The sequence below is a fragment of the Streptomyces sp. NPDC006309 genome, from assembly GCF_040613095.1.
Classification (GTDB): domain Bacteria; phylum Actinomycetota; class Actinomycetes; order Streptomycetales; family Streptomycetaceae; genus Streptomyces.
Map to the genome: position 1 here is coordinate 61362 of NZ_JBEXRO010000023.1, position 57499 is coordinate 118860.

Annotated in this window: 42 protein-coding genes and 6 pseudogenes (1 of these 48 running past the window's edge); 24 read left to right on the forward strand and 24 right to left on the reverse strand. The window is 71.6% G+C overall.

All coding sequences use genetic code 11. The features are described from left to right. Positions 1-95 precede the first annotated feature (95 nt). On the forward strand, positions 96-974 hold the full coding sequence (locus ABZ117_RS26230; protein WP_356824248.1) for a hypothetical protein: 879 nt from the start codon (positions 96-98) through the stop codon (positions 972-974). Between the two features lie 131 nt (positions 975-1105). Here the strand turns inward: ABZ117_RS26230 and ABZ117_RS26235 are convergent, their stop codons facing one another. Both ABZ117_RS26235 and xylA read right to left on the reverse strand, forming a co-directional pair. Beyond that, complete coding sequence (locus tag ABZ117_RS26235; protein ID WP_356824249.1) at positions 1106-1288, reverse strand: hypothetical protein; 183 nt, start codon at positions 1286-1288, stop codon at positions 1106-1108. 459 nt (positions 1289-1747) lie between these two features. Further along, on the reverse strand, positions 1748-2914 hold the full coding sequence (gene xylA, locus ABZ117_RS26240; RefSeq protein WP_356824250.1) for a xylose isomerase: 1167 nt from the start codon (positions 2912-2914) through the stop codon (positions 1748-1750). A gap of 153 nt (positions 2915-3067) precedes the next feature. Here xylA and xylB point away from each other — a divergent pair, with 153 nt between their 5' ends. From xylB to ABZ117_RS26275, 7 genes are all read left to right on the forward strand, one after another. After that, positions 3068-4513: a xylulokinase gene (xylB, locus tag ABZ117_RS26245; protein WP_356824251.1), complete on the forward strand. Its 1446-nt coding sequence runs from the start codon at positions 3068-3070 to the stop codon at positions 4511-4513. Positions 4514-4565: 52 nt separating this feature from the next. Then, positions 4566-5774: an ROK family transcriptional regulator gene (locus ABZ117_RS26250; protein ID WP_356824252.1), complete on the forward strand. Its 1209-nt coding sequence runs from the start codon at positions 4566-4568 to the stop codon at positions 5772-5774. Positions 5775-6235: 461 nt separating this feature from the next. Then, positions 6236-7720, forward strand: a complete 1485-nt coding sequence (locus ABZ117_RS26255) for an APC family permease (RefSeq protein WP_356824253.1) — start codon at positions 6236-6238, stop codon at positions 7718-7720. Between the two features lie 130 nt (positions 7721-7850). Further along, the gene (locus ABZ117_RS26260; RefSeq protein ID WP_356824254.1) at positions 7851-8864 is read left to right on the forward strand and encodes an acetamidase/formamidase family protein; all 1014 of its coding nucleotides are present in this window, start codon (positions 7851-7853) and stop codon (positions 8862-8864) included. 47 nt (positions 8865-8911) lie between these two features. Next, a complete protein-coding gene (locus ABZ117_RS26265; protein WP_356824255.1) occupies positions 8912-9511 on the forward strand; it encodes an N-acetylmuramoyl-L-alanine amidase in 600 nt (199 codons plus the stop codon). A 74-nt stretch (positions 9512-9585) separates the two neighbouring features. Continuing rightward, positions 9586-10890: a GAF domain-containing protein gene (locus tag ABZ117_RS26270; protein ID WP_356824256.1), complete on the forward strand. Its 1305-nt coding sequence runs from the start codon at positions 9586-9588 to the stop codon at positions 10888-10890. A 56-nt stretch (positions 10891-10946) separates the two neighbouring features. Next, positions 10947-12470 (forward strand): aldehyde dehydrogenase family protein, encoded by a 1524-nt coding sequence (locus ABZ117_RS26275; protein ID WP_356824257.1) that lies wholly within the window; start codon positions 10947-10949, stop codon positions 12468-12470. 216 nt (positions 12471-12686) lie between these two features. On the opposite strand, the pseudogene ABZ117_RS26280 reads toward ABZ117_RS26275, so the two are convergent. Then, a pseudogene (locus ABZ117_RS26280) lies at positions 12687-13197 on the reverse strand (transposase); the annotation flags it as partial. A 243-nt stretch (positions 13198-13440) separates the two neighbouring features. Between ABZ117_RS26280 and ABZ117_RS26285 the strand changes: the two are divergent. Beyond that, entirely contained in the window at positions 13441-14787 is a 1347-nt protein-coding gene (locus ABZ117_RS26285) for a hypothetical protein (protein ID WP_356824258.1), read from the forward strand. A 1818-nt stretch (positions 14788-16605) separates the two neighbouring features. Continuing rightward, positions 16606-16762: pseudogene (locus ABZ117_RS26290) on the forward strand (gamma carbonic anhydrase family protein); the annotation flags it as partial. A gap of 118 nt (positions 16763-16880) precedes the next feature. Here ABZ117_RS26290 and ABZ117_RS26295 read toward each other — a convergent pair. From ABZ117_RS26295 to ABZ117_RS26325, 7 genes and pseudogenes are all read right to left on the reverse strand, one after another. Next, the gene (locus ABZ117_RS26295) at positions 16881-17291 is read right to left on the reverse strand and encodes a hypothetical protein (RefSeq protein ID WP_356824259.1); all 411 of its coding nucleotides are present in this window, start codon (positions 17289-17291) and stop codon (positions 16881-16883) included. Positions 17292-17454: 163 nt separating this feature from the next. Then, a pseudogene (locus tag ABZ117_RS26300) lies at positions 17455-17550 on the reverse strand (IS5/IS1182 family transposase); the annotation flags it as partial. Positions 17551-17555: 5 nt separating this feature from the next. After that, a complete protein-coding gene (locus ABZ117_RS26305; protein ID WP_356824260.1) occupies positions 17556-18293 on the reverse strand; it encodes a response regulator transcription factor in 738 nt (245 codons plus the stop codon). Between the two features lie 38 nt (positions 18294-18331). Continuing rightward, positions 18332-20977 carry an FtsX-like permease family protein gene (locus ABZ117_RS26310; RefSeq protein WP_356824261.1) on the reverse strand — a complete coding sequence of 882 codons (2646 nt, stop codon included), beginning with the start codon at positions 20975-20977 and terminating at the stop codon, positions 18332-18334. Then, entirely contained in the window at positions 20974-21699 is a 726-nt protein-coding gene (locus tag ABZ117_RS26315; protein WP_356824262.1) for an ATP-binding cassette domain-containing protein, read from the reverse strand. Before ABZ117_RS26315 ends, ABZ117_RS26310 begins: the two co-directional genes overlap by 4 nt. Then, positions 21686-22426: an ABC transporter ATP-binding protein gene (locus ABZ117_RS26320; RefSeq protein WP_356824263.1), complete on the reverse strand. Its 741-nt coding sequence runs from the start codon at positions 22424-22426 to the stop codon at positions 21686-21688. The genes ABZ117_RS26315 and ABZ117_RS26320 overlap by 14 nt, the downstream gene beginning before the upstream one ends. A gap of 5 nt (positions 22427-22431) precedes the next feature. Next, entirely contained in the window at positions 22432-23067 is a 636-nt protein-coding gene (locus ABZ117_RS26325; RefSeq protein WP_356824264.1) for a hypothetical protein, read from the reverse strand. Between the two features lie 152 nt (positions 23068-23219). Between ABZ117_RS26325 and ABZ117_RS26330 the strand changes: the two genes are divergently transcribed. After that, entirely contained in the window at positions 23220-24545 is a 1326-nt protein-coding gene (locus ABZ117_RS26330) for a HAMP domain-containing sensor histidine kinase (protein ID WP_356824265.1), read from the forward strand. Here the strand turns inward: ABZ117_RS26330 and ABZ117_RS26335 are convergent. Beyond that, positions 24515-25588 carry a sodium-dependent transporter gene (locus ABZ117_RS26335; protein WP_356824266.1) on the reverse strand — a complete coding sequence of 358 codons (1074 nt, stop codon included), beginning with the start codon at positions 25586-25588 and terminating at the stop codon, positions 24515-24517. The genes ABZ117_RS26330 and ABZ117_RS26335 overlap by 31 nt on opposite strands. Positions 25589-26556: 968 nt before the next feature. On the opposite strand from ABZ117_RS26335, the gene ABZ117_RS26340 reads away from it, so the two are divergent. From ABZ117_RS26340 to ABZ117_RS26350, 3 genes are all read left to right on the forward strand, one after another. Further along, a complete protein-coding gene (locus ABZ117_RS26340; protein WP_356824267.1) occupies positions 26557-27690 on the forward strand; it encodes an alpha/beta hydrolase-fold protein in 1134 nt (377 codons plus the stop codon). Positions 27691-27693: 3 nt separating this feature from the next. Continuing rightward, positions 27694-28515 (forward strand): DUF998 domain-containing protein, encoded by an 822-nt coding sequence (locus ABZ117_RS26345; RefSeq protein ID WP_356824268.1) that lies wholly within the window; start codon positions 27694-27696, stop codon positions 28513-28515. 344 nt (positions 28516-28859) lie between these two features. Then, positions 28860-29069: a hypothetical protein gene (locus ABZ117_RS26350; protein WP_356824269.1), complete on the forward strand. Its 210-nt coding sequence runs from the start codon at positions 28860-28862 to the stop codon at positions 29067-29069. 137 nt (positions 29070-29206) lie between these two features. Here the strand turns inward: ABZ117_RS26350 and ABZ117_RS26355 are convergent, their stop codons facing one another. Beyond that, the gene (locus ABZ117_RS26355) at positions 29207-29395 is read right to left on the reverse strand and encodes a hypothetical protein (RefSeq protein WP_356824270.1); all 189 of its coding nucleotides are present in this window, start codon (positions 29393-29395) and stop codon (positions 29207-29209) included. Between the two features lie 401 nt (positions 29396-29796). Here ABZ117_RS26355 and ABZ117_RS26360 point away from each other — a divergent pair, with 401 nt between their 5' ends. Continuing rightward, on the forward strand, positions 29797-30084 hold the full coding sequence (locus ABZ117_RS26360; RefSeq protein ID WP_356824271.1) for a hypothetical protein: 288 nt from the start codon (positions 29797-29799) through the stop codon (positions 30082-30084). 762 nt (positions 30085-30846) lie between these two features. After that, positions 30847-31002 carry a DUF6131 family protein gene (locus ABZ117_RS26365; RefSeq protein WP_356824272.1) on the forward strand — a complete coding sequence of 52 codons (156 nt, stop codon included), beginning with the start codon at positions 30847-30849 and terminating at the stop codon, positions 31000-31002. A gap of 116 nt (positions 31003-31118) precedes the next feature. Here the strand turns inward: ABZ117_RS26365 and ABZ117_RS26370 are convergent. The 5 genes and pseudogenes from ABZ117_RS26370 to ABZ117_RS26390 all read right to left on the reverse strand — a co-directional run. Further along, a pseudogene (locus ABZ117_RS26370) lies at positions 31119-31691 on the reverse strand (IS21 family transposase); the annotation flags it as partial. A gap of 642 nt (positions 31692-32333) precedes the next feature. After that, positions 32334-33617: an iron uptake transporter deferrochelatase/peroxidase subunit gene (efeB, locus tag ABZ117_RS26375; RefSeq protein ID WP_356824273.1), complete on the reverse strand. Its 1284-nt coding sequence runs from the start codon at positions 33615-33617 to the stop codon at positions 32334-32336. A gap of 53 nt (positions 33618-33670) precedes the next feature. Further along, positions 33671-35701, reverse strand: coding sequence for an iron uptake transporter permease EfeU (gene efeU, locus ABZ117_RS26380; RefSeq protein WP_356824274.1), 2031 nt, complete (start codon positions 35699-35701; stop codon positions 33671-33673). Positions 35702-36902: 1201 nt separating this feature from the next. Beyond that, a complete protein-coding gene (locus ABZ117_RS26385) occupies positions 36903-37856 on the reverse strand; it encodes a lysylphosphatidylglycerol synthase transmembrane domain-containing protein (RefSeq protein WP_356824275.1) in 954 nt (317 codons plus the stop codon). Further along, the gene (locus tag ABZ117_RS26390) at positions 37853-39376 is read right to left on the reverse strand and encodes a hypothetical protein (protein WP_356824276.1); all 1524 of its coding nucleotides are present in this window, start codon (positions 39374-39376) and stop codon (positions 37853-37855) included. Before ABZ117_RS26390 ends, ABZ117_RS26385 begins: the two co-directional genes overlap by 4 nt. A 120-nt stretch (positions 39377-39496) precedes the next feature. Between ABZ117_RS26390 and ABZ117_RS26395 the strand changes: the two genes are divergently transcribed. From ABZ117_RS26395 to ABZ117_RS26410, 4 genes and pseudogenes are all read left to right on the forward strand, one after another. Continuing rightward, entirely contained in the window at positions 39497-39880 is a 384-nt protein-coding gene (locus ABZ117_RS26395; protein WP_356824277.1) for a BlaI/MecI/CopY family transcriptional regulator, read from the forward strand. Next, on the forward strand, positions 39877-40785 hold the full coding sequence (locus ABZ117_RS26400; RefSeq protein WP_356824278.1) for a M48 family metalloprotease: 909 nt from the start codon (positions 39877-39879) through the stop codon (positions 40783-40785). Before ABZ117_RS26395 ends, ABZ117_RS26400 begins: the two co-directional genes overlap by 4 nt. A gap of 199 nt (positions 40786-40984) precedes the next feature. Continuing rightward, positions 40985-41214: pseudogene (locus ABZ117_RS26405) on the forward strand (DedA family protein); the annotation flags it as partial. After that, positions 41210-41374, forward strand: a pseudogene (locus tag ABZ117_RS26410) (DNA-binding response regulator); the annotation flags it as partial. The pseudogenes ABZ117_RS26405 and ABZ117_RS26410, both read left to right, overlap by 5 nt. A 157-nt stretch (positions 41375-41531) precedes the next feature. Here the strand turns inward: ABZ117_RS26410 and ABZ117_RS26415 are convergent. The 4 genes from ABZ117_RS26415 to ABZ117_RS26430 form a co-directional block, all read right to left on the reverse strand. Next, entirely contained in the window at positions 41532-44381 is a 2850-nt protein-coding gene (locus ABZ117_RS26415; protein WP_356824279.1) for a lectin, read from the reverse strand. Positions 44382-45219: 838 nt separating this feature from the next. Further along, entirely contained in the window at positions 45220-45831 is a 612-nt protein-coding gene (locus ABZ117_RS26420) for a restriction endonuclease (RefSeq protein WP_356824303.1), read from the reverse strand. A gap of 167 nt (positions 45832-45998) precedes the next feature. After that, entirely contained in the window at positions 45999-46208 is a 210-nt protein-coding gene (locus ABZ117_RS26425) for a hypothetical protein (protein ID WP_356824280.1), read from the reverse strand. Positions 46209-46852: 644 nt separating this feature from the next. Beyond that, complete coding sequence (locus tag ABZ117_RS26430) at positions 46853-47788, reverse strand: LysR family transcriptional regulator (RefSeq protein ID WP_356824281.1); 936 nt, start codon at positions 47786-47788, stop codon at positions 46853-46855. 135 nt (positions 47789-47923) lie between these two features. Between ABZ117_RS26430 and ABZ117_RS26435 the strand changes: the two genes are divergently transcribed. Further along, the gene (locus tag ABZ117_RS26435; RefSeq protein WP_356824282.1) at positions 47924-49207 is read left to right on the forward strand and encodes an MFS transporter; all 1284 of its coding nucleotides are present in this window, start codon (positions 47924-47926) and stop codon (positions 49205-49207) included. Positions 49208-49227: 20 nt separating this feature from the next. On the opposite strand, the gene ABZ117_RS26440 is transcribed toward ABZ117_RS26435, so the two are convergent. Beyond that, positions 49228-50043 (reverse strand): helix-turn-helix transcriptional regulator, encoded by an 816-nt coding sequence (locus ABZ117_RS26440; RefSeq protein ID WP_356824283.1) that lies wholly within the window; start codon positions 50041-50043, stop codon positions 49228-49230. 129 nt (positions 50044-50172) lie between these two features. On the opposite strand from ABZ117_RS26440, the gene ABZ117_RS26445 reads away from it, so the two are divergent. Beyond that, positions 50173-50910, forward strand: coding sequence for an SDR family oxidoreductase (locus ABZ117_RS26445; protein WP_356824284.1), 738 nt, complete (start codon positions 50173-50175; stop codon positions 50908-50910). Positions 50911-51940: 1030 nt separating this feature from the next. On the opposite strand, the gene ABZ117_RS26450 is transcribed toward ABZ117_RS26445, so the two are convergent. Then, positions 51941-52921 carry an alpha/beta hydrolase gene (locus tag ABZ117_RS26450; RefSeq protein ID WP_356824285.1) on the reverse strand — a complete coding sequence of 327 codons (981 nt, stop codon included), beginning with the start codon at positions 52919-52921 and terminating at the stop codon, positions 51941-51943. A gap of 305 nt (positions 52922-53226) precedes the next feature. On the opposite strand from ABZ117_RS26450, the gene ABZ117_RS26455 reads away from it, so the two are divergent. Beyond that, positions 53227-53646 (forward strand): spore-associated protein A, encoded by a 420-nt coding sequence (locus ABZ117_RS26455; RefSeq protein WP_356824304.1) that lies wholly within the window; start codon positions 53227-53229, stop codon positions 53644-53646. 94 nt (positions 53647-53740) lie between these two features. Here the strand turns inward: ABZ117_RS26455 and ABZ117_RS26460 are convergent, their stop codons facing one another. After that, positions 53741-55543 (reverse strand): coagulation factor 5/8 type domain-containing protein, encoded by a 1803-nt coding sequence (locus ABZ117_RS26460; protein ID WP_356824286.1) that lies wholly within the window; start codon positions 55541-55543, stop codon positions 53741-53743. A gap of 1207 nt (positions 55544-56750) precedes the next feature. On the opposite strand from ABZ117_RS26460, the gene ABZ117_RS26465 reads away from it, so the two are divergent. Beyond that, positions 56751-57499: the 5' portion of a LacI family DNA-binding transcriptional regulator gene (locus ABZ117_RS26465; protein WP_356824287.1), read on the forward strand. Its footprint extends 292 nt past the window's final position; the window shows 749 of its 1041 coding nt (coding positions 1-749); its start codon is at positions 56751-56753; its stop codon lies beyond the right edge, outside the window.

The following is a 57499-nucleotide window of genomic DNA, read 5'->3' on the forward strand; positions in this document are numbered from 1 at the left end:
GAAACCTGCTGCTCCGCCGCTGTGTGGGCCCGTGACAAGCGGCTTCCGCTCGCACTAAGGTGCGCGCCGATGGATGAACCACTGGGGAGGCTGGGATGGCCGGGACGGACGATGCGGCCGTCGCCGCCGCGGACGATGCGCTCTATGTGCTGACGGCGGTACTGCTGACGCCGGCGCAGTTCCCGAGCGTGCTGGGCGACGACTACCCGGAGGCCTGCGCCGCCCTGGGTCTCGCCCCTCGCGCCGACGGGTACGGCTTGGTGCTGGGCCAGGACGGGGACGGCGCCCGCTGGACGGTCGTCATCGACGACGTCTCGCTGGTCGCCGTGGCGATCGCGTCCTGGGACTGCGGCATGGAGTACGAGCTGTCACCGGACGAGCACGCGGTCGTGACCGCGCTGCCGGGGTGGCCCCTGGCCGTCGCCGTCGCGGCACCCGGCGTGCCCGCTCCGCACGACCCGCCTCCCGAGACGGCGGGCGGCCCGGCGCTGCGCCCACCGGACACCCGAGTCTGGGGGTCGGCACAGCGCCGTCTGGGCGCCGACGAGATCGCGCTCCAGTGGGCGGCCTGGCGGCAGCAGATCAGCGACACCGACTTCAACGCTCCTGCTGAGCGCTCGGCAGCGACCGGGTCCTCGCCAGAAGACGAGGAAGCCGCGGCGGACCCGAAGGGCACGAAGGGCGGCGCGGGCGCTTCGACGGGCGGTCGCGCGGGAGTGCGCCGGGTACTCGCGCAGGCGCGTGCCTACCTCGACTCGCCGCCACCCCTCGGCCGGGTCCGCTCGTCGTTCGCTCCGGGTGAGGCCCGTACGCTGCGCGCCGACGGTCCCGGCTGGTCGATCGTGGCCCGCACCGACGACATCGCGTTCGTTCTGCTCGACGAGAAACCCGGCGTGGTCCTGCCGGTGGGCCGGGGCCCCGAGCTGCCGGGCCTGCTGGAGGCGCTGGACAAGATGGCCGTACGACCCCTGTGAGCCGGGCCGGCCGAACAGAGACCGCCGTATGCCACCGGGAACCGCGCCCCGCGAGCTGACGCGATCCCCCGGCGGCCCGGCTTGTCGGGGCCGGCGCTGCGCGAGCGATCCCCGGCGGTGGGCCAGGTGTGTCAGCGGCCGATCTCCTTGCGGGAGGCCCGGCGCAGTCTGCGCCGCTGGGACGGGTCCAGCGTCAGGTACGCGGCGACCGGAACGCCGACCACGATCAGGAACGTCACCCACCAGGGCAGCCAGATCAGCAGGATCAGCCCGACCGCCACGCCCCCTGCGGCGATCTTCGCGTTCTTGGACATGTACGTCGCCTCCTTCGCGGCCACTGCCGCTCTCTGGTCTGAGAACGGCCGCCCGCTCCCCGGGGTTCCGGCTGCGAACCCTGAGACATCCCTGAGACGCGCCCTTCCGGGGCGCGGACGAGTACCCGCGGTGGAACAGGCCGTGAAGTCAGCCCGGTGGTCACGTCGGCAGGCCGGGACGGTCTCGGCGTGCTGTGCTCCGGCGATCCGACCGAGTAGTCGAATCTGAGGAGTGCGGCTGAGTCGTGGAGACGATGCCCTCGGCACCGATGTCCGATCCCTCCGAACCGGTCCGCTGCTGTCTCCGGTTCTGCCGTCCGACCCCGCGCGGGTGGGCCGGGTCGCGGTGTGGGTGAAGACGAGGACTCCCGCATCCTGTGCCCGAGGGGCACTGACACCGGCCTTGGGCCGGGCGGGCCGGGGTGAGCTGCTGCCGCTCGCCCCGGCCCGCCCGCTGTTTCAGCCCCGGGCTCCGAGCAGGTGGTCCATGGCCAGCTGGTCGAGTCGTTCGAAGGCCATGCCGCGAGCGGCGGCGGCTTCCACGTCGAAGTCCTCGAAGGACGCGCGGTCGGCGAGCAGGGCCTCCAGACCGTCGGACGCGGTCGGCTGGGCCAGCTGGTCCAGCCGCGACGCCCGCAGCGCCTCCTGCACCTCGGGGTCGGCACGGAAGGCGGCCGCACGCTCCTTGAGGATGAGGTAGTTGCGCATGCAGCCCACCGCCGACTCCCACACGCCGTCGAGGTCCTCGGTCCGCGGCGGCTTGAAGTCGAAGTGGCGGGGCCCGTCGTAACCGGCGCTCTCCAGGAGGTCGACGAGCCAGAAGGCGGAGCGCAGGTCACCGGCGCCGAACCGCAGGTCCTGGTCGTACTTGATGCCGGACTGGCCGTTGAGGTCGATGTGGAAGAGCTTGCCCGCCCACAGGGCCTGCGCGATGCCGTGCGGGAAGTTCAGGCCGGCCATCTGCTCGTGGCCGACCTCCGGGTTGACCCCGTACAGCTCGGGCCGCTCCAGGCGCTCGATGAAGGCCAGCGCGTGCCCGACGGTGGGCAGCAGGATGTCGCCGCGGGGCTCGTTCGGCTTGGGCTCGATGGCGAAGCGCAGGTCGTAGCCCTGGGAGACGACGTACTCGCCGAGGAGGTCGAAGGCCTCCTTCATGCGGTCGAGGGCGGCGCGTACGTCCTTGGCGGCCCCGGACTCGGCGCCCTCGCGCCCGCCCCAGGCGACGTACGTCCTCGCGCCCAGCTCGGCCGCCAGGTCGATGTTGCGGATCGTCTTGCGCAGCGCGTAGCGGCGCACGTCGAGGTCGTTGGCGGTGAACGCGCCGTCCTTGAAGACGGGGTGCGTGAAGAGATTCGTGGTGGCCATGGGCACGGTCATGCCGGTGGCGTCCAGGGCCTGGCGGAACCGCTTGATGTGCGACTCGCGCTCGGTGTCCGAGGAGCCGAAGGGGATCAGGTCGTCGTCGTGGAAGGTCACTCCGTGGGCGCCCAGCTCGGCCAGGCGCTGCACCGTCTCGGCGGGGTCGAGGGCACGGCGGGTGGCGTCCCCGAACGGGTCCCTTCCCTGCCAGCCGACGGTCCACAGGCCGAAGGTGAACCTGTCCTCGGGGGTGGGCTGGTAGTTCATGCCGCGGCTCCTTGCTGCGTACGACTATTCGTCATGGCGCTTTACAAATTAGTATGCGCACGCACCGGTGGGAAGAGACAAGATGTTTCGACCACGAGGTGTCTTCGTCAGACCACCGCACATCCCGCGCAGCCGCGGAAGAGGGAGAGTCCGATGTCAGCAGCCGAGGGTCCGCTCGTCGTCGGCGTGGACACGTCCACCCAGTCCACGAAGGCGCTGGTCGTCGACGCGGCCACCGGTCAGGTCGTGGCGAGCGGCCAGGCGCCGCACACCGTGACCACCGGGGCGGCCCGGGAGAGCGATCCACGCCAGTGGTGGGACGCGCTGTGCGCGGCGTTGCGCCAGTGCGGCGACGCGGCGCACGAGGCGGCGGCCGTGTCGATCGGCGGCCAGCAGCACGGCCTGGTCACGCTGGACGGCCAGGGTGAGCCGGTCCGGCCGGCGCTGCTGTGGAACGACGTCCGTTCGGCGCCGCAGGCCCGCCGCCTGGTGGCGGAGCTGGGCGGGCCGAAGGCGTGGGCGGAGCGCACCGGCAGTGTGCCCGGCGCGTCCTTTACGGTCACCAAATGGGCGTGGCTCGCGGAGCACGAGCCGGAGGCGGTCCGTGCGACCGAAGCGGTACGGCTCCCCCACGACTACCTCACCGAACGCCTGACCGGGCAGGGCACCACCGACCGCGGCGACGTCTCGGGCACCGGCTGGTGGGCGTCCGGGACGGAGGCGTACGACGAGGAGACCCTCGCGCACGTCGGCCTCGACCCGGCGCTGCTGCCCCGGGTGGTGCGGTCCGGCGAGGTTGCGGGCACCGTGCGCGACGGCCACGACCTGCCGTTCTCCAAGGGCACGCTGGTGGCCGCGGGCACCGGTGACAACGCGGCGGCGGCCCTGGGCCTCGGTCTGCGGCCCGGCACCCCGGTGCTGAGCCTCGGTACGTCCGGCACGGTGTACGCCGTCTCCAGGCACCGCCCGGCCGATCCGACCGGCACGGTGGCGGGCTTCGCCGACGCGCGCGGGGACTGGCTGCCGCTGGCCTGCACTCTGAACTGCACGCTCGCCGTGGACCGCGTCGCGGCTCTGCTGGGCCGCGACCGGGAGGCCGTGGAGTCCGGCGGCTCGGTGACGCTGCTGCCGTACCTGGACGGCGAGCGCACCCCGAATCTGCCGCACGCATCCGGTCTGCTGCACGGGCTTCGGCACGACACGACCGCGGGCCAACTGCTCCAGGCCGCCTACGACGGTGCCGTGCACGCGCTGCTGGGGGCTCTCGACCTGGTCCTCGACGCGGACGCGGACCGCAGCGTTCCGTTGCTGCTGATCGGCGGCGGGGCCCGGGGGGCGGCCTGGCAGCAGACCGTGCGCCGGCTGTCGGGGCGGCCCGTGCAGGTGCCGGAGGCCCGGGAACTGGTCGCCCTCGGTGCGGCGGCGCAGGCGGCGGGGCTGCTGACCGGCGAGGATCCCGCGGCGGTGGCCCGCCGCTGGAACACCGCGGCCGGACCGGTCCTGGAGGCCGTGGAGCGGGACCGGACGACGCTGGACCGGATCACCGGGGTACTCTCCGACGCGTCCCCGCTGCTGGAGCGGGGGCCGCGGACCGAGTGACCCCGGCCGCCTGCGCGGAGCCGGGCCGTGGACACCGAGGATTGACGGAGGCATGACCGAACCGCAGCGCGAGGCGCGCCCACCGGGCACCGGTCGCGCCCTGCCGGACACCCAGCAGGGCATGCGCCGGCGCAATCTTGCCCGGGTGATGCACGCCGTCAGTGCGGAGGGCTCGCTGTCCCGGGCGGCGGTCGCCTCGCGGATCGGCCTGACGCGGGCGGCGGTGTCGACCCTGGTGGACGATCTGGTCCGCTGGGGGCTGCTGGAGGAACTGGGCCCGGAACGGCCGGGCCGGGTGGGCCGGCCGGGGTCGGCGCTCGCGGTGAGCGCCCGGGGCCCGGCCGGTATCGGGGCCGAGATAGGCGTCGACCATCTCGCGGTGTGCGCGGTCGACCTGCGCGGCGAGGTCCGGGCGCGGGCGGAGCTGCGCGGGACCAATCGGAGCCGGGCGCCCGAGCCGGTGACCGCGGAGCTGACGGCACTGATCCGCCAGGTCGTCGCGGAGGCCGAACGGGCGGGGCTCTGGCCCGCCGGGCTCGCTGTCGCCGTGCCCGGACTGGTGGCGAGGGACGGACACACGGTCGTACGAGCCCCCAACCTGGACTGGCACGACACCGATCTCGCCCCCCTGATGCCCGGCGGATGGCCGCTGACCGTGGACAACGAGGCCAACTTCGGCGCCTTGGCCGAACTGTGGCTCGGCGCCGGCACGCCCGGGGACTTCCTCCACGTGTCGGCGGAGATCGGCATCGGTGCCGCGCTCGTCGTGGACGGCCGGCTGCTGCGCGGCGCCCGGGGATTCGCGGGCGAGCTGGGTCATGTGCCCGTCCGGCCGGACGGTCCCCCCTGTCCGTGCGGCGGCCGGGGCTGCCTGGAGCAGTACGCGGGCGAGGAGGCGGTGCGGCGCGCGGCCGGGCTGGAGCCCCGCGAGGATCTGGTGGGGCTGCTCGCGGAGCGCGCCGAGGAGGGCGACGAAGGGGTACGGGCCGCGCTCCGGGAGGCGGGTACGGCCCTCGGCATCGCCCTGACCGGGGCGGTCAACCTGCTCGACCCCGAGACCGTGGTCATGGGCGGTGCCCTGGCCGGACTCTCGCCCTGGCTGCTGCCGTCACTGGAGAGGGAGCTGACGGGCCGGACGGCGGGCCCGGCCTGCCCGGTGACGGTGTCCCGGATCGGTCCGCAGGGCCCGCTGCTGGGCGCCGCCCACTCGGTCGTGCGGGCGGTGCTGGACGATCCGGCGGTCGTGGCGCGGCGGTCCTGACGCTGCTCCGGACGGCGACCGCGGGAGGCCGCGCGTTCAGCCGGCGCTCGTCCAGCCCTGGCCGCCCCGCGCCGGGCGATGGCGGCTGTCCGGCGTGAGGCGGGACCACGGTGAGGATGCCTGGCCGGCGGCGCGCAGTGGTACGCCCGAGGAGACCGGCGTCCGCATAGGCACCCAGTTCCTGCTGCACGGCGTGGATCACGGGTGGACGTGCCGCGGATGCACACAGCGGCGCCGGCTTCCCCGGACACCCCGTCATCGCCCGATCGAGTGGTCGGGTTTTCCACATGCCACGCGTTGTCCACGGAACCGTGGCGGACTCTTCTGCGCGACCGGGCCGAGTCGTACCGTGATTCACGTGAGACGCAGCCGACGGACCGTCACGTCCGGCCGGGCGTCCGTGCGATGAGAGGAACACGCGGGCAGCAGGTGGCAGCGGACCGACACGTATCGGGGGACACATGCACGGGGAGCCGACCGGGACATTGCGGCGTGACGCCATCGGTCTGCGCGAAGTCCTGTTCCAGAGCGTCACGGCGATGGCGCCGGCCGCCGCGGTGGCCGCGTCGATCCCGTCCGGCGCGGCCTTCGCGGGCGGGAGTCTGCCGCTGGCGGTGCTGGTCGCCCTCGTGGCCTGCCTCTTCACCGCATCGTGCGTGGCGGAGCTGGCGCGGGAGTTGCCCGCGGCGGGCTCGGTGGCGACCTACGCGGCGCGCGGTCTGCATCCGGCCGTCGGCTTCCTCGTCGGCTGGGCCTACGTCTTCGTCGAAATGCTGGTCCCGCCACTGCTGCTCCTGCAACTGGGCTTCACGGCAGCGGGCACGCTGCACGCGGAATGGTCCTGGTATCCGGCGGACCTGTGGTGGCCCTGGTCGCTGGCGGGGACGGTGGTGATCGCCGCCGCCGGCTATCTAGGTGTCCGCGCCTCGGCCCGCTTCGGCACTGTCCTCGGCGTCTTCGAGATCGTGGTCTTCCTGGTGTTCGCGCTGTTGCTGATCGGCAGGGCGGGCAGCGCCAACACGCTGTCGGTGTTCGGTACGTCCCACACCGCCGACGGTTACCCGGGGGCCGCCGGCGTGTTCGCCGGGTCCGTGTACACGGTGCTGGCCTTCTCCGGTTTCGAGGCGGCGGCGCCGCTCGCCGAGGAGACGCGCGACCCCCGGCGCACGATGCACCGCGCGGTCCTCGGAGCGGCTCTTGGCATCGGTGTGTTCTACGTCCTGACGACCTACGCGATGACCGTCTCCTTCGGCCCCGACCGCTTCGCGACGTTCGGCGCCTCGGGCGGCGCGTCCTGGGAAGGGGTCGCCCGGGCGTCGTACGGCCTCTTCTGGGTGCTGGTGTTCCTCGCCGTGGTCAACTCCACGATCGCCAACGCCAACGCGTGCGCGAACGTCTCGACCCGCACCGCCTTCGCCCTGGCCCGTATCCGCGTCCTCCCCCGGCTCCTCGCCACACTCCATCCCCGGCACCGGTCCCCCGTGGCCGGCATCGCGGTGCAGACCGCCGTGGCGGTCACAGCGGTACTGGGGCTCGGTTTCGGCTACGACCCCGTCACCGCGTTCCTGCTCCTCGCCACCGTGATCGTCACAGTCGTCGTCGGCGTCTACATCGTGGTGAACCTCTCCTGCGCCGGGCACTTCCTGCGGTCCCGCCGGCCCACTCTCAGACCGGTACGGCACCTGGTGTTCCCGGCGCTCGGCATCGTCGCGTTCGTCCCCGCGCTGCTGACGGCCGCCGGCCTCCCGGTGTTCGACTTCGTGACCCCGTTGACGGCCCCGGTGTCCTATGCCGGTCCGGTCGTCGGCGTGTGGATGGCCGTGGGCGTGGTGGTACTGCTCATCCTGATACGGCGACACCCTGAGCGGATAGCCGAGACCGCTCGGGTGCATCTCGACGAGTACGACCCCACCGGCCACCAGCACGACGGCACCGTGCCCCGCTGACGGCCCCTCACCCCAGGGACAGCGGCACCCGGCCGAGGCGATGCCGTGCCTCCCCCGGACCGAGGTACCGCGGCTCCGGCCACCCGGCCCCGAGCCTGACGACCGCCCTCCAGAAGGGAGTCCTGCCACGATGACCGACCCCCGGATCCTCACCGTGCGCCCGGAACCGGACCAGTACGCCTGGACCTTCGGTGGAGCGGCGCCCGTGGCGCGGATCGCCCCCGGTACGGTCCTCGACCTGTACACGGAGGACTGCTTCGCCGGCCGGGTCCGCTCCGGGAAAGACCTCGTGTCGAAGGTGTGCGAGTTCCCTTACCTCAATCCGCAGACGGGTCCCTTCCATGTCGAGGGCGCCGAGCCCGGTGACACCGTGGCCGTGCACTTCGTGTCGATCGAACCGGCCCGCGACTGGGCGGCGTCGACGACCGTCCCCCTCTTCGGCGCGCTCACCTCCACGCACACCACAGCCACCCTCCAGCCTCCGCTGCCGGAGCGGGTCTGGATCTGGCAACTGGACCGGGACAAGCGCACCGCCCTCTTCCAGGCCCAGGACAACGACATCCGGCTGGAGCTGCCCCTGGACCCCATGCACGGAACGGTGGGCGTGGCCCCCGCGAACCTGGAGGTGCGCTCGGCTCTGGTCCCCGACGCCCACGGCGGGAACATGGACACGCCCGAGATGCGGGCCGGCGTCACCTGCTATCTGGGCGTCAACGTCGAAGGGGCCCTGCTCAGTCTGGGCGACGGGCACGCCCGGCAGGGCGAGGGCGAGACCTGCGGCGTGGCCGTGGAGTGCGCGATGCGCACGGTGGTGGTCGTGGACCTCCTCAAGGACGTCGCCACACCGTGGCCCCGGCTGGAGTCCGACACGCACATCATCTCGACCGGGTCCACCCGCCCGCTGGAGGACGCGTTCCGGATATCGCAGCTCGACCTGGTGCGGTGGCTGGTGCGCGACTACGGGTTCAGTGAGCTGGACGCGTACCAATTCGCCACGCAGACGGTCGAGTCACCGTTGGCCAACGTGTGCGACACGAACTACACGTGTGTGGCCAAGCTCCGCAAGGAGTGGCTGCCCGCGCGCGAGACGTACCGCGGCGTGCACGCACGGCTGCGGGACACCGCGCGGATCCTGCGCCTCTGACGTCCCCGTCGTACCCCCAGACCTCCGAAAGGCGTTCCCCGATGGACATGGACCGAGTCAGACCCCGGCTCAGCCGGCGCCGGCTGCTGAAGGGCGCGGCACTCGCCGCCGTCCCCTACGCGCTGCTTTCCGACCCGCTCGCGAGTGCGCAGACCGCGGCCGTCGACTATCCGCCCGCTGAATGGCAGCCGGCCGGCGCCTCGAACTACACGCTGTCCACCCGCCCCGCCAGTTACGCGATCGACCGTGTGATCATCCACGTCACGCAGGAGACGTACAACGACACGCTGGCGATCTTCAACGATCCGCAGAGGCAGGTCTCCGCGCATTACCTGGTGCGCTCGGCGGACGGGCACGTCGCCCAGTGTGTGCGCGAGGCCGACATCGCCTGGCACGCGGGCAACTGGACCTACAACACACGCAGTATCGGCATCGAGCACGAGGGCTGGGTCGACCAGCCCGGATACTTCACCAACGCCCTCTACGCGGAGTCGGCGAAACTCACGGCGGCGATCTGCGCGAAGTACGGCATCCCCCGGGACAGACAACACATCATCGGCCACTACCAGGTGCCCGGCACCGACCACACCGACCCTGGGCCGAACTGGGACTGGGTGCGCTACATCAGAATGGTCAATTTCGCCTAGCCGACACCGGACGGTCGTCGCACAGTGGTCTGTGTCCGCCACATCATCGCCGTTTCACCGGCCAGGGAGGCCCAGTGACCGATCCGTGGGTGGCCCTGGAGCCGGGGGCCGACCCCGCCGAGCGCGTCCGGGTGCTGCGCCGGGCGCACGAGACGTTCACCTCGGTGGGCACGGTGCCGCGCCCGGTGCGGCCCGTGGTGGCGGAGTCGTGGCGGCGCAGCGCACGGGCCGGCGTCGGGCCGGACGGCACCGCCGGTGTGGAGCTGACCGGCGGCGACCTCGGCTCCTACCGCGCGGAGCATCCGCTGGCCCGGGTGATGCCCCTGTTCCGGGAGCTGATGGGCACGTTCGCGGCCGACGGAGAGCACCTGCTGGCGGTGTGCGACGCGCACGGCAGACTGCTGTGGGTGGAGGGGCATCCGGCGACCCGGCGACGGGCGGACGGGATGAACTTCGTGCCGGGGGCGCGGTGGTCGGAGAGCGCGGTCGGCACCAACGCGCCGGGCACGGCGGTGGCCGTCGACCGGCCGGTGCAGGTCTTCGCGGCGGAGCACTTCATCCGGCGGGTGCAGCCGTGGACGTGCGCGGCCGCCCCGGTGCACGATCCGCGCACCGGACGGGTACTGGGCGCCGTGGACATCACCGGCGGTGACGGGCTGGCCCATCCGCACAGCCTCGGCTTCGTGCAGGCGGTGGCGCGGGCCGCCGAGGCACAGCTCGCGCTGCTCACCCCGGCACGTCCCGAGGAGGCAGCGGTGCTGACCGCGCTGGGCCGGGACGAGGCCGGACTCGTGCTGGACGGCCGGCGGATCAAGCTCAGCCGCCGGCACAGCGAGATACTCGTGCTGCTCACCCGGCACCCGGCAGGGTTGAGCGGTGACGAGCTGCTGTGTGCGCTGTACGCCGACGAATCGGTGACCCCGGTGACGCTGCGCGCCGAACTGGCGCGGCTGCGCAGGCTGCTGAGTCCGGAGGTACTCGCCTCGCGGCCGTACCGGCTGACGGCCGCGGTCGAGTCGGACGCCACCGTGGTCGAGCGGCGGCTGGAGACGGGTGCGCTCACCGCGGCGGCGGAGGCGTACACCGGTCCCTTGCTGCCCGGCTCACGGTCCCCGGCGATCGCCCGGCTGCGGGAACGGCTCGCCGGCGCACTGCGCGCGGCGCTGATCGCGCACCGCGACCCGGACCTGCTGGCGCAGTGGACGCACGCGCCGTGGGGCGAGGACGACGTCGAGGTGTGGCGGGCCCTCGCCGCGGTGCGTCCCACGGCGCCGGTGCGCGCCCGGCTCGCGGCACTGGAGGCCGAGCTGACGGCGCCGGTCGTCCGGGCAGCGGGGCGGACCCGCGGCGCAACGTACTTGCAACGTCCCCCTGCCTAGCCTCGCGCCAGAGCTGCCCGACGGCGGGCAGCGCGGTAGCGGGAGGCACAGAGCAGATGACTCGTTACGCGGCGCCGGGCACGGAAGGTGCGATCGTCTCGTACCAGGCACGGTACGACCACTTCATCGGCGGTGCCTACGTGCCGCCGTCACGGGGGAGGTACTTCGAGAATCCGTCGCCGGTCAACGGGCAGCCCTTCACCGAGATCGCGCGTGGTACCGCGGAGGACGTCGAGCGGGCGCTGGACGCGGCGCACGCGGCGGCGCCCGGGTGGGGCCGTACTCCGGTCGCGGAGCGCTCCGACATCCTGCTGAAGATCGCCGACCGGATGGAGGCGTACCTTGAGCCGTTGGCGGTGGCCGAGAGCTGGGAGAACGGCAAGCCGGTGCGCGAGACGCTGGCCGCGGACATCCCGCTCGCGATCGACCACTTCCGCTACTTCGCCGGGGCGATCCGGGCGCAGGAGGGCTCGCTGGGCGAGATCGACGACGACACGGTGGCGTACCACTTCCACGAGCCGCTCGGGGTCGTCGCGCAGATCATCCCGTGGAACTTCCCCATCCTGATGGCGACGTGGAAGCTCGCGCCGGCGCTGGCCGCGGGGAACACGGTCGTCCTCAAGCCGGCCGAGCAGACTCCGGCCTCCATCCACTACTGGCTGAGCCTGGTCGCGGACCTGTTGCCGCCGGGCGTGCTGAACATCGTCAACGGCTTCGGTGTGGAGGCGGGCAAGCCGCTGGCCTCGAGCCCGCGGGTGGCGAAGGTCGCGTTCACCGGAGAGACCACGACCGGGCGGCTGATCATGCAATACGCCTCCGAGAACATCAAGCCGGTCACCCTCGAACTCGGCGGGAAGTCACCCAACATCTTCTTCGACGACGTGTGGGCGCACGACGACGACTTCCGGGACAAGGCGCTCGAGGGCTTCACCATGTTCGCCCTGAACCAGGGCGAGGTCTGCACCTGCCCGTCCAGGGCCCTCATCCAGCGCGGCCACTACGCGGAGTTCCTGGAGGCGGCGGTCGAGCGCACCCGGCGGATCACCCCCGGGCACCCGCTCGACACCGAGACGATGATCGGCGCCCAGGCGTCCAACGACCAGCTGGAGAAGATCCTCTCCTATCTTGACATCGGCCGGCAGGAAGGGGCGAAGGTCCTGACGGGTGGGGAGCGGGTGCGGTACGACGGCGAGTTGCAGGGCGGTTACTACGTCCAGCCGACCATCTTCGAGGGCGACAACCGGATGCGGATCTTCCAGGAGGAGATCTTCGGCCCGGTCGTGTCGGTGGCCTCGTTCGACGGCTTCGACGACGCGATCAAGACAGCCAACGACACGCTGTACGGCCTGGGGGCGGGCGTGTGGACCCGGGACCTCAACACCGCCTACCGCGCGGGCCGGGCGATCCAGGCGGGCCGGGTATGGACCAACTGCTACCACGCCTATCCCGCACACGCGGCCTTCGGCGGCTACAAGCAGTCCGGGATCGGCCGCGAGACACACAAGATGATGCTGGAGCACTACCAGCAGACGAAGAACCTTCTGGTGTCGTACTCGCCGAAGAAGCTGGGCTTCTTCTAGACGCAGGAAAAGGGCGCCTGGCCAGGGCAGATGCCCGGCAGGCGCTCTTCTCGGCGCACATCTAAGCAGCGAGTCGAAACACGCCCTTACTCCCGATACCTCCCACCCGTATCTCAGGTCTGATCAGCAGTTCCGGGGCATTTCCGGGCCAAGGTTTCGCTAGACGTTGTCCCGTAAATGCGCTGGAGCATGCTGATTGACCTGCTTGTTTTCCTTTCATCCGGTGAGGGTGAGGTTGTGCAGGCGGGCTATGCCGAGCATGGCGTGGTGGACGCCGTCGCTTTTGAGGCGGCAGTGACGCTGGATCTTCCAGGTCTTCATGCGGGTGAAGGCGTGCTCGACGCGGGCGCGGACTTTGCGGTGAGGGGCGTTGTATTCCTCTTTCCAGTCAGCGGGTCCGGCCTGGCCGCATTCTCGACGGTGCGGGACGACCAGACCGGTGCCGCGGTAGCCGCCGTCCGCGATGACCATCGTCTTGCCGACGGCGGCCCTCGCGCCGGACAGTTCCCACGCCTTGCAGTTTGCGGTTACCGGGCAACGGGCGGCCGACGGCGACGAAGAGCCGGGCGTCGGCGTCGATGACGATCTGGTGGTTGGTCGAGCAGCGGTAGTTCTTCGACTGCTCGACGACGGTGTGGTCGCGGGTGGGGACCAGGGAGCCGTCCACGATCAGCACGGCGTCCTTGCGGAACCGTCTTCTCGGCTGGAGGGCTAGCGTGGGCCCGAGGGGTAAAGCCACGAGGGCGCGGCCCATCGGCACCAGAGCCAGGCAATCCCGGCCGGAACGGGCTGGGGTAGTGGTAGGAGAGGCAAGGCCGTCTCGTTCCTGCTTCTGAACTGGGGCGAGACGGACAGGCGCCGCGCGGGGAAGATGTGTGTGCATGGCGCCATGTCGCTCATGCGGCAGAGCGGAGCGAGTGACGGTGGCAGTCAGGATACGTTCAGGTTCTCGATGGCACAGTCGGGCAGCATGACCTATGAAACGTCTGACAGTCCGGTGGCTCCAGGGGCAGGCGCCCAGCGAGTGGACCAGCAGCGAGACGGCGAGCAGCCGGCCGGCGCGGCCTCTCACCGGCGCTCCACCGAAAGCCTTCGGACGCCTTCCGGGCAGATGCTGAACAAGGTCCCCGAGGTCACGATCTGGTTCTGGATCATCAAGATTCTGTGCACCACGGTCGGCGAGAGCTTCGCTGACTGGATCAACATGAACCTTGGTGTCGGCCTGGTCAACACCGCGTTGATCTTCACCGTTGTCATGGCAGGTGTCCTCGGGTGGCAACTCAGCGCCAAACGCTACATTCCGTTCGTGTACTGGCTCACCGTCGTGGTGGTGAGTGTGACCGGCACTCTCTACACCGACATCCTCACCGACAGCCAGGGCGTTCCCCTCGCACTGAGCAGTAGCGTGTTCGCCGGCGTCCTCGCCGTTGTCTTCGGGATCTGGTATGCGCGCGAGCGGACCCTGTCGGTCCACAGCATCACCACCCGTCCCCGTGAGCTCTTCTACTGGCTTGCCGTCCTGGTCACTTTCGCCCTCGGCACCGCCACCGGCGACTGGACCCTGGACCTGACCGGCTGGACCCCGGGCGTCTCCGTGCTCCTGCCTCTCGGGTTGATCGTCGCGATCATCCTTGGATGGCGCCTCGGCGCCAATGCGGTGCTCTCCTTCTGGCTGGCCTACATCCTCACTCGTCCGCTCGGCGCCAATATCGGCGACTGGCTCGGCTCGCCCAGCGGCGACGGCGGTCTGGGTCTCGGCACCGCGGTGACCAGCGTGATCTTCCTGGCCACAATCCTTGCTACGGTCGTGTACCTCACGCTCAGCCGGAGCGATGTCATCGAGTCACAGGACCTGACCGATACCTCACGAATGCTGAACCCGGCGCGTGAGCGAATCATGCTCGGTTACTACGCCGTTGTAGCGGTCGCAACAGCGGCGCTTCTCATCTGGGCGCACAACCAGCCCCACGCGGTCGCGTCCAGCGAGGGTGAAACCCCTGCGCCTGTGACCACCCATCTCACTCCGAAGGAGGCGACGTCACCTTTCCCTCCGGCTGAGATCGCGAAGTTGCGCACGATCACGGCGGACACCCTGGCAAGGCTCAATTCTGGCAATCAGCGAGCTGCGACCACGCGAGTGGCCGACCTGGAGACCGCTTGGGACGATGCCCAGCCCACCCTCGAGCCCAAGAGCGAGAAGGCGTGGCACTTCCTCGACAGCGAGATCGACCAGGTCCTGAAGGCACTGCGCGCCCCGAACCCCGACAAGGCCACCGAGGCCAAGGCGCTCAACACGCTCCTCACCTCGCTCGGCTGACCAACCGAGACGACGGCCGCCCCGACATGTCCTCTGCGCCGGGGCGGCCGATCTCGGGCAAGTGGCGGAACATTGCCGATTGACTGCCCCGAAGTGGTGGATCAACTGCCAGCAGAGGCGCACCAGTTTGAGGGATCGGACGCCGGGCCCCCACCGCGCTGACCGCTGAGCGAGGCGCAGGGAGTGGCCAGCAGCGGAATGGCGCGGTCATATTCCCTAGGAAACCTCACCAGACGCAGGCGATTGCCGTGCTCGTCCGCCGGAATCTCGCCGATCACGAGCCGATTCCATGCCACACGCAGGCTCAGACGCGGGAGAGGATGAACAGGGGTGGGCGGCGACGTCCGAACACATCGCGGTCAGCAGCTCGTGGCCTCTCGGGGGCGGACACGGCAAGTGCCAAGCCCGAGCCCTGACTGTCGCAGCACGGTGGCCGCCGTGGCGGTCGCTGCTCTGGGCCGGCGCCTGGTAGCCGCGACCGGCTCCGTGATCTTGGCCGGGCCCGTTGCCTTCCTCACCAGCCTGACGCCACGCCGCTGGGCCAGCCCTCTGTTTGCCGCACTGAGCCAGGACGCGCTGCGTCGACTCCTGACCGCGACCCCGCTGCCGCGAAGGCCGCGCCAAAGCCTCGTGGCCTGGGTGACCGATGAGGACGGCTCCGTTCTGCGGAGCGCACTCGACGGCCTCGCGCGCTCCTGCACGCATGAGTGGCGGAGGTCCCCGGTCGGCGGCCGCTTCCTGGGGATGCGAGCGGGACTTTTCCGCGACGGCCCCAGCCGGGACCAACAACCCGCAGAAACGCGGCGACGGCTGCGAACACGTGCAGGCCGTCATCGCCCTGGCACGCTGCCGGACCAGCGTGCTGTCCAGCAGGGCGGCGGCAGCAGCTCCTTTCCATACCGTCAGGTCGTGAAGGCTGTACGCGGTGCCCGGACGCCGGTCGTCGATGCACCCCTTACCGGTCTCGGACGGCGGGCAGACGATCACGCGGCTCGGACATGGCACCAGCCTCCGCCCGTGGCGGTACGCCCGCATCCCGGGCCGGGAGCCCGTGCGTGCTGGCGAGGATGGGGGCAGCCGAGTTCGGTGTGGATGGGTAACACAGAGGCTCGGTCCGTTGGGAACCCGAGCACCCGCCCCCTCGCTGCTCAGCGATGAAGGGGACCGTGCCGTGTCATGGCGCCGGCTGTCTGTCGGCGGGCCATATACAGGGCTGTGTCCAGCTGACGGGTGCCCGTGACCACTCAAAGTGTGTATGTGGCGTCTTCAAGCCGACGTGCGGCCTTCGCGCGCCCGCCGGATGCAAGCGCAGCCTGAGCGATTCGCACCGTTCGACCAGCTCCCGCAGGAGCGAGGAACGCGCCACGATCACGGTGCCCGCCTCCGTCCTCGCTCGTTCGGGTCATCTCCGTCATCCATGCGGTCACAGCCGTCGGCGTCCCCCGCACCCCGAGAACCACGGTTTGCGCCGGGTCAGCCGCCTGGCCATCTCCTGGTGGGTGCCTGTGCTCAGCAGGTAACGCCGCTCAGTGCGTCCGCCAGTAGGTGAGGCAGCTGGGTAGGTAGAACGTGCGGGAGTTCGGTCGGCCGCTGTCGGCGGCGGGTCCTACCGCGTGTGCACCTCGTTGGTGGCCTGGATCTGCCTCCACGATCGCGGCTCCGTCGGGCGGAGGCCGGCGGACCCGAGAGCCGGGGCGTCGGGCTCTAGCTTGGTGGTGAAAAGTCAGGTGAGCGGCAGCGCGCCGAGCGGCTTGCCCGAGATCCGCAGGGGTCGAAACCGGCCGATCGCGGGAGTGGCGAGGTAGCTGGCCCGGGGCGGCGGTACTGCACCGCTGCACGATCGAGGGCGACGTGCTGGTCGGGATGGGCGCCGGTTCGCTGATAGCGGCCGGCGCGGTGGTGCCGCAGGGCATGCAGATCCCGCCCGGTTCGCTGGTGGCAAGTCCCGGCCAAGGTCAGGCGCGAGCTGACGGAGGCGGGAGCGCCTGGGCGTCAAGGCCAACGGCGAGGGCTGCCTGCTGCTCGCCAGGCGCACTCGGAGCTGTTCGCGGAGGGCGGCGAAGCGGATCTCGACCGAGCGGGCTCTTCGCGGGTCAGTGCCAGTAGGAGGGCGAAGACGATCCGGAGCCGTTCCAGGAGATGACCAGGAGAATGACGATGATCGCCAACGGGACGGCGACGAGCAGGGCGCACCCGATGGCACCGGGCAGGTTCTTCCTGCGGAGGCGCTGATCGAGCAGCTTGGCCTCGGGGGTGTCGTTCCGCCAGTGCGGCTGGATCTCCGCGGTGCCGTCGGCGATCGCCCCGGCCACCCGGGCGACGTCCGCGGGGTGGTACGTGCGCCACCTGCTCTCACCCCAAGGGGAGTGCGAGAACCGGAGGTTGTTGCGGACTCCGTTGGCGTTCGCGGTGGTGTACAGGCAGGTCGCCCGGATGGTCGGCCAGGCTCGGGCCAGCTGCCTCTCGGCCAACCAGGCGACGTACTCCGGTTCGGCTGCTGCCACGGGCGCACCTACTCTCGGCTCGCAAGCAGTCTCTCCCCGCCCCGGCCGGATAGGCAACACCCTCCTCTCGTACCCGACTTGGCTCCTCGTGGCGCCACTATTGACTGAATACCTAAGAGTGGCCGCCAGCGGGTCATCGGATGCGGGAGAGGTTGACGGCGAGTTCGGCCCGGTCGACGGGGCTCCTGCCGGCGCACTCGCCGCCGGAGGAAGCCTTGGCGATGCAGCCGTCGGCGGTCAGATGGTGGACTCAGAGGCCGCGAGCTACTCGGGCTCCTGTTCCAGCCGGTAGCCGTGGCCCCGCAGGGTGGTGATCTGCGGCAGGCGTGCCGGGCGCGGGGACGACTTCGCCGCTGCGGCCAGGCGGCGGCGCAGGCCGGCCATGGTGACGTCCAGGGTCTTGGTGGGGCCGAACCAGTTCTCGTCCCAGACCTCCGCCATCAGCGTCTCGCGGGAGACGGCCTGGCCGGCGTGCCGGGCGAGCAGGGTGAGCAGTTCGAACTCCTTGGGGCGCAGGGGGACGTCGGTGCCGTGGAGGGTGCAGCGTCGGCCGGTCTCGTCAAGGACGAGGTCGCCGAGCGTGACCGGTGCCGGTGGCGGGGAGGCGAGGGTCCGGCGGCGCAGGTGCGCGCGGAGCCGGGCGAGGAGGACGGTCAGGCTGAAGGGTTTGACGAGGTAGTCGTCGGCGCCGGCGTCCAGGCCGGCGATGACGTCGATGTCGTCGGTGCGGGCGGTGAGGATGATGATCAGCAGGTCGGGGAAGCGGGCGCGCAGAATGCGGGCGACGTCCAGGCCGTCCATGTCGGGCAGGCCGAGGTCCAGGAGCAGCACGTCGTACGGCGCCTGGCCGGCCTCGGTGAGTGCTCCCGCGCCCGTGCGGCTCCAGGTGGGCGCGTAGCCGCTGCTGCGCAGACCGGTAATCAGGTGGCGGCCGATGGTGTCGTCGTCCTCGACGACGAGGACGACAAAACGGCCCCGGTCCGGTGCTGCCGTTGTGCGCATGGTCGGCAGCGTACGGGTCTCGGGGCCGCTCGGTGGGTTCACAGGTCGCGCAGTTCCTCGACGGCGGGACGCCGGGCCCGTCGCACGCCGTTGAGGGCGGCGGCGAGCACGGCGGCCACGGCGGCGGCCGCGGTGAGCGTCAGGTAGCCGCCTGGCACCGCGAGGGCGGCCGGGGGCGGGTCGAAGACGCCGGTGAGGACCTTGACGAGCATCTCGGACAGCGCCCAGCCGATGAGCGCGCCGCCTGCCAGGCCGCCGGCCGTCAGCACGATCGCCTCCGTGAGGACCATGCCGCGCAGGTGGCGGCGGGTGGCGCCGAGCACAGTGGTGATGGCGAAGGTGCGGCGGCGTTCGGCGAGTCCGAGGGCGAGGACCAGGCCGCCGGCCCCGGCGGCGAGCAGCACTGCGAAGGCGAGCTCGATCCGGGTCAGGCCGGCCAGGTCGACCGAGGTCAGGCTGGTGCCGACGGTGCCCCGGGTCTGCGTGAGGTCGGTGACGGCGGCACTGGTGCCCAGTTGCCCGCGCAGCTGCGCGGCCACGGCCTTCTGGTTGCTGCCGCCGGTGTCGATGAGGAAGGCGCCGACCGCGGCGCTTCCGGTCGACTTGGCGATGTAGGAGGCGTTGGCGACGAAGAAGCTGTCCTTGGGCGCGGTCGGAAACTCCTTGACGATCCCGGCGTAATGGAACGGCACTGTCCGCAGCGCTTTCGTCGTGGCGTCCTGGACGCGCAGGTTGAGCGTGTCGCCGGGGGAGAGCTGGAAGTCCTTCACGGTCTCGGAGCTGACCAAGAGGTTGTCGGGACGTTGGGCGAGCTTCTGCATGAGCTGCCGGGCGGTGCCTCCCGAGAAGTACGTGTCTTGGAGCGAGGTCGCTGAGGCGATGGTGTCCGGGCGGACACCGTAGAGATCCTGGAGGTCGGAGCCGACGTAGGCGAACCGGTGCTGGAGCGGCTCGACATGGCGGACACCGGAGACCTTCAGGGCACCGGCCGCGCTCGGGGCAGCCTGCGCCCCGGGAGGCTCGGTGACCGTGACGTCGGCGCCGTTCGTCAGTCGCGCGTCCACCTCTGCCTGCTGCTGGTAGGTGGAGTTGAAGACCGACGTGGACACGGCGAACGAGACCGCGAGCGCGAGCAGGACCATCGAACGCGCCAGGGGGCGGCGGCGCCGGGCGAGGACGGCCGCCGTCGTCCCTGCGAGTGTCGCCGTCAGGGGACGCGCGAGCCGGGCCAGGACGGAGCGGCCGTGCGCGAGCGCCAGGAGCGTGAGTCGCCACAGCAGCAGGGCGGCTCCGATCCACAGCAGCGCGGGGCCCAGGAACGCCCAGTACGACACGGAGAGGGTGGGCACGCCTTCGGGGGCGAGGACGAGGGCGTACTGGTTGCCGGAGGAGGCGCGGAAGATCAGCCACGAGCCGATCAGCAGCATGACGTCCAGGCCGATCCGCATCCACCAGGGCGAGGCGGTGCGGCGCGCGGTCCTGCGGGTGTCGGCGACCGTCACGGTGCGCAGGTCGCGCACGGCGGGGGCGAGTACCGCGCCCGCGGCGACCATGGCTCCGAGGATGAAGGCGATGACGTACCACAGGGCCCAGGTACCGGCGCTCGCGCCGAAGGATGCCGTGCCGAAGGCGAGCCTGCCGGTCAGGGCCGCGATGCCGAGGCCGACGAGTCCGCCGGTGACGCCGACGAGCGCTGCCTCCAGACCCGCCAGGGCCACGATCCGCCGGGGCGCGAGGCCGCGCAGGCGCAGCAACGCCTGCTCCTGGCGGCGCCGTTCACCGCCGGCACCGGCGACCGCGGCGGTCAGCGCGGCGGCGAGAAGGGCGCCGGGCACACCGAGGAAGAGGAAGAGGATCTGCGCGTACAGGGCGTCCTGGCGGGCGGAGTCGAGGGCGGCGCCCAGGTTGTCGCCGACGAGCACCGAGCCGGCGCCTTTGGCTTCCAGGTTGTGGGCGGCGCCGGTCACCTGGGTGAACGCGGCGGCCGGGTCGTGGGGCAGGGCCGGGGCGCGGGCGACGTGGATCTGCGTGGTGACGGAGGTGGCGCCGCGGGTCAGGGAGGCGAACCGGGCGGCGGGCAGGAGCAGCACGTTGTCGGGCGGAGCGGTGGGCTGGGACTGGGTGGGCGCGCCGACCTTCTGGAACAGTGAGTCGGCCTGGGGGAGGTCGACCACGCCGTCCACGCGGACCTGGCGTACGCCCGTCGTTCCGGGCAGCCGGACGACGACGGTGGAACCGGGGGCCGCGTGTAGGTTCGAGGCGGTCTGCTGGGCCAGGAGCACGCCGTCGGGGCTGCCGGTGAGGGGGCGGATCTCGCCGGGGAAGAGGGAGCGGTAGTTGTCGGGGAGGCCGAGGACCAGGCCGGGGCCGGTGGTCTGGGTGCTGCCCTGCGCGGTCGCCGTGAAGCCGCTGGTGTGCGCGAAGCCGACCGGGACGGCCGAGCGTACGCCGGGCGTCTTGCGCACCAGTGACAGTGCCGCGTTCGGGTCGGCGCCGGACTGCACCTCGACCTGCCAGTCCACGGCGACCGAGCGCACGGCACGCTGCGTCATGGTCGCCTTGGAGGCGGTCAGGAAGGAGCCGAGCGCGGCGACGAGCGCGACGGCGAGCGCGATGCCGGTCATGGCGGCGATGAGCCGGCCGGTGCGGTGGCGGGCGAGTCCGCTCGCCCATGAGCTGATCATGAGAGGTCTCCCGGACTGTGGGCGGTGTCCGCGTCCACGCCGTCGGTAACCCCGTGGTCGGCGTCGACAGGGCCCGTGGACGTCAGCCGTCCGTCGCGCATGGCGCGCCGGACGGTGAGGCGGGCGGCGATGGCCGGGTCGTGGGTGGTGACGACGAGGGCCGCGCCGATCTCGTCGGCAGCGGTCAGCAGCGCGTCCAGGACCCGCCCGCCGGTGGTGTGGTCGAGGCGGCCGGTGGGCTCGTCGGCCAGGATCACCTGCGGGGCCTGCGCCAGCACCCGGGCGCAGGCGACGCGTTGGGCCTGTCCACCGGAGATCTCCTCCGGCAGCCGGTCGGCCAGGTCCGCCGCGTCCACGAGGGCGAGCGCGCCCAGGGCCGCCTCGCGCGCCCGGTCCTCGGGCGTCCCGCTGAGCACCAGTGGCAGTGCGGTGTTCTCGACGACGTCGAGCGCCGGGATGAGGCTGTCGCCCTGGAAGACCAGCCCGATGTCCTGCAGCCCACTCAGGCCGGGCCAGGTCACGGTGCCGCTGGTGGGCTGTTCCAGACCCGCGAGCAGGTGCAGCAGCGAGGACTTGCCCGACCCGGAGGGGCCGACGATCGCGAGCCGGGCCCCGGCCTGGATCCTCAGCCCGGCGCCGTGCACGGCGACGACCGCGTTCGGGCCACGGCCGAAGGTGAGGGCGGCGTCCTGGCAGTCGATCAGCACGTCAGCCGGAGACATGGCGCACCTCCGCGAGGTCCGGGCCGCAGACCCCCGCGCCCCTGCCGGTGGCCTCCGTCGCCCGCCCGTCGTTGAGGGTGATCACCCGGTCGGCTATCCGTACCGCCTCCGCGCTGTGCGTGACGATCAGGACCGCACAGCCGTCTTCGGCGCGGTCGCGCAACATCTGCAGGACCAGCCGCTCGGTGCCGCCGTCGAGTTCGCCGGTCGGCTCGTCCGCGAGCAGCACGGCGGGCGAGTTGGCCAGTGCCACGGCGAGCCCGGCGCGGGCCGTCTCGCCGCCGGACAGCTGCCTCGGCAGCGCGTGCCGGCGTCCCGCCAGCCCCACCTGGTCCAGCAGCGCCTCCGCGGAGGCTGCGGGCCGGCCGCGAACGGCGCCCTGAGCGAGGCGCACGTTGTCGCGCACGCTCAGATGGGGCAGCAGGTTGCGGGTCTGCAGCAGGACGCCGATGTGCCGGGCCCGCAGCCGGGCCCGCTCGGTCTCGGGCCGGTGGCTGATGCGCACCCCGTCCACGTGCACGTCGCCGCCGGAGGGCTCGTCGAGGCCGGCAAGGCAGGCCAGGAGCGTGGACTTGCCGGCCCCGGACGGACCGACCACGGCGACGGTCTCGCCGCGCGCCACTTTCAGTGACACCCCGCGCAGCGCGAGTGTCTCCTCCTCGCCGGCCCGGAAGAAACGGTAGAGCTCGCGGGCGGTGAGAGCGTCGTCGTACGACCGTTCGGTCATGCCGCTCACCGCCACGCGAAGGAGTTACTGACGAGGCGCCACGGGTCCACGTTGTCGGCGTTCACCGGACCGGACAGCGTGAGATCCACCTCATGGCCCTGCCGGTAGAAGGCGTACCGCTCGAACGCGTCCCGCACGACCTTGCCGGTCACCGGGTCAGGGGCGGAGTCGCCCCGGTAGGTCAGGAGCACGACGGTGCCAGCCTTCCGCTTGACGTTGGTCACCTTCGGGTTGGCGAACTTCGTCACCTGGGAGCGCAGTCGGGGGACGACCGTGTTGTTGACCGAACCCGCGGTGGGCGCTGCCGAGGTGGACACGGTGGAGACCTGGACGCGGTTGAGCTTGTCCGCGAACACCGTGGTGGTGCCCTTCGCCGTACGGGCCCAGCCTTCGGGCACCTTCACCGTGAAGCCGGTGAAGCCACTGGAGGGCTGGAAGGCCACATATGCCTGGTTGTCTGGGATGTCGCCGGGCGGATTGGACTCCGTGGGCGCCCCGCCGGCGGGTGTGGAACCGCTCGTGTGCGTCGTCGACGACGAGCCCGAGCCGGAGTGCGATGCGGCGCCGGAACACCCGGCGGTCACCGCCGCGGCGAGCACCAGCCCGACTCCGACGACGACGGACTTGCGTACATGTGTCATGGCCACTGCCCTCCACGGACTGCCTGGGACCCGACGGTCACCCTCGACGCTAGGAGGGAGCCGGTTAACGGCCGGCGCGCCGACGGTTAGACGACGGCAAAAGGGTGTGCCGGGTCCGCTACGGTCTGGCGGGCGGCCCGCATGATGAGGGCATGAGACAGCGTGTGGTGCGGGTGGCCCTGACTGCCGTGCTGGTCGCCCTCGGCCTCCTCGCCGTGCCCCTGGCCCTGGCGATCAGGTCCTCCCTGTACGCGGGCCAGCGGGACGCGCTGGAGCGGGCGGCGCTGGCCGCCGCCGTCCGGGTGAACCCGGACTACACCAGGGGCGACCCGGCGGAGCTGCCGGCGGTCGCGTCCGGGCAGCGCCTGGGCCTGTACGATCTGCGGCTGCGGCTGCACACCGGAACCGGGCCCCGCACCGGTGACGACGCGGTCGGCCGGGCCCTGGCCGGCAAGGTGACCAGGGACTCGTCAGGCGGCGAGCTGGTCGCCGCCGTGCCCGTCTCGCACGCCGAGCAGGTCATCGGCGTCGTCCGCGCCTCCTCGCCCGTCGCGGATGTGAGAGGCCGTGTGCTCGCCGGCTGGGCGGTCCTGGCCGGCGTGGCCGCGGTCGCGCTCACCGTCGCCGTCCTCGTCGCCCGCCGGCAGGCGCGGGCGCTGGCCGCACCGCTGGAGGACCTCTCGCGCCACTGCCGCGCGGTGGCCGCGGGCGATCTGACCGCGCGGGCCGCGCCCAGCACCATCGCCGAGATCGACCAGGTCTCCCGCACCCACAATGACATGCTGCACAGCCTGACCGAACTCCTGCGCCACGCGCGGGACTTCACCGCCAACGCCTCCCACCAGCTGCGCACCCCGCTCACCGGGCTCCAGCTCACTCTGGAGGCTGGACTGGCCCAGGACGACCTTCGGCCGGCGCTTGAGGAGGCCCTGGAAGCCACGCGCCGGCTGCACGAGACGGTGGAGGAGGTGCTCCGGCTGTCGCACCCGGCCGGTCTGCCCCGGCCCGTCGCGCCGGACCGGCCGGTGCGGGAGCTGTTCGTACACGCCGAGGGACGGTGGCACGGACTGCTCGCCCGCGACGGCAGACGGCTGGAGGTCGCCGTCCAGGACGTGCCGGACGACGTACGCGTCCCGGGCGGGCCGGTCACCGAGATCCTCGATGTCCTGCTGGACAACGCCCGCGTCCATGGACGCGGCACCGTGCGCGTCACCGTCCGGGACCTCGACGACGCCCTCGCCTTCGACATCACCGACGAGGGCACCGTGAACGGCGACAGCGTACGGCTGTTCGAGCGCGGCCACTCCAGTGCCGGGCCCGGCGCCGGCATCGGCCTCGCCCTCGCCCGCGACCTCGCCGTCTCCCTCGGTGGGCGCCTCTTCCTGGCACGCGCCGCGCCCACCAGGTTCACGCTGCTGGTGCCCGTACGCCGGGAGGGAACCAACCCTCAGGACGGCACCGGGCAGGGCGGGCGCTGAGAGCGGGCCGCCCTGACGATCCGGCTCGCGGCCGTCTTCTGGATCAGCCCGTACGCCAGGACCGGCAGCAGCAGATGCGGCTTGTCGGGCAGAGCCGTGCTGATCAGCACCGCACTGGCGCTGCTGTTGTTCATCCCGCACGCCAGCGTGAGGGACGAGGCGGCGGGCGCGTCCAGACGCAGGAGGCGTGCCGCCGTCCGGCCCACCGTGAAGGACAGCGCGCACACAAGGCTCGCTACCATCAGGGCCGCGGCCAGCAGCTGCGGACGTGGGTGGGTCACGAAGGAGCCCAGGGCGCCGCTGGCGTTGGTGTACGTCAGGGCCAGCGAGCCCGCCATGGCCACCGGCACGATGACGCGTTGCGCCCGGTTCAGTAGTCGCTCGGACAGCAGGAGCCGGGCCGCGATGCCCGCCGAGCACGGCAACACCACACCGGTGAGCGCGAAACCGCCGTTCAGGGTGGGCCCGGCTGCGCCCAGAACGTCCGCGTAGCCGGTGTTGAGCAGCGGCGTCAGCAGACCCACGACGGCCGGGATGGTGAGCGGGCTGATCAGGGTGGAGGCGATCACGAGGCCGACCATGGTCGGCTGGTCGCCGTGGCCCTTGCCGGTCCATACCGTCGCCCCGGCCGCCACCGGCATCGCCACGATCAGGATCATCGCGGTGACCAGCCCACTGCCGCCGTCCGAATCGGGCGAGTGCTGCAGCAGAAACGCCACCGCCGGGATGATCAGCAGCGGCGCCGCGATGTGCAGCGTCAGTCCCGCGAGCAGAGCTCGCGGGCGCCGCAGCAGCTGTCCCAGCGCGTTGACGGGGACCTGGAGCCCGGCTGAGAACAGCAGCAGGCTGAGCAGCAGTGAGGCGGTGTGCAGGGTCAGGCCGGTGTGGGGCGATGTGTGCGGGTGACGTAACCAGAGGCCCGGCCCGGGCACCAGCAGCGCGGCGAGGTAGGAGACGACGACGGCCCGTCCGAGGCGTCGCCGCAGCCAGTCCGTCGCACGCTCGGCAGCAGCGGCGGAACGGGCAACGGCCGGGGTGGTCATGATGGCGTTCTTCCGTTTCGAGGGGCTGGGCCGGGCCGAAGCGCCGGTATGACGGTGATGGCCGTGTTCAGGGCCCTGTGCGCCGTGTGAGTGTGCATGGCAGCATGATCCCCGTACGCGACGAGCGGGGCGAGTTGTGCCGCGACGCGGTCAGGACGCGTTCATGTTCCCGTGTGCATGCTCGTGGCGCGTCGCCATCGCTACCACGCTCGCCGCCATCACCGGGCTGGCGGAGTGGACACGGTGCCGAGTCGACAGCAGCCCTGGTGGCGCGATCGGGACGGTCCGTGAACGTCGGCCCCGCACCGATCTCCCGGTGGACGACCTCCTCCAAGGCAAGCCGCTGGATGGCCATCCGCCTCGACCTGGCTGACGCGCGACTCTTGACGCGTGGCCCCACCATGGAGGCGAGCACCGCCGGGCGGCGAAAGCAGGCAAGGTAAGGACCGAATATGTGGAGTCCCGCCCAGGTGACCTGCAGCCTTACGCAAAGTTTGTACTCCTCTGCACGCTTCCGGCCACTTCCGAGTCGCCGCGCGGACGATCCTGGGCAAACCTGGAGGGGCGACATCGACCTTGTGGGGCGTGCACGCCGCAGGGGGCCAAATCCGTCGCCCAACGGGGCGACCACCACGGGCCCGTGGCGGCGGTCCGAGTGGTCCACGCCCGTACGAACCCGGCCGTCCGGGATCGCCCAGCCGTCCGCTTGCACCCACAAGCGCATGGGCTCCACCGGTGAGGCCCTGCGGTCGGAAAAAAGGGGGTGCCGTGAGGAACCAGCTGTTCGTGCACCCGGCGGGCGCCGATGGGGCATGTCACTTGTGCCTGCCGGTGGATGAGCCCCGGTCCAGCGGCGTCGACTGTACCGATCGGTGCCCGACCACCACGGCCTCGGGACGGTGCCCCCACGGCCGCCCTCCTGGCACGCCAAGACTGAACTCGGTCCGGCTTCCGGCCGTGTCGGACCCATGACCAGAGCCGAGCCGTTCCGCGCCGCCGGGGTGCTGGCGCTGACCGGCTGGCCGTTCCTGGGTCTGCTGTGCGCGATCTCGGTCGCGTTGATCACCGCGACGATGATGATGTGGAACCGCTGGCCGACGGGCTGGGCGCTGGTGCTGCGGCTGGGGTGCTTGTTGCTCCTGATGGTGGCGGGGACTGTCCTGGCGGCGGATGTCGTCAACCGCGAGTTGGGTTTCTACGCCTCGTTCGACGACCTTCTCGGCCGGCTGCCGCCCGTCACGGTGAAGTCCTGCTCCGCCGGTGCCGACGGGCCGCCCGCCGCGTCGGCGCACGGACGGGTCGAGCACGTTCGGCTGGCCGGTTCCGTCTCCGGTATCTCGCGCGACGCCTTGGTCTACCTTCCGGCCGTATATGTGTCCCCGGCTGCTGCCCGCAGCCGCTTCCCGGTGATCGAGCTGTTCCACGGTTACCCGGGCGGGCCCGACGCCTGGCAGCACCACCTGGACCTGACCGCCTTGCTGGACCGGGAGATCGCCGCGCGCTGCATACCGCCGGTGATCGTGGTCGTCCCGACGGACAGCGACCCCGGGCACGACGGCGAGTGCGTGGACGCGGTGCTCGGCCGACGCAACGAGACGTATCTGGCGGTGGACGTACCGGCGCAGCTGGCGGCCCGCTACCGGGTCTCGGACGTGCCCCGGAGCTGGGCGGTCCTGGGGTACTCCACCGGCGGGTTCTGCGCCGTCAACGTCGCCTTCCACCACCCGTCACGGTACGTGGCCGCCGCTGCTCTGTCCGGATACTTCACCCCGGTCACCGACGCCTCCACCGGGGACCTGTACCGGGGCAGGCGCGGCGTGCGGCAGTGGAACACCCCGCAGTGGCAGGCCGCCCACCGGCACATCGACGTGCCTCTGTACGTCGTGGCGGGACGGGCCGATCCCGGGGCACAGCGCGCCATCGAGCATCTCAAGGCCGCTGCCCGGGGCCGCGTTGCCCTCACCACAGGTGAGTCCCCGGCAGGCGGACACAACTTCAGCGTGTGGTCCAAGGCATGCCCGGCCGCGTTCGACTGGCTCGGCGACCACCTCCCGGTGCCCGTGCCCTCCCTCCCACCCCGACCGCATGACTCGGGTGGGTGAGCCATGGGAACCACAACAAGAACGCACATCCCCCTCCGGACCCACGCCTTCCGGCTCGGCGCCGTCCTCGGCATGATGGGCGCGCTCGCCTACAGCTCGTTCGTGCTGGAAGCCTTCCTCCACACGGGCCTCAGCCCGCTGCATTCCTACGTCAGCGAACTGTCCGTGACCGACAGGCCGTACGCGTTCCTCTTCCGCGCGGGCGACATCACCGCAGGCTGCGGCCTCCTGGCCTTGGCCATGGCCCTCGCCCGGCAGCTACCCGCCACTCGCCGGCGAACGAGTGGATGCGTGGCTCTGGCCGTCACCGCGGCGGCCTCGATCGGTGACGGTGTGTGGCCCATGCCCTGCGCCCCGTCCCTCGACCCGGTCTGCCGCGCCACCGACAGCGCCGACCTGGACCAGCAGATCGGCCAGATCCACACCCTGTCGAGTCTGGCGGAATTCACCGGCGCGATACTCGCCATGGTCCTGCTGAGCAAGGTCCTTCGGTGCACCGGCCACCGCCGCTCCGCCTGGTGGAGTCTCACCGCAGGCGTCGCCACCGCCGCACTCGGAGCCCTGGAGATCGCCATGGCGCTCACGGGGATACGCTGGATAGGCCTGCCCGAACGCGCACAGGTCCTGCTGGTCTCAGCCTGGTGCGCCGCTATGGCACGCTTGCTCATACGCATGCCCCCGCTCTCGGCGCCTCGGCATGATCCGACGGCTATCCCCCAGCGCACGTCCCTCACCCGATTCCGCCGCATCAAGCCCGGCCGATCGTGGAAGCGACATGCGTTCGTCAGATGCTCAGCGGGACTGCCGAGCTCCTGCAACGGATGATCCGGTCGCCGGGCCCCGTCTTTGCTGTCCGGCCGGAACGCTGCCGGACGTTCTACGCGATGAAGGGGAACAGTGCCGCACCGGTCTGCACGATCTCCGCCGACGTCACCCTCCTCGGGCAACCCGCGACGTACTCCTGTTGGTCAACCGCAGCATCCCATCACAGCCAAGTTCCAAGGGGACCACCCACCGCCGTCGGCGCCGGCCTCCACGCAGCACTGCCATCCCTGTCTCCCTGCCGGAGACCCACTCCCGGAACCTGCCACGACCCAAGCCCGAGCCGTGCGACCAGAACGTCGGCGTCGGGCGCGAGCCGTGCACGCCCAAGGACGTACTGGCACCTGATGTCCCAGCATGCGAAGCCCGCCCCGGGCGGTGTGCTGCTGGCCGTGCTGCTCGCCGCCGCGGTGTTCGTCGTGGCCCGATTCAAGCTGACGCCGCCTTTCTCTGAGGCCAGAGTCTCGGGCTCCGCGCAGACCGTCTCGACCAAGCCCCACCACCTGATGAGCAGTCAGGCAAGCAGGGCGTCGTCCAAGCCGATCGGGTACTCGTGACCTGCGTCTTCGCCGTGATTGCTGCTACCACCACAGTCCGGGACACGACCCCAAGCAGTCTGCTTGCTGCGCAGCTTCACGCTTGCCGCTCAGCCCGGCGGGCGGGTCAGCGCCGTTTCGGACGGGCGCTTGTGTGCTCAGCCTTCCCATGCCTCTGGCCCGCCTTCATGCCACTCGATCAGACCCGACTCGGCGACATCCGGCCCGTCCAGCCGGTCAGGCCGGCGAACGCTGTGAGGTCGTGAAGGCTGGTAGGCGGTGCCGAGAATTTGGTCGTTGATGCGCACCCCGGGGCCACCGGTCTCGGACGGCGGGTAGACGATCACGCGGGGTTCGGACCTGGCACCAGCCTCCCCGTGGGAGAGCCCCGCATCACGGGCACAGCTACGGAGTTCACAGGCTAGAACTCGGTAAGAAGCGAGGGTTTGGTCCTGCCCCCTCGCACGCCTCCTACCAGTGCTTTTGCATAACCCTTCGCTGGTTCTGGAACGTTTCACACCTACTCCGGGAGGCCGAGTGGGATGGGATCGGGGAGCCTGGCCTTGAAGACGATCGTCCCGAAGGACATGCGTGTGGCGGGGGAACATCCCTCAACCCGACGGGAGCCGCAATGAACAGTAGTTTCCGCAGCCGGGGCATCCGGGCCGTAGCCGCCGGGGTCCTGTCGGCAGGGTTGCTCGCGGGTGGAGCGGCCGGCGCCGTCGCCGCGGGCTCAGCGCCCACTCCGATGCCGACCACCAAGGCCGCCTCGATCACCGTCACGGCCAAGCCGACGACCGTGACGGCCGGACACAAGGTCGTCTTCACCGGACGTACCACCGGCATCAAAACTGGTGCTTCGGTCATGCTGCAGCGGGAGAAGAAGGGCACGTGGACCACGCTGCACGTCAGCACCCAGGTCAAGAAGGGCGGCATTTACGCCCTCAGCACGCGCCCGAGCGGCAAGGACACGCAGCACTACCGCGTGTCGTCCGGTTCCGCTCATTCCCGCACAGTGACCGTCACCGTTCGGTGAGGACCTGAACTCCACGGCAGGACAGGGCCGCCAGCGAATACCGGCCGCTGCCGGCCCACACAACCCGGGGACCGCCAGCGGCCGTCGGGTGGTGTGGGCCGGTCGGCGGACGGTTGGCTGCCTGCTTCTCCTGGCATGCCCGATGTCAACGGACCGCGTAAAGGGCTGAGTGAGGTAGAGGCCGGCCACAGCCCATCGTTGAGGGACGCCGACGGGCCATCGGGCAGGTCGGCGTCGACAGTGGTTACCTGGCCTGACCCGGCCACCGCCCACCGGGAGCCCGCGGAATCCCGTCAAGGCACCAGGTGCGGGCTGACCAGGCGGACCACGAGGACTGTCCAACGCACGGGTGACGCGCCGGCCCCCAGTCGCCAACTGGCGGACGATCTTTCGCGGCTCGGACCACTCTGCCCAGACGGCCACGCGGTCGCTGTTGCAGCACACCTCGTCCTCAGGCATCGAAAGCAGTTCTGCCTCCTTCGGCCGCTGCTGGTGATCGGGGCACCGCGGGCCTGCCATAACCGCAGCCATACAGCCACGGCACTCCTGCTTCTCACCGTGTGCGGTGTTCCTGCGTCGGTGGCTGTGTGCCTGGGCTGGCCCCGGGAGTCCGTCGACGCTCGCTCACCCGGGCGGTTGTCCTTCCTTCACGGGTCACCCCGGCATCGCGCACGCAGATTCAACGTGTTGAGGGGCTTACAGTCGCGCTGGCGGGGCATATGCCGAAGTGAGCCGTTGGCTCGGTGAGGTTGGAGGGACATCATGATCGCTCTCGGCGTCCTGCTTCTCATCCTTGGCTTCCTCTTCCACATCGGAATCCTGTGGACGGTCGGGGTCATCGTTCTGGTCATCGGTGCCATCCTGTGGGTCCTGGGATCGGTGGGGCACGCCGTCGGGGGCCGACGCCACTACTGGTGACCGCGGGGAGGACCGCTCCAACGACCCGCGCCGCGGCCCCCTCGTCGGCCCTGCGCTGCCCGCCCGCCGGCCAGTGGCGGCAGCAGGGGACTGACGGCCGCGGTGAGCCGCCACTGGAGGTTGCCGCCAAAGGCGACCAGGCAGTCCTTGCCGACCGGCCGCAGATGCCGTTCGGCCACCAGACACGGACTCGGCGGCAGCGGCTTGAGAGTCGCTTGGTCGCGGGCCGCCCACTCGCCGATGACTTCCCGGTGCGTCTTGTGAATCCGGGCCCGCCGCTGAGGCACCCAGGCTGTGAAGGCGGCGTCCTTCTCTGCGACGGAGGAGAAGGCCCGTCCAGACAGACAGGACGTGATCGCGGACGATCAGGACCTGCCGTCCGACCCGGCCCTTGCCCGTGGGCCGGAGGCGGCCAACACGTCGATGTCGAAGTCGTAGTGGCCGGCGAAGCCGACCGCCTCCGGATGCAGCGGGACCGCCTCGCCGGGGCAACGTGCCGACGCACGACGGTCTTAGTGCGGTCGTGGACGACCGTCATCGGCACCCCCTTTGATGTGCGTAAACGCCCGCCGGTGGCAGTCGAAGAAGGTCCGCAGGTCCTGGCTGGTGATGAAGCAACAGAACGGATCGCGGCAGTACGACAGCGTCATGTGGCAGGAGTAGACCTTGGGGGCGCCCATGTGGGGGACGTCCAGATGTACGCCGGCACCTGGAAGCGAAAGTCCGCGCCCGGAGCGGTCCTCAGTCCCCTCTCAGGAGCCCCGTGACAGGCTCGGACTCTGCCCAGCAGGGGTGACCGCTCCGATGACGAGGACCGCCACCATGACCAACACTCGACCCAGGCGCGAATCGATGCCCGGCACGGTAACTGCGGAGGTCGGGGCCGGCAGCACCACCGCAACGGCCAGCCCTCTGCTGCGCCCCGGGCACCATTGCCTCCAGCATGCTCACCGCACCCATCTCCGGATACATCGATATCCGCGCGGACTTCCTGCGGGCGACCTCAGCACGGACCGGTGCGCGTTCCCAGCCCCGGTATCAGCCGCCCCGACGACCGTCTCATCGGAACAGAGCGGCCATGTCCATGCAACAGCATGATCGTTGTGAGCACGCTCTGCTCGCAGCACGAGGCCGGTGTACGAGCCCGCCGGCACTTCGCCGCCAGCTTGCTGCACTGCTGGGACTATCCGACGAACGTGCGATGCGTTCGACAGTCAAGAAGACAACAGCCCAGGCACCGTGGCCGGTCCTCACGTCGTCGCCCTTGGAGTGACGACCGACCGTGATACTCATCTTCGCCGGAGAGCTGGCCTGCGTCGGTCGGTACGAGCTCAGGTCGCGAGCAGTCCGCGACCGAGCCAGTCCTTGCTGTCCCGTACCCCGGGCAGGACGAAGAAGTAGCCGCCGCCGGTGGGCGAGACATAGTCGATGAGGGGCTCGTCGATCAGTCGGGTTTGAACGGCTTCGAACTGCCGCCTGACGTCCTGCTGGTAGCAGCAGAACACCAGGCCCATGTCGAGGTTTCCGACGTTGTCCATGCCGCGGTCGTAGTTGTAGCCGCGGCGCAGGATGCGGGAGTTGTCGGTGGCGGCGGTGCGGGGATTCGCCATCCGGATGTGCGAGTCCAGCGGGATCGCCGTGCCGTGCGGGTCCTTGGCGTAGTTCGGGGTGTCGGTCTCCCTGGCGCCGTCGAGCGGAGCGCCGGTGTCCTTTCGGCGGCCGAACATCTTCTCCTGCTCGGCGAGCGAGACCCGGTCCCAGAACTCCACCAGCATGCGGATGATGCGGATCACCTGGTAGCTGCCGCCGCTGGCCCAGGCGGGCTCGCCGGCGCCGTCGCCGACCCAGATGAGGCGGTTGGTCTCGCGGGCGGAGGTGACGTCGGGGTTGGCGATGCCGTCCTTGAAGCCGAGCAGGTTGCGTTGGGCGCCGGTGGGGCGGGGCGCGTTCTGGAAGCCGTCGATGCGCCACTTGATCTGCATGGCGCCGCGGGTGTGCCTGGCGATGTCGCGCAGGGCGTGCAGGACGGTGTCCCGGCTGCCCCCGCAGATCTGCAGGGACAGGTCACCGTGGCACTCGGCGGGGTCGAGGCTGTCGTTGGGGAAGATCCGCATAGCCGTCAGGCGGCGGGGCCTGGCCTTGGCGAGGCCGTAGCGGTCGTCGAAGAGGGAGGCGCCGACGCCGAGGGTGACGGTGAGGCCGTCGGCAGGGACAGCCGGGCCGAGGATGCCGTTGTCGGACGGCGGCGCGCCGACGCCGAGGTCGGTCGGGGTGCCGCCGGAGGTGAGGAAGCGGGCCCGGCTGGTGATCGTTCTCAACAGCTCGGTCAGTTCCCTGCGGTCGTCCGCGATGACGTTGAACGAGACGAAGGCGGCGGCTGCGGGGGCCGGGGTGAGGATGCCGGCCTGATGGGTGCCGTGGAAGGGGACCCTCGCTGCGTTCTCCGTCCGTGGCGCGGCCTGTGCGGTGCCGCCTGTACGCTCTGCGAGCGTGAGGCCGCCGCCGGCCAGGACCGCTCCGGCGGCCCCGGCGCCGAGAGCCGTCCTCACGAAGGAGCGGCGGCCGGCGCCGGCGGGGCAGCCGGCAAGCGGGGCGGCGGATTCGGTGGACGGCATGGAAGCGTTCCCTTCGCTGCGCACGGGGTCGTCGCGGTGGTGTTCGGTGGTCATCAGGCGGATCTCCGGATCTCCAGCAGGTCCGGGATGGGCGCGAGGTCCTCCAGGAGCTGGCCGGTGGCTCCGTTCACGCGGGTCCGGGTGGCGGAGTCGAGACGGCTGACGGGAGTCCAGGAACCGCCGTGGTGGGCCGCGTCGAGGAGCTTTTGCAGACGGGCGATGTCCGCGTCGACCGTCGGCAGCATGTGCGGGCTGCGGGTGGTCAGCAGCGGCCTGAGCACGGTGAGCAGCTCGCGGGTGCCGACGAGGTTGGCGTCCGTGGTGGCGAGGGTGGTGCCGCTGCCCTCGTCGGTGTCGCCTGTCAGCTCGAGTTGCAGGGTGTTCTCCAGGATCTCGTGGGCGCGCTGCGGCAGGTCGCCGGGCTCGAAGTTCTGGTGCGGGAACGCGGTGCGCAGCCCAGCGGCGTCGGCTGCCAACTGCTCGGCCGGGCCGGTGAGCGAGCTCGCCGACTCGCCGTGCCACAAGCCGTACTCGATGCGGAGGAAGCCGGTGAAGTCCTTGTCGTGCACGCCACCGGCCAGGCCGTCGGCCCTGCCGTTGATCCTCTGGTCGAAGTCCTCGAAGGTGCCGTAGGCGGCACCGAGCGAAGCGTAGGTACGGTGGGCAGTGAGCCAGTCGGTGCGTGCCCTGCCCAGGTGACCGCCCCTGGTATCGGCAGCGAGCTTACGCGTCTGGGTGACCAGGGTTGCCAGGCCCTGGTTGACGTACGCCTTGTACTGCTTGAGAGGTGCGGCGAGATCGCCCTCGGAAACGGGGACGACCGCCTTGCCACTTCCGCCGCCCGTGACGTGGACGGCCTCGGAGGTGACCGCCGTGCCGCCGCTGGGCACGCAGCGCCAGGCGTAGGTGCCGCCGGCGACCGTGACGACCAGGGGACGGGTGGTGCCGGGGGCCAGGCCCTCGATCTCTCCGAAGACCGCGTTCGTGGCCGGATCGACGAGGTACACCTCGGAGGTCTTGTCACCGGTGTTACGCATCTGGAAGGTGTGCCGGCCGGGCTTCGGCATGGTGAAGCCCTTACCGCACTCCCTCTCCGAGACGGCGACGGTCTGGCCGTCGGCGGGCTTGGGGCGGCCGAAGGTGACGGCGAGGCCCGCGATCACGGTGGGGACGGTGACGACGGCCGCGGGGACCACCCAGGCGGGGCGGCGGCGTGCCGGCGGGGCGGCGTCCCGCGCGGGCACCGTCTTCTCCGGCCTGCCCCCCGGCGCCGATGCGCGCACACCGCGCAGGAACAGGACCATCACCACCGTGAGGTAGCCGGCGTAGCCGACTACCTGGAGCCAGGTCATGGTCGGCGTCAGATTGAACACGCCTTGGACCAGGGTGCTGTACCAGGAGCCGGCGTCGATGCTGCCGCTCAGGTCGACGGCGTAGGCCGTCGTACCCGGGAGGACACCGCCCTCTTGGAGGTCGCGCAGGCCGTAGCCGAGGACTCCGGCGGCGATGACGATGAGGACGGCGCCGGTGGCGGTGAAGAACTTCGTCAGGTTGATCTTCAGCACCCGCCGGTACAAAGCCCAGCACAGGCCGGCCGCCAGCACCAGGCCGACCGCGGCACCCGTCAGCGGCCCGGCGGACTCGCCGGCTGCCCGGGCGGTGGTCCACAGGAACAGCGCGGTCTCCAGGCCCTCCCGGCCCACGGCGAGAAACGAGGTGACGATCAGGACACCCGCGCCCATGGTCAGCGCGCCGGCGATCTTCTGCTTGATCTCGCCGGACAGGCTGCGGGCCGAGCGGCGCATCCAGAACACCATCCCGGTGACGAACGCCACCGCGATCAGGCTGAGCGTGCCGCCGAACGACTCCTGAGCCGTCGCGGACAGGGACGCGGCGGTGAAGGTGAGAACCGCCCCGAAACTCATCGCGAGCGCGATCGCCGCGAGCACACCCGTCCACACCTGCGGCAGCCGGGAGCGGGCGTCGGCCCTCACGAGGGTGGCGACAAGGATGGAGACGATGAGTCCGGCTTCCAGTCCTTCCCGCAGTCCGATCAGGAAGCTCGGAAACGCGTCATCCCACATGCGGCCCTCCGTGACCTGCCTCGCCGTCGGCAGGTCCGATTAGCGTAGGCATGCCTAAGTTAGGCGACAGTCACCTCGACTACAAGTCAGTAGTCGCAGGGTGATGTGAAAGCAGTGCGGAAACAGACCCAGGCTGCCTCGCTCTCCCCGCGGGAGAGGTGCCCCACCGGTCAATGGGTAGCGATTCCGACACCGCGATGGCAGGCGGCGAGCCCGGCCACCGTGGTGGCGACGGAGAGAGCCACGCAGACGGCCAGGAGGAGGGCCGTGGCCTGCCGGCACGGTGCGACCAGGCGAACCAGCAGGGCGGCCACGCGCCGCGGGTGCGAGGCGAGGGCGGCCCGGTCCTGTGTCGTGGGCGTTAAAGCGGCCCGAGCGCGATGGACCGGGCGAGCGGCCGCCAGTCACCGGCTGCGGCTGCCTCGACGGCGGCACGCTCGACGGCGAACCGAACGCAGGAGCGGAGCGGGCGGAGCGGGCGAAGGCCGGGGTCGCAGTGGGCGGCAGGTTGGGCGGCTGCCAGGAATTGTGGTGGCCCCCACGGATGTGTGCCCCTGTGCGCGGACAGCGCCCGTGCGGCTGATCCCTTGGCTTCCCTGTTGGGCCGCGAGGCGCACCGCTCGCCCGGCCTGGTCCGCGAGATCGCCGTGGCGGGACATGAGATCGGCATCCACGGCTGGCTGCACCGCCCGCTGCTGCTGCGGGGCCCGCGCGCAGTGCGACGACCTCGCCCGCGACACCGTCGCCGACATCACGGGGCAGCAGCCGACGCTCTTCCGGCCCCCGTACGGCGTCATGTCGACCGCCGCCCCTCTGGCCGCCCACCGCCTCGCTCTCACCCCTGTCATGTGGACCTGCTGGGGCCAGGACTGGACCACCCGCGCCACACCTGAGTCCGTCCACCACGCCGTCACTCCGACCTGGACGGCGGCGGCACCATCCTGCCCCTCGACTCCGACTGCACGTCCGCCCCGGACGCCTGGCGACTCGGCCCTGGGCGCACTCCCCCGCATCCTCGACACGTGTGCACAACGGGGCTACGAGGTCGGCCGGTTGCGCGACCACGGACACCCAGCGTCTTCGCCCGTTTCGAACGCATCAACCATCGCTGCCGCCCCCAGCCTGTGGGCGGCAGCGACATCGAGCTGACCAGCGCCCCGGGGATCACCCGCCCACGGTCCGGACATCACCCGCAGAGGGATCACAGAACGGAGCGGCGGGCCAACAGCACGAGCACCAGCAGGCCGGGGAGCAGCGGCAGCCAGGCCGTCAGCATGCGGTAGCCGAAGACAGCCGAGAGGGCCGCGGGTCCGGGAGCCCCGGCCGCGGTGAGTGTCAGCACGAGCGCGGCGTCCAGCGAGCCCAGACCGCCCGGGGTGGGCAGCAGTACAGCGGCGCCGCCGGCGAGGAGGTACGCCAGCAGGACGTGACCGGCCGGCACGGGCACGTCCAGTGCCCTGACCACGGCGATCAGCACGGCGGCGTGCAGCAGGGCGAAACCCAGAGAGCCGCCCCACAACGCGCATGCCCTGGCCCGCCGGCCGTGCACCGCGCGCACGTCGACGAGGACCCGGCGGACCGCGCGCCCCACACTGCGGCGCGCCGACCGGCTCAGTGCCACGGCGGTGGCGACCACGGCGATACAGCCGACCACCGAGAGCACGACGCAGGCGCGGGGGACGGCCGGCGCGAGACGCGGGGTCCCGGGCGAGGCCAGGAGCAGTACGACGGCCAGCGCGAAGCGGACCAGCCCCCCGACGGCGGACTTGACCGCGAGCGCGGTCGCCGAGCGCGCGGTGGACAGGCCGCAGCGGGTGAGGAACCGCAGGTTGACCGCGCTCGCGCCGACCCCGGCGGGCAGCACGTGGTTGGCCGCGCACGCCGCGAACTGTGCCGCCACCAGTCGCCCGGCGGGCAGCCGTTCGGCCACCGCTCCCTGCTGGGCGACGGCCGCGCACACCCAGGTCGCCAGAGCGGCCGCGCAGGCCGCAAGCAGCCAGGCGCGATCGGCGACGGCAAGCCTGTCGGCACCGGCGTCCACCGCGTGCCGGTGTGCGGCGAGCATCCAGACTGCCGCCACCGCCACGACCGCGGTGACGGCGAGCTGCCAGGGGCGGCCAAGGCCGCGGGAGAGCGGAGCGCCGGTGACGGTCACTGCCGCTCTCCCGGCGCCGGGGCGGGTGCGACGTACACGCGCAGGCCGGCCACCTCGTGCGGAGTCCACGAGCGCGCGTAGCCGGGCGGGCTGCCGCCCGGTGCCACGAGAGTGGCGGCGGGCATGTGGCGGACGGCCCGCCGGACGCCGGCCGACGTGGTGTTGGCGTCGTGGCCACCGGTCGCCGCGGACGAGCAGCCCGCGTAGTAGGCGATCGGTACGTCATTCTCTCCGGTGACCAGACAGGGCGGGCGCACGCCCAGTCGGTGCAGCCCGGCGGCGACGGCGGCCCACTCGCGGTGAGCGGCGGTGGTGCGCCGCACGGTGTGCTCCAGCACCGCGAACTGCACGGCCAGATGCGCGGCGAGGGCGAGGGTCAGCAGCGCCGCGGTCAGCGGCCGACGGATCCGTCCGGGTACCCGAACCAGGTGCACCAGAAGATCGGCGACCGGGACGGCGAGCAGCGCGTAGGCGGGCAGCAGGAAGCGGGGTGCCGCGTAGCCGATGAGGAAGAGGTAGGGGAAGGCCGCGGAGGCGGCGCAGGCCAGCGGTACCAGCGTGGCGACGGGCCGCCGAGCACGGATCGCGACCGCGGCCGCGAGGACGGCGAGCAACGGCAGGACGTACCACCACAGAGTCACGGGCGGAGAGGGCGCGGCACCGGTGCACGGGCGGCAGAGCGTACGTCCGCCCAGGGCGCGCAGTTGGTCCGCAACGGCGGTGTTCCAGCCGAGGCCGCCCTGGATGCGGGACGCGTCGGACAGGCGTTGCGCCAGACCGCCGTAGGAGACGTATGCCTCGATCACCCACTCGGCCCCTCCGGCGACCAGGCCGCCGGCCAGCGCCGCCGGCAGCGCGGGCCGCCGCCATCGCCGTGCGCCCACCAGCAGGGCGAACAGGGGCAGCGTCGCCCATACCCCGTCCGTGGGGCGCATCCAGGCCATCAGGGCGGCGCTCAGGCCCACGCCCCACAGGGCCGCGCGGTCGGAGCGGTTCGCCTGGGCGCGCAGGAAGCAGCCCGTGCCGGCCAGTGCTCCGACGGCGACCCAGTAGTTGGGCATGGCCTGAGGACCGTAGAACAGCGTCACCCACAAGGTGGCGAACAGAGCGCCCGCGGCCGCGAGCACCCGGGCGGGGAAGACACCGCGCCAGGCGCGGAGCGCGAGGAAGAGGGCGAGTCCGGACAGGACGGCCAGGTAGATCCGCAGGAGCTCGGTGGACGACGACCAGGCGGCGACCGGCGCCACCAGCAGCGGGACGCCGCGGGCGCGCGGGGCGCTGAAGAACGCGGCCGGGGCGTGGGAGGCGACCTGGCTGACGTAGACCGACTCGTCCCAGCCGAGGCCCATTCCCGGTCGTACGAGGAGGAGTTGGGCCAGAGTGAAGGCGCCGGCCACGACCGCGAGCGCCACCTCGCCGCGGGACCGGGGGGCGAAGCGAGCGGCCGTCGGCGGGTCGGGCCTGCGCGGACCGGTCGGCTTTGCCGACGCGCTGTCCGTGACCTGCGGGCCGTCTCTCATCAATCACCCCTTACTCGTGCCCGTAGGGCCAGATTAACCCTACAACTTGTAGGGTTTGCGCCAAGGGCGACGCCTCGGGACCGGGACCGCCATACCCCTACAAGCTGTAAGGTCTCAGTCATGGCTGGTACGGGCCCGCGGGGCGGAGCCGAACGGCGTAGCGCCGGCGAACTGGAGAGCGAGGTGCTCGCGGCCCTGTGGGCGGCGGACCGGGCGCTGACTCCGGCGGAGATTCAGGCCGAGATCGGTGGCGGTCTCGCCTACAACACCGTGCACACGATCCTCAGACGCCTGTACGACAAGGGGCTCACCCTGCGGGACGCGGACGGACGGCGCGGCGCGTACCGGCCCGCGAAGAACGCCGCGGAGCTGACCGCCGAGGCCATGCACGAGGCCCTCGACCGGGGCCCGGACCCCATCGCCGCGCTCCAGCAGTTCGTCACCGGGCTGAGCCCGGAGGAGGAGTGCGCGCTGCGCGACCTGCTGGGGGGTGGCGAGCGGTGAGGTTCGACGTCTACACACCGTTCCTGCTGTCCCTGCTGCTCGCCGCTGTGAGCCCCCGGGCCGGCCGCCGGGTGGCACCGGCGCTCGCCGCCCGCGTCCTGGCCGGCGCCGCCGTCGTGAGCGCGGCGGCGACCACCTGGTCCCTGCTCCTGCTGGCCGCCACCCTCGTCGGCACTGCTGCCCCGGTGGTCGCGGATGCCCGCGAGGACGGCCGCCCGCTTCCCGAGCCGGTCCCGGAGGCCGTCGCGTTGGCCGCCTGCGTACTGCTCCTCTTCCTGGCCCACCGGTTCATCGGAGCCGCCCGCGCCGAGTACCTCACCCGCCGGGCCCTGCGCCTCCTGTGCGAGGGGCAGCCGCAGGACACCGAGCTGATCGTGGCCGCCTCGCCCGTCGCCGAGGCATTCGCCATCCCGGGAAGCGCGGGCTCGCCGGGCCGAATACTGGTCACCAGCACGATGCTCGGCGCCCTCTCGCCCGAGGAGCGTCGCGTCCTCCTCGCCCACGAACGGGCCCACCTGACCCACCGCCACGCACGCCTGTGCGCCGCCGTGACGCTGGCCGGCGCGGTCAACCCGCTCCTCGGCCCGGTCCGGCACGCGGTCGTCTTCCTCGTGGAACGCTGGGCCGACGAGCGAGCGGCCGCGGTCGTCGGCGACCGTGTCTGCACCGCCCGGGCTCTCGCGCGGGCAGCGCTCACGGCCGGGCGCCGGGAGCCGTCCCGCGGACTCGGTTTCACCGACCGCGCGGTCACCCGCCGTATCGCCGCTCTCCAGATCGCCCCGCCGCCACGGCTGTGGCTACTGGCGGCACCCATTCCGGCTCTGGGCGCCCTCACCGCGCTGGGTGCCGCCGGTGCCACCGGCGACCTGTTCCGGCTGCTGGAACCCATCCTCGCCCGAGGGTGATCACCCGGCGGACAGGCCCCTCGTGGCCGGCCACCGCTCCGAGGCGGTCATGGACCTTCCTCGCCCTGGGCGACCTTGATCTCGTGGTGGAAGTCGACGACGCCGGCTGTTCCGGCGGCGACGGACAGGACCGTGCAGGCCACGAGGAGGAACACGGTACGGCGGGTGGTGCGCGAGCGCTTCGCAGCTCGCCGTCAATGTGCTGGACGCCCGGTCGCTGCTGTCCGCGTTCGGCCTGCTGGGCGTGGGCGTGGTGCTGTTCGCCGAGACCGGGCTGCTGATCGGCTTCTTCCTTCCGGGCGACTCGCTGCTGCGCACAGCCGGCCTGCTGTGCACCGGCACCGCCGACACGGCCTGAAGCTGTCGCTCGCCCCGCTCCTGATCGCCGCGGCGGTGGGCGCGCTGGCGGGCGCGGAGTGCGGATATCTCACCCTACGAGGCCTTCGACGCCGTGCCCGCGCCGGACGGCGCCACCGCCGTGCGGCCGGCCACCCCCGGCATCTCCGCCGCCGTGCTCGACATCGGGCTGCCCGACGCCGACGGGCGGGACGTGTGCCAGGCGATGCGCGCGAACGGCTTCCTCCTGCCGGCGTGGCGGGCGCATTCGGCCGGGTCCGCTCCGGAGTACGGCTCACCGAGCGGACCAGGGTGGGGAAACTGCCCCCTGGCGACAGCGTGCCTGCGTCGACCCGCACAGACGGCGGGTCCGCCCGGTGAGTGGACCGGACGGACCCGCGGGTGGGAGGTCAGTGCCGCACGGCGGGTGCCTGCGCGGCTGGTGCGGCCCGGCTTCCGGCTGCCGCCGCGGCGGCCGGCAGTGTCCAGTCCTGGGCACCCGTGCCGTTGCAGGTGTAGATCTGCAATTGAGTGCCGGTGACAGTGGAGGAGTGTGGGACGTCCAGGCATTTCCCGGAACCGGGGTTCACCAACGAACCGCTGGTGCCCTGCTTCCACTGCTGGGCGCCGGTGCCGTTGCAGCGATAGAGCTGGACCAGTGTGCCGTCGGCGGTGCCGCTGTTGCTGACATCCACACATTTGCCCAGCACGCGGAGTGTGTTGTCCGCGGCGACCGTCACGTCCTGGGCGTAGGTCTGGTTGCAGCCCCAGGTCTGGATGTGCGCGCCGTCCCCGGTGCCCGAGTCGGCGACATCGAGGCAGAGCTTCTCGCTGCTGCCCGCGACGCCCGAAACGACCGGGCCGACTCGGGGTGCCGGCGGGGCCGCCACGCCGCCGGCGTACGAGGGCGGAGCGGCGGCGCTGCCGGAGGCCCAGCCGGTGTTCGGGGCGGTGCCGAGCGTGTAGGTGAGAGTGCCGCCCGAGGTGAGGGCCGCGGTGGGGGCGTAGGCGTTGTTCCAGGTATCCGCGTTCCACGACGCGGACTGGACGTACGGCGCGTCGTCGGCGGCACCGTTCCCGTTGATGGTCAGCGCCTTGCCGGAGGGCAGGGTCACGACGGCTTGCGGGAAGACAGGGGAGCCGAGAGCGAGGTCGGCCGTGCCCGGGGTCTGCGGGAACATGCCGAGCGCGGACCACACGTACCAGGCGCTCATCGCGCCGAGGTCATCGTTGCCGTCGGCGAGTCCACTCGGGGTGTTGGACCAAATCTGGTTCTGGATCGCGCGGACCACGCCCTGCGTCCTGTAGGGCGCTCCGGTGTAGTCGTACTCCCACGGCAGTTCGATGCTGGGCTCGTTGCCCACCCAGGCGTAGCCCTTGTCGCCGGTGAAGCTGCGCAGCACGGTGTCGAGGTAGTGGTTCATGGCGGTGTTGCCGCCCTTGGCCCGGGCGAGTCCGGCGATGTTGAACGGGATCATGCCCGTGTAGATCCACGAGTCGCCTTCGACCATGTCCGTGCCACTTGTGGGATCGAATCCACCGGTCCACGATCCGTTGGCATTGCGCGGCTCGACGAAGCCGGAAGCGGGATTGAGGACGTTGCGCCAGTTCTGTGCCCGGGCGGCGTACGTCTTCTGACCGGCGCTGTCACCGAGGGCGCCGGCCAGAGCGGAGAGGGCGAAGTCAGCGGTGTTGTACTCCAAGGTGGTGGCGGCCGGCCCGTAGAAGTTGCAGCAACCGTAGGTGCCGTCGTGCGGCATCCAGCCCGGAGTGTTCAGGTAGTTCAGGCCTGGCCGGTCGTTGTTGGTCTGCGATGCCTGGGCGACGAGTCCCTTGAGCGTCTCGGCGGTGTCGAACTGGCGGGCGCCGAAGGCGTAGTAGTCGGCGATGATGGCGGCTGCGGGGTCGCCGACCATCACGTAGGACTCGCCGTTGTACTCCGACCATTTGGGGAAGAGGCCGGTCTGGCGGTAGTCGTCGAGCATCGACTGCGCTGTGTCAGAGGCCACTTTCGGGTCGATGAGCGCCTCGAGCTGCGCCTGGGACCGGTAGATGTCCCACCCGGAATAGTTGCCGTAGACGGCCTGATGGCCGGAGTCGACGGTGTGCGTCCGGCCGTCGAACCCCGTGTACTGCCCGTTGGTGTCGCTGACGATGTTCGGGTGGAGCAGGGAATGGTACAGCGCCGTGTAGAACATCTGCTGGTGAACCGCGGTCCCGCCACCGATCTGGATCCTGCCCAGTTCGGCGTTCCACGCGTTCTGGGCGGCACTGCGGGTGGCGTCGAAGTCCCAGCCCGCGTTCTCCGCGGTGCGGTTGGCGGTGGCGTTGGCGACGGAGACGTAGCTGATGCCGACCTTCGCCTGCACGGTCGGGTGGGCGGTCGCGTCGAACGTCACGTAGCCGTTCTGAGCGGCGGCCCGGGGGGTCCCCGCCGCGGCTCCGGAACGGGATGTGCCGGGGGCGGTGGCCGGCTTGCCGTGCAGCACCGGCTTGTTGGGCTTTTCCGGGGCGTGTGGACCGGCACCGTGGACGGTTGGCCGGCGGAGCGTGGACGTGGCGGTGGGAGTGCCGCTGGTCCTGAACGGCTGGTCGAACACCATGTCGAAGTAGACGGTGTAGGTGTTTCCCGCCCCGCAGAAGCGGCCGCTGGTGACCTGTCCGCTGACCTCGGTGGGTGAGACGACGGTGAACTGGGTGTTGCCGGCGCCGTTCTGGCTGCCGGTGAGTTTGAAGACCAGATTGGCCTGGGTGGTCGAGGGGAACGTGAAGCGCGCCATGCCGCTGCGCTTGGTGGCGGTCAGTTCGGTGGTGACCTGGTTGTCCAGCGACACCTTGTAAGAGCCTGCGGTGGCACTCTCGTTGGCGTGCGAGAAGCTGTCGGTCGCCGAGGTACTGACCGCGCCGACGGTCGGGAGCACCGGAACGTCCCCGGCGGCGCCGCAGCCCGGCCCCGCGATGTGGGTGAGACTGAAGCCGGTGATCGACTTGTCGTTGTACTCGTAACCGCCGCCCGGGGGCCGCGACGGGGTGTCCGGGCTCCACTGCACCATGCCGAACGGGACGTCGGCACCGGGGAAGTCGTTGGCCTCGTTCGACGTCCCGATGAAGGGGTTGACGAGAGTGGCGGGGGCGGTCACCAGGGTCGCGGAGGCGGGGGACGCCGCAGCCGCGGGCGCGACGAGGGCCGTCGCCGCGAGAGTCGTCGCCGCCAGCAGCCCGGTGGCCAGGGCCGCGGGTGGGCGGGAGGTGAGTCTCATGTCCGTCATGCTCCTTGTGCTCGTGTCCGCCTGGTCCCGGAGACCGGCGGGCAGCGTGCGGGACAGGACCGCGCGACGTCTCTGACAACGTTGTCTACCGATGCGCGAACTTGGTGCGAGGACGGAGGGGTTGGGGGGGTCTGCGCACGGCGGAGCGGTCGGAGATGCCGGAGCGGGGCGCGTGCTCCCCGGGAACGTAGAGCGACAATCAGGTTCACGTCAAGAGTACGGGGGTTCATCGCGGTGACGTGAGTCGTCGCGGTAGCGCTGTCCGTTGCGGTGGCACCGGTCGGCACTCAGACCGGGCAAGCCGACCCGGACGCCTGGTACGCAGCGGCCGACAGCAACGTTCCCATCGTCACCCTGGCCTCGGTGGGCCGGCGGGCCATGGTCGGTGCGGGCTCGGTGCGACTCATCAGGGCGGAGGAACCGTGGACCGCCGCCTGACTCGCCGACCAGGGTTCGGCACGGGACGTGCTGGTGAACGGCTGTACGACTTCGCCGATTCCACCCGCAACTCGTGCCGTTCAGTGACTGGTACACCGTCACCACCGCCGCGCAGTGCGCTTCCGGGATCGCCAAGGTGCCAGCCGTCTCCGGCATCTCCCTGGCCGACAGCGTCGAGGTCACCCAGTACACCGACAACAGCGGCACCACCGACCACGTCGGGACGCTGATCGACGACGACGGCGAGGGCGACGGCGACGGCGGTGGCGGTGGCGGGTGGCACGGTGGGCGTCGCCAACCGCGACCGCGGCAAGGTTTGGCCGTCCACGGCCCGAGCACCGACGAAGGTGCCCACGTCCAGCAGTACCAGAACAACGGCACCCCTGACGGCCTATGGCGGACCGTCGACAGGAGGGCGCCGCCTGGTGCCGTCGCCGCTTCCGTTCAGCGGGATCAGGGTCTCCAGGTGAGCGCCCTTGACCCAGGAGCCCAGCAGGTCGCGGTGCAGGGCCACGATGTCCTGGCGCAGCGCCAGGCCCAGCGCGGCCTTCGTGAACGAGCGGCAGGTGGTGACGAACAACGCGACATCCGCACCGTGTTCGAGGCGGGCGGTGCCGACGAACTTCTGCATGTCCTGTGAGGACACGCTCCGGTGCGGCGCATATTTCTTGCACTGGACCACCAGTTTGCGGCCGTCAGCCAGGTAACCAATGACGTCCGCGCCCAGGTCTCCGCTCTTGCCGCTGACAACAACCTTCGTGCAGCCGTCCCGTCGGCACAGCTCGGCGACGTACGTCTCGAACTCCTGCCACGACAGCGCGTCCACCTCGGCCATCGACAACTCCCGCGCCCGGGCCTCCTCCCGCGCTCGCCACGCTCGGTCCTGGCCGACCGCCAGATGGTGCGTCCGCAGCAGCGCCCATCCGGTCCCGCCCATCACGGCCGCGGCGAGCACGGCCAGCAGGACGGGCCACACCACAGCCCAGTGTCCGGCCACCCACACCGCGGCAGCCAGCGTCGCCACCGCGCCCCAGCCCCGCAGCTGCCTGCGCGTCCGCTTCTTCAAGCGCCGGCGCCGTCGACGTGCTGCCACCACTCCCCCGCTGCCCAGACCCCTGATCCGCAGTGGCCGCCCGACAGGCGCCGTCCGGCCCTTAGGTGTGCGGCGGCTCATCGGCCGGCCTGGGTGACGCCACTCGCAAGCTGCCCCAAGATGTTCAGGATCCCCCGGCCCGCCGGGGTGGGCGCGATCAGGACGCCCAGCGCCAGGACGATGACGACGGTCATCTTCTCGTCGAAGCGGCTGCGGGACTCCGTGCGCCGCCGCAGCCGGAAGAACACAATGACTGCGAGCAGTACCGCCACGTTGATGGTCAGCAACCGTCACAACCTCCCCCATACGACCGGTCATCACCACGCGGGGGCGGCAGCACGCCACCCCAGCCTCCTTATGTAGCCGGGCCTCAGTTATGCGGGGGCCGGATTGCCGACGAATGGCACAAAGGCGTCGGACCTGTCCGAATACCGCACACAAATCAGTCGTAGCGCCCGGGGGCCCGGCGCCGTGCGCCGGTGCTCGGCTTCTGAAGGCCGTATACGTCGCCATTGCCTGCGCATCACGGTCGCCTTCCTACCGGATCGCTTCCCAGGCGGGTCCGGATCTGCAAGACAGAGGACCTCGGCGAGCGGGTGGCCGGGCGTGCCGACTCGGTGACGGGCACGGACGCTACGCGCGAGCGGTTGGCCGAGAGCTACGCCGCCCGGCCGCCGGCCACGCCTGCCAGGCCGCGCCGCCGGACGCCTCGGCCCCGCAACAGCCAGGTGCCGCAGCGCAGCGGCAGCAGGCTGTTACGGGGACCTTCGGCCCACGCGGAGCCCGGATGTGCGTCGTGTCGTACGGCAGTGTCGGCGTCTCGGTGTTCCGGCACCGGCCCGGGCGGTTCGGGCCCGCGGAGGTGCGCCCGGTGCGGCGCCCCGGCCGGGAGAACCGGCTCGGACACGCCCCGTACGAGAACGAGGCGCGGTCAGCGTAGGAGCACCCAGCTCGGGGTCCAGGTCCCGGTGGCGTCCTGGTCGGTCGCCGTGGTGGCGAGGTGGGCGCGGAGGGTGGCCAGGGCCGGGTGGGGGTTGTCGCGGTGCCAGAGGAGCGAGTGCGGGTAGACGGGTGTCGGGTCGGTCACCGGGATGCGGCGCAGGCCGTGGCCGGCGGGCCAGACGAGGCGGGTCTGCGCGCCCATGAAGGTGGCCAGGGCCGGGGTGTCGGCCACGGTGTCGAGGAGCGCGTCGGAGCCGAAGTTGGGGCCGGTCGCCTCGATGGTGAGGCCGAACTCGGCGCCGAGGTCGTCGTAGTAGGCCGCCCATTCGGTACCGGGGACGATGCCGGGCATCCAGATGCGGTGCCCGGCGAGCTGGGCGACGGTCACCGACCGGGCGCCCGCCAGCGCGTGGGAGGGGCCGGTGAGGAGCTGGAGCGGCTCGTCGAGCACCCGGACGGACTCGATGTCCTCGGGGAGGGGCCGGCCGGGCACGGCGACGGCGCGGAAGGAGGCGTCGATCGCGCCGGAGCGGATGGCGGCGACGGCCGTCTCGATGTCGAACAGCATCACCACGTCGAGGTCGATGTCGGGGTGCGCGCGGTGGAAGCCCCGCATCAGGCCCGACGCGGCGACGCGTGAGGCGATCACGTCGACGCGCAGCGGACGGCGGCCGGCGCGCACGGACCCGGCCGCGCGCTCGGCGACGCGCAGCAGCTCGCGCGCGTGGGGCAGGAACGCCTGCCCGTCAATGGTGAGCCGGGCGCCGCGCGGGGTGCGGGTGAACAGCCGTACTCCGAGGTCGCGCTCCAGCGCGGCGATGCGCTTGGAGACGGCTTGCTGGGTGACCGCCAGCTCGGCGGCGGCCTCCTGGAACTGCCCCGCGTCGGCGACGGCGACGAAGGTCCGGACGGCGACGAGTTCCATGCTGACACCCTAGAACCACAACCGATGGTTGTGGCCGACGGTCCTGTGGTTGTTTGATCCTGCGGTACGGCGCTCGCTTTGATGCTTCCGGTCGTCGAAACGGTTGTGGACGGTGAGGGCGGGGGGGCGTCGGGCATGGGAAGCGGGCACCGGACGGTACATCGGCTGGGGCGGCGGTTCGGGTGGCTCTGGGGAGCGTACGGGACCAGCGCGCTCGGCACGTGGCTCGCCTTCGGCGCGTTCCCGCTGATCGCCATCCGGGTGCTGCACGCCGGACCGGCCGAGGTCGCCGCGCTCTCCTCCGTGGCGGCCGCGGTGGGGGCGGCTGTGGCGGTGCCGCTCGGCCCGTGGGTGGAGGTCCGCCGCAAGCGGCCGGTGCTCATCGCGATGGACCTGGTGCGGTTCGCGGCGCTGCTGACCATCCCCGCCGCGTTCGCGCTCGGCGTGCTCACCTTCCTTCAGCTCCTGCTCGTCTCGGTCGTCGTCGCGGCGGCCGACATCACCTTCCGCGCCGCCTCCGGCGCGTACCTGAAGACGCTGCTGCCGGCCGAGGACCTGCTCGTAGCCAATGCCCGCTTCGAATCCACGGCCTGGACGACCACGATCATCGGACCACCGCTGGGCGGCGCGGTGATCGGGCTCCTCGGTCCGGTGGCGACGGTGGTGGCCGACGCCGTCAGCTACCTGCTCTCGGCCCTGGGCATCCGCGCGACGGGCGGGCACGAGCCGCTGCCCGAGCGCCCGGCGGCCACGCGCATGCGGGCCGGGGACCTGCTCGACGGCTGGCGGTACATCCTCACGGACACGACGCTGCGTCCACTCTTCTTCAACACCGCCTTGTTCAACGGCCTGCTGATGGCCACCCAGCCGCTGCTGGCCGTCCTGATGCTCGGCCGGCTCGGGTTCACACCGTGGCAGTACGGCCTCGCCTTCGCCGCGCCCTCGATCGGCGGGCTGCTCGGTTCACGGCTGGCCCGGCCGCTCGCCACCCGGTTCGGGCAGCACCAGGTCCTGGCCGTGGCCGGGGCACTGCGCGCGCTCTGGCCCGTCGGCCTGGCCTTCGTGGGGCCGGGCACCGGCGGACTGCTGCTGGTGGTGGGCGTCGAACTCGGGCTGATCTTCTGCTGCGGGGTCTTCAACCCCGTGTACGCCACCTACCGCCTCGAGCGCACCGCGACCGACCGGGTCGCCCGCACGCTGTCCGCCTGGGCGGTGACGACCAAGGCCTCGTCCGCGCTGCTGACGGCTGTGTGGGGCGTGCTGGGCAGCCTGCTCGGCCCGCGTACAGCGATCGGCCTGGCCGGCGTGCTCCTGCTGGCCACCCCACTGCTGCTCCCCCGCCGCGCGGCAGCACATCCGTCCCAGCCGGAACCGGCACCGTCGCCCGCCCCGGCACCCGCCCGGCCCGCCCAGCCCTGAGAGAACTGGGCCGGTCACGGCTACGCCCCGTCGGGCAGTTCAACGCTGTCGAAGTAGATCACCAGCGTCTGCTCCGGCTGTTCGGCCAGATGAAAAGCGGTGTAGACATATTCGGTCGCTCCCCGCTGCGGATGCCGTAGCCGTTTGCGACCGCTGTGCCGGGCCTGCACCTCGTACCGGGGCCACCAGTCCCGCACCTCCGGGCTGCCCTCGTTCAGCTCCTCGATCAGGCGCGTGTACCGCGGGTCGCCGGGATGGCGTGCGGCCAGCGTCCGCAGCCGGGCGAGCAGGCCCCGCGCCTCGGGTTCCCAGTCGAGCAGAACCTCCCGGGCCACCGGTTCGAGGAACACCCAGCGGACGAAGTTGGCCGGCCGGTCCGCGTCGGTGATGAGTTCGGGAAACAGTTCGCCGGCCGCCTGGTTGTGGCCGAGGACATCGTAGTTGCCGCCGATGATGTAAGCCGGGTGCGGCTGGAGCAACAGGGGGACGGCTCCCGCCCCGGCCGGCAGCGGCTCGTGTTCCCCGGCTTCGGCCGCGAGCGCGTGACCGGCGAGTTGGAGGAGGTGAGCGCGCTCGTGACGGTCGAGCCGCAACGCCGCGGCGAGGGCGTTGAGCACTTGTACGGAGGCGCGGATCTCCCGACCCTGCTCCAGGTACGTGTACCAGGTGGCGCTCATCCCGGCCAGCAGCGCCAGTTCCTCCCGGCGGAGTCCCGGGGTCCGGCGGCGGCCGGTGCGGGGCAGGCCCACCTCGTCAGGGGTGAGGCGCTCTCTCCGGCTGCGCAGGAACGCACCCAGCTGACGGCGGCGGTCGCGGTGGTCCGGCTGTGCGGGCATGACTGCTGACCCCTCTGATTCCAGGATAAGTACTGGTCTGGATACCAGGCTAAGCCTCTTGAAGACTGGTGTGCGTGCACAAGGCCACGGCGCCGCCGACGGCCTCACTGCCGAGAAAGAGGACGCTTGATGAGCGGGATCAACGGCAAAATGGTGGCGATCACGGGAGCCAGCAGCGGCATCGGCGAGGCGACCGCGGTGCTGCTCGCCGAACGGGGCGCGCGACTCGTCCTTGGCGTGCGCCGGTCGGGGCGCCTGGCGGAACTGGTGGCCCGGATCGAGGAGGCGGGTGGCGCAGCCGTACACATCCGTACCGACGTCACCCGGCGGGACGACCTGCACGCTTTGGTCGCGTTGGCCGGTGAGCGGTTCGGCCGACTCGACGTACTGGTCAGCAACGCCGGAGTCGGCACGATCTCCCCTCTCGACGATCTGTGCGTCGAGGAGTGGGATCACATGGTCGACGTCAACGTGAAGGGTCTGCTGCACGGAATCGGCGCCGCGCTGCCGGTCTTCCGGGCGCAGGGCTCCGGGCAGTTCATCACCACCGCCTCCACGGCCGCGTTCCGCATCGTGCCCGCGATGGCGGTCTACGCCGGCACGAAGTTCGCGGTCCGGGCCATCTGCGAAGGACTGCGCCAGGAAGCCGGCGACTGTCTGCGGGTGACCACCGTCTCCCCCGGTCCGACGGTCACCGATTTCGCCGAGGCGTCGACGAACGAACAGGTCAGGGCGGAGATCACGAGATTGCGGGACCATATCGCGATCCCGCCCGACGCGATCGCCCGGGCCATCGCCTTCGCGATCGAGCAGCCTGTCGCGGTCGACGTGAACGAGATCGTCGTACGACCCACCGCCCAGAGCTGACCGCCGTCGCCCCTGCGCGCTGCCGGTCTCGTCGCCGGGCGTGCGGAATCTGCCGGACTCCGGCGCGCGGAGAGCCCTGCCGTCCAGGAGGTGCCCGCATCAGTGTCCGGCGCGCCTCAGGGGCGGTTGGTCCGGATGTCGCAGCGGTGGTCCGTGTCCGGCCGGGTCGGGCCGGTGCGGTCCGGAGCAGGGTCTGTCCGCCGGTCCGTGGCCAACGGGGCGCGCCATCGCCGTCGTCGGTACCGCCCGAGCGGGCGAAGCGTGTCCAGTGTCGATCATCGTGTCGACCGGGCGCCTCTGGGGTTCCGTCAGGGCGTGAGGTCTGCCGCCCAGGTCGAACAGGTACGGGAGTCCCGTGGTGTGGGTGGCGCCGAGCCGGAAGGGCGGTTCGGTCGTCCTGGGGCGGAGCGCGTTCGGGTCGGCGAACTCGTGGCAGCACACGGGCATCCGTCCGGCGGCACCGGACCGTGTTCGCCGTCGGGCAGGCGTAGGCGAGTCGCCGATGACGGCGCCGAACTCCGGCCCCGCGCTGTCCCCGTTGAGGGGGTAGGCGCCGACGACCTCAGCGGTGCGTGCCCGGTAGGGGATGCAGCTGCCGACGAAGTCCGGCCAGGTCGCCGGCGTGACGACGGTGCCCGCGCGCATGATGCCGGTGGCCCAGCCTCCGTGGACGGCGGACCACTCACCACAGCGCCGCGATCTGGAGCGCGGCGAGCAGGAGTGCGGCGGCGGACCGCCACGGGCCGTGTTCCTCGGCGCCCGCGACGACGGGCCGTGGGCGCCACCACGCCGAGCACGAGCACCGCCGAGCCGGTCCGCAGCGCCCGGACAGCTCGCGCGGACGGGGAGAAGTAGCCGGTGCCGTCCGAACCGGGCCGCCGATCCACGGCCTGACGCTGCCGCATCCGGCGCCGCCGGCGGGCTCCGGACGCCGGCCGGCCAGAAGCCACCCGAACAGTGGATCGGGCAGCAGTCGAACCATTCCGACAGCACCGGGCGGCGGCGCGGGCGGGTGCGTCAGGCGGGTGCGTCAGGCGGGCAGGGCGGTGAGCCAGTCGGTCAGGATGCGGTTGACCTCGGCGGGGCGTTCCTGCTGGATCCAGTGGCCGCAGCCGTCGAGGAGGTGGGAGGAGACCAGGCCGGGCAGGGTGACCGGGTACGCCTCGATGGCGTCGGCCAGCCAGGTCGTGGAGGCGTCCAGGCTGCCGCCGATGAACACCGAGGGCTGGGTGATGGGGGCACCGTCGAAGGCGGCGAGGTCCTCCCAGTCGCGGTCCATGTTCCGGTAGCGGTTGAGTGCTCCGGTCATACCGGTGCGTTCGAACTCCCCGGCGTACACGTCGAGATCGCGCTCGCTGAGCCAGGCGGGCAGCCGGCCGACGGGGAACCGGTCACGCAGCGTCCCGGTCCTGCTGACGAAGTGCGGATCGGGAGCGCCGGGTGCCGGCATGGTGTCGGCGGACAGAGCCGCGTAGAAGCCCGCGAGCCAGCCGCGTACATCGGGTTCGATCTCGGCCTCGGCGCGGCCCGGCTCCTGGAAGTACGAGACGTAGAACTCCTCGTCCCCGCCCATCCGGGTGAAGACGTCACTGGGGCGGGGGCCGCCGCGCGGGGTGTAGGGCACGCTCAGGAGGCCCACCGCGCGGAAGACGTCCGGCCTGAGCAGGGCTGAGTTCGCGGCGATGGCCGCGCCCCAGTCGTGGCCGACGACCACCGCCGACTCCTCGCCCAGGGCGTGCACCACCGCGACGTTGTCCGCCACCAGGTCGGGCATCCGGTAGGCGTCGGCCGGGACCGGCTTGGAGGAGCGGCCGTAGCCGCGGACGTCGACGGCGACCGCGCGGTGTCCCGCCGCCGCGAGGGCCGGCAGCTGGTGACGCCAGGAGTACCAGGATTCCGGGAAGCCGTGCACGAGCAGCACCAGCGGCCCGGTCCCCTGCTCCACGAGATGGATCCGGCCTCCCGGTGAGGCGACGGACCGATGTGTGATGTCCGCGATCTGCTGCGCCATGCGTCTCCTCCAGGACCGTCGATCTGCCGCACCCGGAAGCGGCCGCTCTGCCGCCGTTCCGACCGCTCGACTCCCATGATGCGGAAGGCCCTGCCGAGACGACGAGTTCGTTTGCCGTTTCGGCAAGTCGGCCTCGAACGGCACGAGTTCGTGACTGTCGCGGGGCACAACCATCGGTGAGGGTGGCAGGCGTACCGGTCGTCACACATGAGGGGAACGGCGGCCGTGCCGTCCGTCCCCGCGGACGCGGCCGTCAGGCCGTCCACCGTGACGACCGACTTATGGGGGAAGAACCGATGTCACACATGTCCCGCGCCCGGCGCGTCCTGTCCGCCGTGGCGGTGGCGGGGACGGCCACCGCCGCTCTCCTGGCCACGGCTCCCGGCGCCTCCGCCGTCGCCCAGGCCGCCTACAACGGCGCGTGCGGCTCCGGCTACAGCGTGGTCGACTCCGCCCCGGTGGGGAACAAGGGCACCGCCTACCTGACGTACAGCTCGTCCACGGGAAAGAACTGCCTGGTCATGATCCGCAACGTGAGCGGGGACCCGGTGCCGATGGAGCTGTATCTGAACGTCAGCGGGGACGAGATCCACGACAACTACGACAGCGGCACCTACCGGTCGTACGCGGGCCCGCTGTACCTCAGCGCGAAGGGGCGGTGCGTCGACTGGTACGGACGGCTGGACGGGGTCTGGTTCGGCGAGAACGGCACCAACTGCGGCTGACTTCCGTACCCGCGCCCCGAGGGCCGGAGACGGCGACGGACCTGGCCGGAGTGGAGGCCGGGCCCGTCGCCGTGCGGTTCCGCCCGGTCCCGGGTCAGGGGTACGACAGCACCGTGGACGGCGTGGTCGACGTACCTGACGTCGGTGCCCCGGTCTCGTTGATGACGTGCTCGTACTGGCCCTGGCCGCCGAGGGACACCACGAGCAGGTCGTGGAACTTCACGCCTGCGGTGTTCGGGGCGGCGAAGCCGTGGTGCTGCACGATGCCCGGATCAGCCGTGTAGTTGCAGTAGCTGCCCAGCCCCCAGGCTTCGTGGGCGGTGACCTTGTCGCCGACCTTGTAGGCGGCGTAGCCCTTCACGGAGCCGTTCTGGATCGCTGCCTGGTTCGGGGCGTCGTACGCCTTCTCGTTCTGGAAGAAGATCGTGCGGCCCCGCTGGCCGTACCACTGCACGTCGTACTTGTTGAAGTGCTCGACGAACAGGCCCGTGCACAGGACGTCGTCGCCGTTGACGACGATGCCGTAGTCGGCGCGGTTGGTGTCCCATCCGACGCCGGTGCCGTGGTCCGCGCGCCAGACCCAGGTGTGGTCGACGATGGTGTTCCTGCTGTTGATGACCATGCTGGTGGTGGCCTTGCCAGCGCCCGCTCCGCCGATCCGCACGAACACGTCCTGCACGGTGGTCGGGTTGGCCGAATGGTCGCGGGAGGCGCCGGTGGGGCCCACCTCCAGCAGGGTCGCGGAGTTGACCGGCCCCGCATCGATGAGGAAGCCCGCCAGCCGTACGCCGTCCACGTCGGCGACCCGCAGGGCCGTGGCGCCGTTGTCCGGCACGATCGTCGCGTAACCCAGGCCCAGGATCACCGTGTTGGCCCGGTTGACCTGGATCGGCTGGTCTACGTGGTAGATCCCCGGAGTAAGCAGCAGGTGGAGCCCCTGAGCCAGAGCCTGGTTGAGGGTGGCCGCGGTCACGCCCGGCTTGGCGACATAGAACTGCGACAGCGACAGCGAGGTGCCCCTGGGCGTGCCGCTGCCCCAGGTGACCCCACGCGCATTGGTGCGCTTCTCCGGCAGGAAGACGCGGTACTCGCCGCCGTCGAGATACAGGAACGGCTTCTCGCGGGAGACGGGAGTGGTGTCGAGGGTGGTGTACGGCGGGTTGGGGAAGCTCTGTGCCGGAGCGCCCTGGACGCCGGAGAACACCATGTTCCACACGGCGTTGGCCCAGCCCCCGATCGCGCTGTCCCGGGTGTACCACTGCTGCTGCGAGTAGGGGCCGACCTGGCCGTCGACGCGGCAGTCGGCGATGTAGCCGCCGCTGGCCCAGCCGTAACCGGCCGGGGCGAGGTTGAGGCCGCCGCGCACGTGTATCCGGCGGAAGGGGGCCGCCTGGGCGACGGCCCAGCGGTTGGTGCCGTTGGCCGGGACGAGGGCCAGGTTCTCGGCCGAACGCCAGAAGTTCTGCGTGGCGTTGCCGTTGGCCCACCCCGCGTCGACCGTGACGTCTCCGTTGATGGTCGTGTCGTCGGGCGACAGACCGAGGCCGGCGATGGAGGTGTAGAAGCCGATCTGGGCGTTGAGTCCCGTGTAGGTGCCGGGCTTGAACAGCAGGGCGTAGCGGCCGGTGCCGAACTGCGCCGACTCCTGCTGCCGGAAGACCTCGTCGAGTTTGGCCTGGATGCCGGGCGTGGCGGGGTCGAAGACGAGGACGTTGGGGCCGAGGTCGCCGCCGCCGGCCAGGGCGCGCGGCCGGACGGCCGAGGGAGTCGCCGATGCGGGAGTGGCCAGGCCGGTCAGGAGAGGGGCCGACGCCGCCGCGGCGGCGGCACCGATGACGGTACGGCGCGTGACGGGAGACCGGCCGGAGGCTGGGGAGTCGGAGAAGGCAGGGGGCATGGGGGGCTCTCCTGGTTCGAGATCTGAACGGTGTGGGGGTAGGGGGAGCGCTCTCTCGCCGGGAATGCTTCAGTCCGCTGAACGCACCGTCAAGAGTTGCGACGCAAATCCATAGGCTTTCGTTCATGTCCCGTCGACCTCGCGGCAAACGCCGGCACGCGCCGAACGGCGAACCTCAACGCCCGCGAGCCGAAGGCCCCTTGACTTCGCCGGCGCGTGCGTCCCGAGTCTCGTACTCTCCTGCCGGGCCCCTTGACACCTCGGCATCGCCGACCTGAGACTCGGCGATCCGGAGAGCGCTCTCCTTCACTTGGTGCCGCCCATGCCGGCATCACTCGGTCTGGGCCGCGTCGCGCATGACCTGCCGCTGACATGGGTGACGGAGCTGCGCTCGGACCACTGATCCGCCGCCCGGCCGGGGGCGGAGGAGGGCCGTGGCGAGGCGGGTGGGCCTGGACGGGGGCCGGGTGGGGGCCATGGAGGGCCGGGGGCCTCGGACGGGAAGCGGGCGGCGGTCGGAGACGCGAGCGGCTGGGGTGGCGGGGGGCGACGGACGGCCGTCGCAGAAGGCTCAGCGGTCCGGACGGGAGGCTGGGCGGCGGTGGGCTCCAGGGAGGTAGGCGGACGGCGGGCGGCCCCCGGCAGACAGATGGTCGACCCCGGCAAGCGACGAGGGGCGGCCGGCAGGCAAGCCGGGGGGGTGGGCGGACCCCGGCAGGCGACGAACAGTGACCGGCAGGCAAGCTGGGCAGCAGCCGGACCCTCGACAGGCGGCGAGCGGAGGGCGGACCCCGCCAGGCAGACGGACGGCGGTCGACTCCAGAGAGGGAAGCGGACGGCGGGCGGCCCCCGGCAGGCAGATGGTCGACCCCGGCAGGCGACGAGGGGTGGCCGGCAGGCAAGCCGGGTGGTGGGCGGACCCCGGCAGGCGACGAACAGTGACCGTCAGGCAAGCTGGGCAGCAGCCGGACCCCGACAGGCGGCGAGCGGAGGACGGACCCCGCCAGGCAGACGGACGGCCCCGACAGGCGGCGAGCGGTGGGCGACTTTCGGCACGCAGGCAGCCGGACCCCGGCAGGCGGCGAGCGGTGGCCGGTAAGCAAGCCGGGGGGAGGGCGGTCACGGCAGGGAGGCGGCGTCGCCGTGGGGAGGCTGGTGCCGGAGAGCGCTCTATGCGGTGCGCCCGGCGTGCCGTTAGGGTGCGGCCATGAGCAAACAGGCTCCGACCTTGGAGGACGTCGCCCGCGAGGCGGGGGTGTCCCGGGCGACTGTCTCCCGGGTCGTCAACGGCGTCCGCAATGTCGATCCCGCGATCCAGGAACTGGTGTGCCAGGCGATCGAGCAGACCGGTTACGCACCCAACCGGGCCGCCCGGTCGCTGGTGACCCGGCGCGCCGAGACCGTCGCCCTGGTGGTCTCCGGGGCGGGGGACGCGCCGGACGACAGCCAGGAGGCCTTCGCGGCCCGGGTCTTCGCGGACCCCTTCTTCGGGCGGGTGGTCGCGGGCGTCATCGGTTTCCTGCGCCCGCGCTCCATGCATCCGGTACTGATGTTCGCCGAGTCGGCCGAGGACCGGCGCGAGGTCCTCACCTATCTGCGGCAGGGCCGCGCCGACGGGGCGCTCGTCGTCTCCACGCACGCCCATGACCCGCTGCCCGCGCTTCTGGCCGAGGCAGAACTGCCCACCGTGCTGTTCGCCCGCCCGGCACGCCCGGTGCCGCTGAGCTACGTGGACCTGGACCACCGGGACGGCGGCCGGCTCGCGGCGGAACACCTGCTGGCACGCGGCTGCCGCAGGCCGGCCACCGTGGCCGGGCCGCTCGCCGTCGGCGCGAGTCAGGAACGGCTCGCCGGTTTCCGCGACACGCTGGCCCGCAACGGGCACCCGTACACGCCGGTCGTCGAAGGCGGCTTCACCTTCGACAGCGGCGTCACCGCCATGACGCGGCTCCTCGC

Bases quoted from the DNA above. Each gene is read 5' to 3' on its own strand.
- ABZ117_RS26310 (WP_356824261.1), bottom strand. From the start codon at position 20,977: ATGATCAGCTCATGGGCGAGCGGACTCGCCCGCCACCGCACCGGCCGG.
- efeB (WP_356824273.1), bottom strand. From the start codon at position 33,617: ATGCCGTCCACCGAATCCGCCGCCCCGCTTGCCGGCTGCCCCGCCGGC.
- ABZ117_RS26345 (WP_356824268.1), top strand. From the start codon at position 27,694: ATGGGAACCACAACAAGAACGCACATCCCCCTCCGGACCCACGCCTTC.
- efeU (WP_356824274.1), bottom strand. From the start codon at position 35,701: ATGTGGGATGACGCGTTTCCGAGCTTCCTGATCGGACTGCGGGAAGGA.
- ABZ117_RS26440 (WP_356824283.1), bottom strand. From the start codon at position 50,043: ATGCCCGCACAGCCGGACCACCGCGACCGCCGCCGTCAGCTGGGTGCG.
- ABZ117_RS26275 (WP_356824257.1), top strand. From the start codon at position 10,947: ATGACTCGTTACGCGGCGCCGGGCACGGAAGGTGCGATCGTCTCGTAC.
- ABZ117_RS26350 (WP_356824269.1), top strand. From the start codon at position 28,860: ATGTCCCAGCATGCGAAGCCCGCCCCGGGCGGTGTGCTGCTGGCCGTG.
- ABZ117_RS26390 (WP_356824276.1), bottom strand. From the start codon at position 39,376: ATGAGAGACGGCCCGCAGGTCACGGACAGCGCGTCGGCAAAGCCGACC.
- ABZ117_RS26430 (WP_356824281.1), bottom strand. From the start codon at position 47,788: ATGGAACTCGTCGCCGTCCGGACCTTCGTCGCCGTCGCCGACGCGGGG.
- ABZ117_RS26250 (WP_356824252.1), top strand. From the start codon at position 4,566: ATGACCGAACCGCAGCGCGAGGCGCGCCCACCGGGCACCGGTCGCGCC.
- ABZ117_RS26255 (WP_356824253.1), top strand. From the start codon at position 6,236: ATGCACGGGGAGCCGACCGGGACATTGCGGCGTGACGCCATCGGTCTG.
- ABZ117_RS26455 (WP_356824304.1), top strand. From the start codon at position 53,227: ATGTCCCGCGCCCGGCGCGTCCTGTCCGCCGTGGCGGTGGCGGGGACG.
- ABZ117_RS26340 (WP_356824267.1), top strand. From the start codon at position 26,557: ATGACCAGAGCCGAGCCGTTCCGCGCCGCCGGGGTGCTGGCGCTGACC.
- ABZ117_RS26265 (WP_356824255.1), top strand. From the start codon at position 8,912: ATGGACCGAGTCAGACCCCGGCTCAGCCGGCGCCGGCTGCTGAAGGGC.
- ABZ117_RS26435 (WP_356824282.1), top strand. From the start codon at position 47,924: ATGGGAAGCGGGCACCGGACGGTACATCGGCTGGGGCGGCGGTTCGGG.
- ABZ117_RS26395 (WP_356824277.1), top strand. From the start codon at position 39,497: ATGGCTGGTACGGGCCCGCGGGGCGGAGCCGAACGGCGTAGCGCCGGC.
- ABZ117_RS26325 (WP_356824264.1), bottom strand. From the start codon at position 23,067: ATGACACATGTACGCAAGTCCGTCGTCGTCGGAGTCGGGCTGGTGCTC.
- ABZ117_RS26360 (WP_356824271.1), top strand. From the start codon at position 29,797: ATGCCGACCACCAAGGCCGCCTCGATCACCGTCACGGCCAAGCCGACG.
- ABZ117_RS26330 (WP_356824265.1), top strand. From the start codon at position 23,220: ATGAGACAGCGTGTGGTGCGGGTGGCCCTGACTGCCGTGCTGGTCGCC.
- ABZ117_RS26305 (WP_356824260.1), bottom strand. From the start codon at position 18,293: ATGCGCACAACGGCAGCACCGGACCGGGGCCGTTTTGTCGTCCTCGTC.
- ABZ117_RS26450 (WP_356824285.1), bottom strand. From the start codon at position 52,921: ATGGCGCAGCAGATCGCGGACATCACACATCGGTCCGTCGCCTCACCG.
- ABZ117_RS26230 (WP_356824248.1), top strand. From the start codon at position 96: ATGGCCGGGACGGACGATGCGGCCGTCGCCGCCGCGGACGATGCGCTC.
- ABZ117_RS26235 (WP_356824249.1), bottom strand. From the start codon at position 1,288: ATGTCCAAGAACGCGAAGATCGCCGCAGGGGGCGTGGCGGTCGGGCTG.
- ABZ117_RS26365 (WP_356824272.1), top strand. From the start codon at position 30,847: ATGATCGCTCTCGGCGTCCTGCTTCTCATCCTTGGCTTCCTCTTCCAC.
- ABZ117_RS26415 (WP_356824279.1), bottom strand. From the start codon at position 44,381: ATGAGACTCACCTCCCGCCCACCCGCGGCCCTGGCCACCGGGCTGCTG.
- xylA (WP_356824250.1), bottom strand. From the start codon at position 2,914: ATGAACTACCAGCCCACCCCCGAGGACAGGTTCACCTTCGGCCTGTGG.
- ABZ117_RS26260 (WP_356824254.1), top strand. From the start codon at position 7,851: ATGACCGACCCCCGGATCCTCACCGTGCGCCCGGAACCGGACCAGTAC.
- ABZ117_RS26445 (WP_356824284.1), top strand. From the start codon at position 50,173: ATGAGCGGGATCAACGGCAAAATGGTGGCGATCACGGGAGCCAGCAGC.
- ABZ117_RS26460 (WP_356824286.1), bottom strand. From the start codon at position 55,543: ATGCCCCCTGCCTTCTCCGACTCCCCAGCCTCCGGCCGGTCTCCCGTC.
- ABZ117_RS26315 (WP_356824262.1), bottom strand. From the start codon at position 21,699: ATGTCTCCGGCTGACGTGCTGATCGACTGCCAGGACGCCGCCCTCACC.
- ABZ117_RS26335 (WP_356824266.1), bottom strand. From the start codon at position 25,588: ATGACCACCCCGGCCGTTGCCCGTTCCGCCGCTGCTGCCGAGCGTGCG.
- ABZ117_RS26320 (WP_356824263.1), bottom strand. From the start codon at position 22,426: ATGACCGAACGGTCGTACGACGACGCTCTCACCGCCCGCGAGCTCTAC.
- xylB (WP_356824251.1), top strand. From the start codon at position 3,068: ATGTCAGCAGCCGAGGGTCCGCTCGTCGTCGGCGTGGACACGTCCACC.
- ABZ117_RS26285 (WP_356824258.1), top strand. From the start codon at position 13,441: ATGACCTATGAAACGTCTGACAGTCCGGTGGCTCCAGGGGCAGGCGCC.